A 51639-nucleotide genomic window follows, 5' to 3' on the forward strand; every position below is an offset into this window, starting at 1 on the left:
CGAACAGGCGCAGTTGCCCGCAGGTCCGCCCCCGTTCACCGGCCAGCCGGACCGAAGAGAGCCCGGTCTCGTGGGCCGCAAGTTCCAGAAGTGCGTCGCCGAGCGCTTCGATCTCCTCCGCGCAGGCGTCGAGGAAGTCCGCCCGGCGCTCCGTCGGCAGGGCGCGGAAGGCGCGGGCGTCAGCCTCGGCGAGCCGGGCTGCCTCGGCGATCTGCTCCGCCGACGCGTCCCGGAGCGGAGGGCCGATCGGCTCGCCGGTCGCGGCGGCGATCGCGTGCCAGGCGGCCCCCGTACCGGGGGCGTCACGGCCGGCCAGGATCGAGTGTCCGGTCAGGTTCACAACGATTCATCTCCCTGTGCGCACGGTGTGCAGCGCGCCGTCGTCGGGCGCCGGGCGAAGATCACCCGGTCGGCGGCGTTGTCTTCGGATCATTCCGATGTATAGCCTAGCTGTGGCATGTGACATTGCACAGAGGGGGTGGCTATGAAAGTCGTTGTCGTGGGCGCGGGCATCGTGGGCGCTGCGTGCGCGTTCCACGCCGCCGCGGCGGGCCTCGGCGTCACGGTTCTCGACCGGGGGCCCGTCGGCGCCGGCACGACCAGTCGGGGGGAGGGCAACATACTCCTCTCCGACAAGGAACCGGGACCCGAAATGGAACTGGCCCGGCTCAGCCGCGATCTGTGGGACGAGGCCGGCGAGGAACTCGGCCCGGACACCGTCGAACTGGAAGCCAAGGGCGGCCTGGTCGTCGCGAGCACACCCGACGCCCTCACCGCCCTGCACGCGTTCGCCGCGAGTCAGGCGGCAGTTGGCGTTCGCACCGAACCCGTCGAACGCGTCCGCGATCTCGAACCGCATATCGCGCCCGGGCTTCCCGGCGGCGTCCACTACCCGCAGGACGCCCAGGTACAGCCCGTCCTCGCGGCAGCCGGACTGCTGCGCGCCGCAGTCCGGCGCGGCGCACGGGTGCACACCGGCGAAGCCATCGCCGCAATCACCGGATCCGACGGCCGGATCGCCGGAGTCCGCACCGCTGACGGCACCGTGCTGACCGCCGACGCAGTGGTGAACGCTGCGGGGACCTGGGGCGGCGAAGTCGGCCGCCGACTCGGCGCCCCCGTCGAGATCCTGCCGCGCCGGGGCTTCGTCCTCGTCACCGAGCCGCTGCCGCCCATGATCCGGCACAAGGTCTACTCCGCCGACTACGTCGCCAACGTCGCCTCCTGCGACGCGGGGCTGGAGACCTCGTGCGTCGTCGAGGGCACCCGGGCCGGAACCATTCTGATCGGCGCCAGCCGCGAGCGCGTCGGCTTCGACACCGCCATGAACCCGGCCGTGGTCGCCGCCCTCGCCGCCCAGGCGTGCCGTCTGTTCCCGTTCCTGCGCGCCGCCCATCTGATCCGCGCCTACCGGGGCTTCCGGCCGTACTGCCCGGACCACCTGCCGGTCATCGGTCCGGACCCCCGAGTGCCCGGCGTCGTCCACGCGTGCGGCCACGAGGGCGCCGGTATCGGTCTCGCTCCGGGAACCGGCGCTCTGGTCACCGCTCACCTGCTCGGCCGCCCCTGGCGGGGCGCCGATCCGGCCGCCCACACCGGTCTCCTGCCCGACCGATTCCTCACCACCGGAGGTATGCCGAAGTGAGCGAGTTCACCGTGGACGGCGAACCGCTGCCGTTCGTACCAGGACAGACCCTGGCCGCCGCACTCGTCGCCTCGGGCCGGGTCGCCTGGAGGGCCACCCGGCTCGGACAGCGGCCCCGCGGGGTCTTCTGCGGGATCGGCGTCTGTTTCGACTGTCTGGTGACCATCGACGGAACGGGCGGGCAACGCGCCTGCCTCGTGCAGGCCCGCACGGGCATGGCCGTCACGACCGGGGAGGGCGACGATGAGTGAATCCGGTGACCTCGTGGTGGTGGGCGCCGGCCCGGCCGGCATGGCGGCTGCCGCCACCGCCCTGGACGGCGGATTGCGTGTCCTTCTCGTCGACTCGGGCGCCGCCCTGGGCGGCCAGTTCTGGCGCCACCCCCCACAACACGCGCGCCACGCCATCCCGACCACGGACCTGCACCACGGACTTCCCACGTACCGGGCGCTGTGCGCGACACTGTCCGCCCACGCGCGCACCGGTCGGCTCACGCTGCTGTTGAACCACCACGTGTGGACCACGGCCCGTGAGGGCGACGGGTTCGCCGTCCACGCCATGGACCGGAGCCGGGCGCCCGAGGAGACCGCCGTAGTGCTGCGCGCACCAGCACTGCTGGTGGCGACCGGCGCCTACGACCGCCAACTTCCCTTCCCCGGCTGGGACCTGCCCGGCGTGCTCACCGCCGGGGGTCTCCAGTCGCTGCTCAAGGGCGGGGGAGTCGCCGCCGGCCGCCGGGTGGTGCTCGGCGGTACGGGACCCTTCCTGCTGCCGGTCGCCGCGGCCCTCGCCGCACGCGGGGCCGAGGTCGCCGCCGTGTGCGAGGCGGCTGCGCCCTCGGCCTGGCTGCGACACCCCGTACCGCTGTTGCGCAACCCCGCCAAGTGGGTTGAGGCCGCGCGGTACGCGGGCACGCTCGCCCGGCACCGCGTCCCGGTCCGTACCCGCACCGCGATCGTCGGCGCCGAAGGAGACGGGAGGGTCGCCATGGTGCGCGTCGCCTCCCTGGATGCCGGGGGCAGCCCGCTCCCGGGTACGGAGCGCCGGATCGAGGCCGACACCGTGGGCGTCGGCTGGGGCTTCGCGCCCCAGCTCGACCTCCTCATCCCCCTCGGCTGCGACCTCGCCGACGCGGGCGACGGCACCATGGCCGCCGCCGTCGACGACGGACAGCGCACAGGCGTGCCCGGGCTCTACGCGGCGGGCGAGACCTGCGGCGTGGGCGGGGCCGTGCTCGCGGTGAACGAGGGCGCGATCGCCGCCGTGTCGGTGCTCACCGACCTCCGGTCGCCCGGCCTGCCGAACGTCCGGCGCCTGGCCGCGAAACGTGCCGCGGTGGCCAGGCACCGTGCCTTCGCCCGTGCGATGGCACAGGCGCACCCCCTGCCAACGGCCTGGTCCTCGTGGCTGACCGACGACACGCTGGTCTGCCGGTGCGAAGAGGTCACCGCAGGGGCGGTCCGGGCCGCCTGCGCCGACGGATCGGCATCCGACCACCGGCAAGTCAAACAGTTGACCAGGGCCGGCATGGGGTGGTGCCAGGGCCGGATGTGCGGGCCCGCCGTGCACTGTCTCGTGGCCCGCGACCAGCCGTACGCGCCCGCGGAACGGCTGATCGCAACCCCCGCCACCCTCGGTGGGCTCGCCGGTCTCGACGAGTCCACCACCGATCACACCTGAGGAGCTCAAATGACCCAGAACCGCAAGCCCTGGCACGGCGTCATCGTCGCGACCAGCCTCCCGTTCGACCACGACCTCGCCGTCGACCACGGCGCCTACGGGGACAACGTCGCCTGGCTCGCCGAACAGGGCCTGCACGGCGTTGCCCCGAACGGCTCGCTGGGCGAGTACCAGACCCTGACCTACGAGGAACGCGACCGCGTCGTAGAGACCGCCGTCGCGAACGCCCCCGAGGGCTTCACCGTCATGCCGGGCGTCGGAGCCTACGGCGCGGTCGAGGCGAAGCGGCACGCGCAGTTCGCCAAGGACGCCGGCTGCCAGGCCGTCATGTGCCTGCCGCCCAACGCCTACAGAGCTGACGACCGCGCCGTTCTCGAGCACTACCGGATGGTGGCCTCGGCCGGACTTCCCGTCACCGCCTACAACAATCCCATCGACACCAAGGTCGACCTGCGCCCGGAGCTGCTGGCCAAGCTGCACGCCGAGGGTTTCATCGTGGGCGTGAAGGAGTTCTCCGGCGACGTCCGGCGGTGCTATGCCATCAGTGAACTCGCCCCCGGGCTCGACCTCCTGATCGGCACCGACGACACCCTCCTGGAGGTCGGTCTCGCCGGCGCCAAGGGCTGGGTCGCGGGCTACCCCCAGATCTTCCCGCGCGCCTGCCTCGCCCTCTACAACGCCTCGTTGGCAGGCGATCTCGACACCGCGCTCCCCCTCTACCGCCAGCTTCACTCCGTGCTGCGCTGGGACAGCAACACCAAGTTCGTACAGGCCATCAAGCTCGGCCAGGACATGATCGGCCGGACCGGCGGCTCCTGCCGTCCGCCCCGGCAGGCGCTGGACCCGGAGAGCGAAGCCCTCGTACGTGCCGCCACCCAGGCCCTCATCGACGCCGGGGTGAACTGACATGCGTTCGGTCGCCTGTTACCACGCCGTCGACTCGCACACCGAGGGGATGCCGACCCGGGTTGTCACGGGCGGGGTCGGCGTCCTGCCGGGCGCGACGATGGCCGAGCGGCGACAGCTGTTCATCGAGCAACGCGACCGGCTGCGCACCCTGCTCATGTGCGAGCCGCGCGGGCACGCGGCCATGTCCGGAGCGATACTCCAGCCCCCGACCCGGCCCGACGCCGACTTCGGCGTCCTGTACATCGAGGTCTCCGGCTGCCTGCCCATGTGCGGGCACGGCACGATCGGCGTGGCAACGGTTCTCGTGGAGACGGGCATGGTCGAGGTGGTCGAGCCGGAGACCCTCATCCGCCTGGACACGCCTGCCGGGCTGGTCACGGCACGGGTCGTTGTGCGGGACGGCCGCGCCGAGTCGGTCACCCTGGAGAACGTCGCGTCCTACAGTCACGGGCTGGACCAGGTCGTCGAGGTCGAGGGCTTCGGCCCGGTCCGCTACGACATCGCCTACGGCGGCAACTTCTACGCCATCGTGCGCACCGAGGACCTCGGCATCCCCTTCGATCGGGAGGAGAAGCATCGGCTGCTGGACGCGGGCCTGGCCGTCATGGAGGCGATCAACGAGCAGAACCCGGTGGCGCATCCGGAGGATCCCTCCATAGACGTTTGTCACCACGTCTATCTGGAGGCGCCCGGCTCGACCGCCGAGCATTCGCGGCACGCCATGGCGATCCACCCCGGGTGGTTCGACCGCTCGCCCTGCGGGACGGGAACCAGCGCCAGGATGGCCCAACTGCACGCGCGGGGGCTACTACCGACCGGGCGGGACTTCGTCAACGAGTCCCTCATCGGCTCCCGCTTCACCGGCCGGATCCTGGCAGAGACCACGGTCGGCGGCCGGCCCGCCGTACTGCCTTCCGTCACCGGCCGCGCCTGGATCACCGGGACCGCGCAGTACCTGCTCGATCCCACGGACCCCTACCCGGCGGGGTTCACTGTGTGAACCGTTCGAGCGGTCGCGCGATGGACCGGACGCCCGTGCGGCGTCCGGTCCATCGCGCCCACCTGTCCGGACGCCGCCTGGCGGACCGGCCCACGGCATGTCGAGACATCAGGGAGCGTGATGCGTGTGACACGGGAAAAGCCGAAGGCGGCTGACACTTCGGAAGGGCACAGGAAGGAGACGGCGGTGGCGCGCGGGCCGCTGGGCACCGTGCCGATCGAAACGGTGGACTGGCACACCGGGGGCGAACCGTTCCGGATCGTGCCGCAGGCCCCGCCGGCTGTGACCGGGGCCGGGCTCACCGTCGCCGAGCGGCGCACGGCCGCCATGGCCAGCGACGAGGTCCAGTGGACGCGGGCCCTGCTGTGCAGCGAACCGCGCGGCCACGCCGACATGTACGGGGCCTTCCTGGTACCGCCGGACGACGCCGGCGCCCACCTCGGCGCCCTCTTCTGGCACAAGGACGGCTTCTCCACAGCCTGCGGCCACGGCACGATCGCCCTCGGCGCCTGGGCGGTCGCCTCGGGCCTGGTCCCGGCGTCCGCCGACGGAACGACGGACGTCGTGATCGACGTACCCTCCGGCCGTGTCACGGCGAGCGTGCGCACCGTCGGCGGCCGGGTCGCGGACGTGACATTCATCAACGTCCCCGGCTACGTCCACGCGCGCGGCGTCGAGGTGGCAACCTCGCGCGGAACCGTCGCCGTCGACATCGCCTTCGGCGGCGCCATGTACGCCGTGCTTCCGGTGGAGCGGTTCGGGCTGCGGGTCCGGCCGGAAGACATCCCCCAGCTCATCGCGGCGGGCCGCGAGATCCGCGACGCGCTCAACGCCACCGGCACCGCCGAACACCCGCAGGATCCCCGGCTGTCCGGCGTCTACGGGACGGTGTTCACCGAAGAGGCCGCCGCACCGGCCCGATTGCCCGACGGCACCCGGCGGTTGCACCACCGCAACGTCACGGTGTTCGCGGACGGTGAGGTCGACCGCTCCCCGTGCGGCTCGGGCACCGCCGCACGGGTCGCGCTGCTCGCCGACGCCGGACAACTGCACCCCGGTGACGAACTGCGGCACGAGTCAGTGGTGGGATCCGTCTTCCACGCCCGGATCGCCCACCTGACCACTGCCCACGGCCTCCCCGCGGTCGTCCCGGCCGTGACGGGCACGGCGTACGCCACCGGGACCTGCCGCTTCACCGTCGATCCCGACGACACCCTCCTGCCGGGCTTCGTGCTGCGATGACGACAATGCTCGACGAGGAGGACGTGTTCGCGCTCGGCCCGGTCGGCGCTGTCGCCGCAGTCCGGGAAGCGCTGGCCAGGGGGCTCGACCCGGACGGCGACGTGCCGCGCGCGATCATTCCGCTGGCCCACGGTCAGGGACTGCTCATGCCCTCGGAATCCGGTGGCTGGTTCGGTGTGAAGATCGCCACCGTCGCGCCCGGCAACGCCGCGCGCAGGCTGCGGCGGATCAACGCCACCTATCTGCTGCACGACAGCGCGACCCTGACCCCGGTGGCGCTCCTGGACGGGGTGGCGCTGACGACCCTGCGGACCCCCGCGGTCTCGGTCGCGGCCTGCCTGGACCGGCTGCGCGGGCTCGCGGACGCCTGCGGAGGACTGCGTCTGGTGGTCTTCGGTGCGGGCCCCCAGGGGGAGGGGCACGTCGCCACCGTCCGGGCCCACGTTCCGGTGGCCGACGTCACGGCCGTCACCCGGCGCGGGGGCCCCGTCCCCGGATGGGCGGACCGGCATACGTCGGCGGACGGCGCGGAAACGGCGGCTCTGGTACGTCGCGCGGATGTCGTCGTCACTGCGACATCCGCCCGTGAACCGGTGGTCGACGGGCGTCTGGTGCGCGACGGCGCGGTGGTGCTGGCGGTCGGCTCGCATGAACCGACCGCGCGGGAAATCGACAGCGCGCTGATGGGTCGCGCTACGGTCCTCGTGGAGAGCCGGGAGACCGCCCTCCGCGAGGCGGGCGACGTCGTGATGGCGATGCGCGAGGGCTCGCTTGCCCCGGGCTCCCTGGTGACCATGGCGGACCTGATCGGCTCGCGGGCCGTCGTCCCGGCCGACCGCCCGCTGGTCGTGAAGACATGCGGGATGGCCTGGCAGGACCTGGTGGTCGCCATCGCGGCCTACCGGCGGAAGGGGGGAACTCCGGGGGAGCGGATCTGACCTCTCCGGCCCGTCGGTGCCGGGTCCGGGGCAGTACCTCCGGTCGTGCCGGATGAGCCTCGGCGTCAGCGGGAGCCGAGCGTGCGGGCCGGGCGCTCGGCTTCCCGCTTCCGCGCCGCCCACAGGGTCCGCACATGCGCGAGATGGTGGCGCATCTGCTCCTCGGCGCCCTCCGCATCCCCGGCGATCATGATGTCCAGAAGTGCTGTGTGCTCCCGCGCCGACCCCACCAGCGCTCCTTCCTGGGACAGGTCGGCGAGCCCGTAGAGCCGAGAGCGCTTACGCAGGTCGGCCACCGTCTCGAGGAGGCGGGCGTTCCCCGCGAGGGCGAGCAGGCCGAGATGGAAGCTGTGGTCCGACTCCAGGTAGGCGATCAGGTCGCCCCGGTCTGCGGCGGCCACGATCTCCTCGGCCATCGGCCTCAGCGCCTCCAGCTGCTCGCGTGAGGCGGACCGGGTCACGCGGCCGATGGTGGGGATCTCGATGAGTGAGCGGATCTCGGTGTACTCGTCCAAATCGCAGTCGGAGAGTTCGGTGACGCGGAACCCCTTGTTGCGTACCGCCTCGACCAGGCCCTCGCGGGCGAGATCCAGCATGGCTTCGCGCACGGGCGTGGCGGAGACGCCGTATTCGGCGGCCAGCATGGGCGCCGAGTAGATCACGCCGGGCTGCAGGTCTCCCGAGATCAGCGCAGCGCGCAGGGCGTTGGCCACCCGGTCGCGCAGGTGCTCCTGCACGGAGAGGAGTTTGCGGGACTTCAGCCCACTCATACATTTCCTTTCACCGATTTGTCAGTGCGCTATACAATGTCACGTTGCGCGGCACCCAGGAAATGACATGGGACTCGGTTCCCGTGCCTCGTGGTGTCCGATCCGCGCCGTGGCGCCGGGCCCGGCCGGGCCCGGCGCTGCCCAACAGTCGGTCAGCCGTCCAAAGGCCGGGCCATCCACTCCTCGACGCCGTCGGGCGTACGGGGCAGCGCGGCGGAGAGAAGTTCCGCGCCCCGGCAGGGGGCAACCGCAAAGATGTGGGACGGCAATCCGTTCCGGGATCTTCCTGTGCGATGCGACATGTGCCATTTTACATGTCACACATCAATGGCCGCATGTTCAACGTGCGGCCACGACGGCCCCGGAGGCCCCAACAGATGCGCCCCTCCTGGATATCAACGGCCAACGCGCGCAGGCTCCCTGCGCTCGGCGCCGCTTTCTTCATCGCGTTCGGCCTGCTCATGCCGCAGAGCCAGGCCACCCCCGTCGGCGCCGTGCCCCAGGTCGGCGCCAGCGCTGCCGGACCCGTGGCTTCGGCGCCGCGGTCGATCCCGGTCCCCAAGTCGCCCGACGCCACGACCGACGGCTCCGGTTTCAAGATCTCCTCGCAGGACTCCACCGAAGAGTCCGCCCCGGCGGCCGCCCCGACCGCCGAGCCCGTCAAGGCCGGCAAGCGGCTCTCGGCCGCCGCCGACGGGGACGAATGCCGCGACCTGTCCGGAGTGATCAACTCCACGGGCAGCGCGCTGATTCAGCAGCTCAAGGCCCTCCCCGAGGTCACTTGCACCTACCCGCTGTTCAACCTCACCGGCACCGATGCCGGGAAGACGTTCCGCGAGCCCCAGATGGTGACCGTCGCCAACGCGCTGCGCGACGCCTCTGCCGCCTACCCGGGCGACAACAGCACCTCCGTGGGCCAGTTGGTGATGTTCCTGCGCGCCGGCTACTACGTGCAGGACAACCACCAGGATGTCGTCGGTGACTACGGCACGGCGCTGCAGGCCTCGGCCCGCGGCGCGCTGGACGCCTTCTTCGCCGCCCCGCGCAGCAAGGACGTCACCGACGCCAACGGCGATACGCTCAACGAGGTCGTCACGCTGATCGACAGCACCCACGAGGCCGGCCGGTACGCCGGCGTCGTCAAGTGGCTGCTCGCCAACTACGACGCCACCTGGCCGAGCCGGATGACCCTCTCCCTCAAGAACGCCGAGCGCGTCGTCGAGAACGGCTTCGATGCCAGGAACGACGGCCGGGGCTGGCGGGCCGCGCTCAAGGCCGACCCTGCGATCCTCAACACCTGGGCCGACTTCATCACCCGCAACGAGACGCAGCTGAACCGCTTGGACGTCATCAGCAACGTCGGCCGCTTCCTCGGTTACGCCCTCGATGTTCCCGAGCTCAAGGACCGGGTCCGGCCGCTGCTGAAGGACCTGATCAACCGCTACCCGAACGTCGGCCCCACCGCCCCGATCACCATGAACCTGGGCTGGGCCACACGTCAGTACGACAAGGGCAACTGCGCGGCCTACGGCATCTGCGACCTGGGCAGCCGCGTGCTCCCGGTGGTCCTGCCGATCCAGCACACCTGCAGCCCGGGCCTGAAGATCCGCGCCCAGGACATGTCCCCCGGGCAGCTGGCCACCACCTGCACCAGCCTGATCAACCAGGACGCCTACTTCCACCGCGTGATCGGCGACAAGGGCGCGATCCCCGGTGACGTGAACACCGACCTGGAGGTCGTCGCCTTCGACGACTACACCCAGTACTCGCTGTACGCCTGGGCCATCTACGACATCGACGTCGACAACGGCGGCATGTACGAGGAGGGCGACCCGACCAGGCCGGGCAACCAGGCCCGCTTCATCGCCCACGAGGCGTCCTGGCTGCGCCCCAGGTTCGAGATCTGGAACCTCAACCACGAGTACACCCACTACCTCGACGGCCGCTACAACATGGACGGCGACTTCGAGGCCAGCCAGACCACGCCGACCATCTGGTGGGTCGAGGGCATCGCCGAGAACATCTCGTACGGCTACCGCCAGGAGCGTAACGCCGACGCGATTGCCGAGGCCGGTAAGAAGACCTACAAGCTCAGCGAGTTGTTCGACACCGTCTATGGCCAGGACGAGGACTCCGACGTCAACTCGACGCGGGTCTACCGGTGGGGCTTCCTGGCGGTCCGCTACATGCTGCAGGCGCACCCCGCGGATATCGAGACCGTGCTCGGCAAGTACCGCACCGGTGACTGGAACGGTGCCCGCACCTTCCTGAAGCAGACCATCGGCACCAGCTACGACGCCGGCTTCGCCACCTGGCTGACGACCACCTGCGCGACCGACGACTGCGGCCCCCTGCCGGAGGCTCAGTCCACCCCGCTCTGTACCAACGCAGACACGCGCCAATTCGACAAGAACTGCCGACGGGACAACCTCGCGGCCACCACCGGCGACCACAGCAACCACTTCCTGTACCTGCCGGCCGGCGTCCAGCAGCTGACCATCACCAGCACCGGCGGCACTGGCAACGCCGACCTGTACTACAACGGCACCAGCTGGGCCACCACCACCTCGTACCAGGCGAAGTCCACCAACACCGGCAACAACGAGACGCTGACCATCGACAACCCGCCGTCCGGCTGGGTCTACTTCAGCCTCGACGCCGGACAGCAGGACTTCAGCGGCGTGAGCGTCACCACGCAGTACCAGTAGGCCGCTCCACCGGAACCCACCGAGGTCCGCCGAGCAGGGAAGGCCCCGCCAGCGTGACACGGTCGGGAAACGGGGCTTGGGCATGCGTCCCGCCGCCGTCAGGAGGCGGGACGCAGTGCCGGTCCCGCCTGACCATGTCCGGAGCCGGCGGCACCTGGTGCAAGCGCCCGCGAAGCGGGGCGAGGCCCATGAGCTGGGCCGATCCGATCATCACCTTGCCCACGGCGTACAAGCCGCCGATCGGTTTTCCCTCCTCCCGCAGGACACGCAGACGTTGATCTACCGCGAAACCGACGGTGCCGGTGACCAACGCCCCCTGCACTCGGACGGCGCAGAACTGGCCGGCCTCCAGTGGGCCCCAGGAGTTCAGGGAGGCGGTCGAGGGCCGGGCCCCCAGGCCTGGCCCCGGCCCCGGATCAGCCCGCGGCGGAATCCAGCAGGTGCCCCATCCACTCCTCGATGCCGTCGACCGTGCGCGGCAGGGCGCCCGACATCAGGCGGGCGCCGTCCGCCGTGACGACCAGGTCGTCCTCGATGCGCACACCGATCCCGCGCAGCTCGGCCGGGAGGGTCTCGTCGTCCGGCTGGAGGTAGAGGCCAGGCTCCACCGTGAGGACCTGGCCCTCCTCCAGGACGCCGTCCAGGTAGGTCTCCGACCGGGCCTTCGCGCAGTCGTGGACGTCCAGGCCGAGCATGTGACCGCTGCTGCACAGCGTGTACCGCCGATACAGGTCGCCCTCCGCGTTCTTGAGGACACCCCACTCCGCGAGGCCCTCCGCGATCACCCGCATGCCGGCCCGGTGGAAGTCGCGGAAGCTCGCCCCGGGGCGCAGGGCGGCCATACCCGCGTCCTGGGCGGCGAGGACCAGTTCGTATACCTGCCGCTGTACCGGGGAGAAGCGGCCCGACAGCGGCAGGGTGCGCGTGATATCGGCCGTGTACAGGGTGTCGGTCTCCACGCCCGCGTCCAGGAGCAGCAGGTCCTCCCCGTTCAGGCGGCCGTCGTTGCGGATCCAGTGCAGGACGCACGCGTGCGCGCCGGAGGCGGCGATGGTGTCGTAGCCGGTGCCGTTGCCCTCGGCCCGGGCGCGCAGGCCGAAGACCCCCTCGATCCACCGCTCCCCGCGCGGGTGTCCCAAGGCGTGCGGCAGCGCCCGTACGACGTCCTCGAAACCGGCGGTCGTGTGGTCGACGGCCAGTTGCAGCTGGCCGACCTCCCACGCGTCCTTGACCAGGCGCAACTCGGACAGGGCGGCGGCCAGTTCGGCGTCGGTGGCGGCGTCGCGGCCCACCGGTGAGCCGAGTGCGTCCAGGTGGGCGCAGCGGATGCCGGTGAGGCGCTCGGCCTCCGCCAGGTCGGGGCGGCGGCCCACCCAGAACTCCCCGTAGCGGCGGTCCCGGTAGAACTCCTTGTTCCCGTCCGCCCGCGGCGAGCGCGGCCGCAGGTAGAGGACCGCCTCGTGTGCGTGCGGTCCCGACGGTTCCATGACCAGGACGTGGCCCACCTGGTCCTCGCCGGTCAGCCCGGTCAGCCACGCGTACGCGCTGTGCGGGCGGAAGCGGTGGTCGCAGTCATTGGAGCGGACCTTCAGTTCACCGGCCGGAACGATCAGCCGCTCGCCCGGGAAGCGGGCCGAGAGCCGGGCCCGGCGGGCCGGGGTGAGGTCGTGGCCGGGGACCCGCGCCGCGTCCGGCAGCGGGGACGGGGTCCAGTTCCCCGCCATGAATCGGGACAACTCCGGTGACACCGGCAGGTCGTGGCTGCCGGTGTGGAGACGGGAGGAGGTGTCGGTCACGGAGGCTCCCTCGAGAAGACGTGGACTGGTGGGCGCACAGGCATTGTCAGTGCAATTTCACATTACTATGTTACACCTCACACCGTGGCGCGTTAATCCCCGTCAAACGCCGCGTGACACAGGGCAGTTACCGCACCCCCCCCACCTCACCCTCTCCAACCAGGAGTTCTCGGTGTTCAAGCACAGAGCCGTGCGCTCGTCTCTCCTCGCCTCCGCCGTAGCCGTGACCCTCCTCGTCACCGCCGGGCAGGCCACCACGCAGGCCGCGGAATCGGGGACCGCCGCCGGTCCGGCCGCCGCCACGGCGACCGCCACCTTCTCCTCCGGGGCCCCAGCCGCGAACCCCTTCGACGAGGTCGACCGCCTCGCCACCGCGCAGGAGCACACCCCCGCGCCCGCCCCCGCCCCTGGCGGGGCCGCCCTGGCCGGGCAGGTCCCGGGCGCGGCGACGCCCGCCACCGCGCCCGCCGCGCGCACCGCACGCAGCCTCGCCGGCGCCGTTCCCTGCACCCTCGACGGAATCACCGGTCTGCCCCCGGAGCAGTTCGCCGACTTCCTCGCCGACCAGGCGGTCCTCGCCGACGGCTGTCTGCGGAACCTCATCTGGACCTGGGACGCCCGCCTCGCCCCCGTCATGTCCGACGCGCACGTCCAGGCCGTCTCCCGCCGCATATCCGGCCTGGCCGCCGCCCACGACGGCCGCAACTCCTCCCACCTGGAGGAGATGTTCACCTACCTGCACGCGGTCGCCTACCACGACTTCTCACGCGACGAGATCGACATCACCGACGCCCCGACCACCGCCGCGATCCGCAGGGCCATCGACGACTTCGGCAACGCCGCACGCACCTTCGACATCACCCCCTCCAACGCCCGCACCCTGCGCGAGGCCCTTTACGCCGCAGGCCCCGGCCTGCGCCGGCACCAGCTCGGCCTCATCAAGAAGGTCCTCGCCACGATGGACCCGGCCCACCCCGCCACGAACCTCGACCCCGCCTGGGCCGGTGCCGTCCTCGCCGCGCTCTCCACCAACTATCTCGGCGTCTACCCGGGCAACCAGGACACCGCCTTCCATGCGGCCGTCTCCGCCGACCCCGCCTACCGGGCCGCCTTCAAGGCCTTCGCCGACTACACGCACCTCAAGGGCACCGGCAATGCCTGGGTGGCCCGTGACGCGCTGGGCGAGTACGGCCGCTTCGGTCAGATCCAGGGCCTGCGGGGCCAGATCACTGCAGACCTCGGCGCCCTCCTGGAGCCGGTCGAGGCGGGCTTCGGCAACGGCAGCGAGCAGTGGGCCAAGCTCGTCTCCTGGCTGAACTTCTACGAGGCGTGCAAGCCGTACGGCGTGTGCAAGGAGGACATCGAGAAGCAGCTCTTCCCCTACACCTACTCCTACGACAACGGCGGCATCAAGGTGCGCACCGCACTCGACCGGGCCACCGTCGACCAGCTGTACTACGCGAGCAAGCAGGTCAAGTCGCAGTACCACCGGGTGCTCGGCACCGACCGGCCGCTCGCCGACGACCCCAACAGCACGCTCAACATCGTGCTGTACGCCTCCCGTGCCGACTACGAGAACTACCACCCCATCCTGACCGGCTACGACACCAACAACGGCGGCATCTATATCGAGAACGGCGCCACCTTCTACACCTACCAGCGCCGCGTCCCCCAGGACTCCTCGCTCACCCTGGAAGAGCTCTTCCGACACGAGTACACGCACTACCTCAACGGCCGCTACGCCGTCCCCGGCTCCTTCGGCGAGGGCCCCTGGTACGAGAGCGACCGTACGACCGCCATGGACGAGGGCACCGCCGAATTCTTCGACGGCGCCACCCGCGACAACGGCATCGCGGTGCGCAAGTCCTTGGTCAAGAGCATCATCAGCGACACCGCCGGCGGCGGCCCGCGCATGACCGTCGAGCAGCTCCTGAACGCCACCTACGACGGCGACGGCTTCCGCTTCTACAGCTACGCCGGCACGTTCTTCGAGTTCCTGTGGACCGAGAAACCGGCCCTGCTGCGCGAGATGTACACGCACCTGCGCAACAACGACGTGGCGGCGTACGACTCCTGGCGCCGCCGGATGGGCGCGGACACCTACCTCCAGCGCGACTACGACCGCTTCCTGACCACGCAGATCGCCAAGGTCGATCAGCTGTACGTGCCCAACACCTCCTTCACCCCCAACGAGCAACTGCGCGACGCCGCCCTCGCCCCGGTGAAGGCAGCCTTCGCCACGGCCACGTACAACACCCCGGACTGCGTGGAGAACGGGGACCCCGGCAAGCGCCGCTTCACCTGCACCGGGCGAATCACCGCGAACCTGGAGAACTGGCGCAACGACGACCAGAACTTCAAGGACATGTCCGAGACGGTCGACTACTTCATCCTCGACCGGGCGGGCGCGGCCTCCAACAACCTGGCCGACATGAACTGTTCCTTCGGTCCCGTGGAAATCTGGACCAACAAGGTCGCCGGGACGTCGAGTTACAGCTGCGAGGGCCCGCTCCGCAGCTGATCCGCACCGGATTCCGGCCCTGACGGACCCGCCCCGGAACGGGGGCGGGTTCGCCCAGGGCAAGCTCTGGAGAATGTGACATATTACTGCTGTGCTCACGCCGGACACTCCGTGGACACCGTGATCGTCGGCGTCGGAGCGGCCTGCGCCTGCTACGCCGCCCGCGCCGGACTCACCGTGGCGGTGGTCGACCGCGGCCCGGTCGCCGGCGGAACCACCGGCGCCGGCGAGGGCGACCTGCTCGTCTCCGACAAGGAGCCCGGCCCGGAGCTCGACCTCGCCCTGTACTCGCTCGGGCTGTGGCGCGAACTCGCCGCCCTCCTCCTGCAGGAGATCGAGCACGAGGCCAAGGGCGGCCTCGCCGTCGCCCCCGACCCGGGCTTCGCTCGACGCCCTGCGCCACTTCGCCGAAAGCCAGGGCAAGGCCGACGTCGAAGCCGCCGAGGCGGGGCCGGTCGACCTGGGCGGAGGGTGCGACCGGGCCCGGCCACATCACGGGCACCCTCGCCTGCCTCGTGCACGGGAGGATCCCGGCGGGCGGGGCGCGAGGTCGTCCACAGCTCTTCAAGAGCGCGGGCATGGCCTGGGAAGATCTTGCCGTGGCGGTCGCACTGTTCGGGGCCGCCGAGGCTCATGGCGAAACGTGACATTGTACGCTGGGCCCTGCACGTCGGCGGGTGGTGAGGGCTCTCGGAGGAAGTAATGGGCGAGCTGAAGCAGCGCAGTCTCATCAAGGCCCGGGAACGACTCCGCGACCAGGTCGGCCACGCCCTCCGCGCGGCCCTGATAGCGGGCGAACTGCGCCCGGGCAGCGTCTACTCGGCGCCCGGTCTCGCCGCCGAGCTCGGAGTCTCGGCCACTCCCGTGCGCGAGGCCATGCTCGACCTCGCGCGGGAGGGCCTGGTCGAGCCGGTCCGCAACAAGGGGTTCCGCATCACCGATGTCAGCGAGCGCGACCTCGACCAGTACACCGAACTGCGCACGATGATCGAGGTCCCCACCATCGGCCGGATCACGAAGATCGCCACGGCGGATCAGCTGGAGGCCCTGCGCCCCATCGCCGAGGAGATCGTCACCAGCGCCCGCGAACACAACCTGATCGGCTACCTGGAGGCGGACCGGCGCTTCCACCTCACCCTGCTCGGCCTCGCGGGCAACGACCGCCTCGTCGAGACCGTCGGCGACCTGCGCAAGCGCTCCCGCCTCTACGGTCTGACCGGCCTGGACGAGGCCGGCAAGTTGGTCTCCTCGGCGGAGGAGCACGTCGAGCTGCTCGACATCATGCTCACCGGTGATGCCGGGGCCGCCGAGGCGTGCATGCTGCGCCACCTCGGCCATGTCCGCTCGCTGTGGGCCCAGGGCCGCGACGAGCCGGTCGGCCGGCCGACCGGAGGCCTTGGCTCGAGGATGTGACGGATCAATAGACTGCGTCGAAAGGGTGCGGACATCTCGGTGTCTGCACCCTTTCGATCAACTTCTGCTGGTTCGGGAACAGAGCTTTCCAAGCCGATGCGCCGCGCTCGCGCCGTCGCCGTGGCCGCCGGAGCCCTGCTGACAGTCTCCACGCCGACCCAGGCCGCCGCCGCGGGTGTGTTCCTGATGGACCCGTCCACCGGGGCCGAGCTCTTCTCCAAGGAGGCGACACCAAGCGCCGGATGGCGAGCACCACGGAGATCATGACCTGCGCGGTGGTCATCACCCGGTCGAAGTTCGACCTCGACCGGAAGGTCACCGTCCAAGAAGGAGTGTCTGGACTGCGCCGTGGAGTGCTACGTGGACTTCATGACGCTGTCGGGCTGGGCGCTCGGCCCGGCCGTAGGCTCCAAGGCCGCGCTTCAGCGCGGCAGCACCGAGCCGATCCCGGACGCCCTGGACTGACGGGCCCGGTGAGGACCGCCCGCCTCACGGTACCGGCGCTGACGCACCGTCCGGGACGGTGGGCGTTCCGCTGTCCGGGCTCACCCGACCACCCCTGAACCGAGCCGATTTGGGCACGGCTGGATAACGGCGGTGCGAACCTCTTGTGCAGTGCAATTTCACATTACTATGTTACCGGTCACATCCTAGAGCGCGGCCCTTCACTGGAGTGACCCATGACCAAGCGCACCCAACTCGCCCTCGCCACCGCCCTGGTGGCGACACTCGCACTCGGCGCCTCGGGCTGCTCCGACCCCAAGAAGGGCTCTGCGGGCAACGGCGCCGCAGGCGCCAACCCCGCTGCCGTCAACGAGGGCAAGATCGTCGGCGGGACCCCGGTGAAGGGAGGGACCCTCACCGTCCTGTCCAACCAGGACTTCTCCCACCTCGACCCCGCACGCAACTGGGTCATGCCGACCATGGACTTCGGCACCCGCCTCCTCTACCGCACGCTCGTCACCTTCAAGGCCGAGCCCGGCAAGGGCGGCAGCGAACTCGTCCCGGACCTCGCCACCGACCTCGGTACCCCCTCCAACGGGGGCCGGACCTGGACCTTCACCCTCAAGGAAGGCGTGAAGTACGAGGACGGCTCACCGATCAAGGCCCAGGACATCAAGTACAACGTCGAGCGTTCCTTCGCCCCCGACCTCACCGGCGGACCCGACTACGCCGCCCAGTACCTGGCCGACACCAAGGGCTACAAGGGCCCCCTCAAGGGGCAGCACCTCGACTCGGTCAAGACCCCCGACGACCGCACGATCGTCTTCGAACTCAAGCGGCCCGTCGCCGAGTTCTCCGCCACCACCACCCTGCCGACCTTCGCGCCCGTGCCCGCCTCCCAGGAGAAGGGCACCCAGTACGACGCCCGCCCCTTCTCCTCCGGCCCGTACAAGATCGAGAAGTACGACCGCGACAAGAAGCTCGTGCTCGTCCGCAACGAGCACTGGGACCCGAAGACAGACACCGTCCGCAAGGCTTACCCCGACAAGTTCGTTGTCGTCATGGGCCTCAAGGGCGGCCAGATCGACGACCGCATCATCGCCGGCGAGGGCGCCGACGCCTCCGCCGTCCAGTACTCCGACATGAGGCCCGAGAGCGCCCCCAAGGTACTGCCCAAGGCCGACGTCAAGACGCGCATGCTCGCCGAGTCCCAGGGCTGCACCGAGATGCTCCACCTCAACAACTCCCGCGCCCCCTTCGACGACCCCAAGGTCCGCGAAGCCATGCAGTACGCCGTCGACAAGGAGGCCGTGGTCACCGCGGGCGGCGGACCGGCCCTCAACGAGGTGGCCACCGCCTACCTGCCCCCGGCCCTCTCCGGCGGCGAGCAGGCCGACACCCTGAAGATCGCCCCCTCCGGCGACCCGGCCAAGGCCAAGGAACTGCTCAAGGCCGCCGGCAAGGAGACCCTCAAGGTCTCCCTCGCCGTCTCCACCGGCGACAAGGGCAAGGCCGAAGCCATCCAGCAGGGCCTGGCCCGCGCCGGCGTCGAGGTCGTCGTCGACACCATCGACCCGGGCGCCTACTACGACGTCATCGGTGACCTCTCCACGACCCCCGACATGACGCTCACCGGCTGGTGCCCCGACTACCCCTCCGGCTCCACCTGGATCCCCTTCGTCTTCGACGGACGCACCATCAAGGAGAAGGGCAACCAGGGCAACAACGCCCAGTTCCGCGACGAGGCGACCATGAAGCGGATCGACGAGATCAACGCCATGGCCGACGCTCAGCAGGCCAACCAGGCATGGATCGACCTCGACGCCGAGATCATGAAGAAGTCCCCGTCCATCCCGGTCCTGCTGAAGCGCAAGCCGCTGCTCGTCGGCGCCAACATCGCGGGCGCCTACGGCCACCCCGTCTGGACCGGCACGATCGACTACGCCACGGTCGGCCTCAAGGACCCGTCCAAGAGCAGGGGCTGACGGGCCCGCCATGACCGCCACCGCATCCGCCCCCGCAGCCCGCGAGGTGAAGGAGGCCCTGCCGGGCAGCAGCCCCTGGCAGCTCGCCCGGCGGGAGCTCCGCCGCCGCCCCGCCGTCCGCGTCAGCCTCTGCGTCGTCCTCCTCTTCGTCCTGATGGCCGCCACTGCCCCCTGGCTGGGCTCGCTCGGCGGCTGGTCCCCCGAGGAGTTCGACAAGTCCGCCGTCGACCCCTACCTCGGCGGCCAGCCCCTCGGCTCCTTCGGCGGGATCAGCCCCGAGCACTGGCTCGGCGTCGAACCCGTCACCGGCCGCGACCTGTTCGCCCGCGTGGTCCACGGCGCCCAGATCTCCCTCCTCATCGCCTTCGCCGCCACCGCCATCGTGGTCGTCGCCGGAACCGCCGCCGGGATCGCCGCCGGCTACTTCGGCGGCCGCACCGACGCCGTCCTGTCCCGGCTGATGGACCTGACCATGTCCTTCCCGTCCCTCATCTTCATGATCGCGATGCTGTCCGTCGCCAAGGACGTCAACCGCATCCTCCTCATGACCGCAGTGATCGGCGTCTTCGGCTGGCCCGGCGTCGCCCGCGTCGTCCGTGGCCAGACCCTCTCCCTCAGACACCGCGAGTACGTGGACGCCGCCCGCGTCGGCGGCGCCGGCTCCTGGCGGATCCTGACGCGCGACATCCTCCCCGGCGTCTCGGGCCCCGTCATCGCCTACACCACCCTGCTCATCCCCGGGATGATCAGCACCGAGGCCGCCCTCAGCTACCTCGGCGTGGGCGTGCGCCCGCCCACCCCCTCCTGGGGCCAGATGATCGCCGAGTCCGTCGCCTTCTACGAGACCGACCCCATGTACTTCGTCATCCCGAGTGTCTTCCTCTTCCTCGCCGTGCTCGCCTTCACCCTGCTCGGCGACGCCCTGCGCGACATCCTCGACCCGAGGGGCGGCCGCACGTGATCCTCTACCTCGCCCGCCGCCTGCTCGCCCTCTCCGGCGTGCTCCTCGCCATCGCCGCCGTCACGTTCCTCATCTTCTACGTCCTGCCCGCCGACCCGGCCGCGGCCGCCTGCGGCAAGACCTGCAGCGCCGAGCGCCTCGCCGACGTACGCGCCTACCTGGGCCTCGACCAGCCCCTGTGGCGGCAGTTCGCCGACTTCCTCACCGGCATCTTCACCGGCCGCACCCTCGGCACCGGCCAGTACGCCGTCGCCTGCGACTTCCCCTGCCTGGGCTATTCGTACGAGAACTCCCTGCCCGTGTGGGACCTGCTCATGGACCGGCTCCCGGTCTCCGCCTCCCTCGCCCTCGGCGCCGCCGCCCTCTGGCTCCTCCTCGGCCTCGGCGCCGGCGTCACCGCCGCCCTGCGCAAGGACACCGTCACCGACAAGGCCCTGATGGTCGGCGCCGTCGCCGCTGCCTCCCTGCCCGTCTACTTCACCTCCGTTCTGCTCATCTACGGGGTCATCCGCGTCGCCGGACTCCTGCCCTACCCCACCTACCAGGCCTTCTCCGACGACCCGCTCGCCTGGGCGACCAACCTGCTGCTGCCCTGGACCGCCCTCGCCCTGCTCTACGCAGCCATGTACGCCCGCCAGAGCCGCGGCTCCATGATCGAGGCCATGGCCGAGCCGTACATCCGCACCGCCCGCGCCAAGGGCATGCCCGAGCGCACGGTCGTCGTCAAACACGGGCTGCGCTCCGGAATGACCCCGATCCTCACCATCTTCGGCATCGACCTCGGCGGGCTGCTGGCCGGAGCTGTCATCACCGAGTCCATCTTCGGGCTCCCCGGCATCGGCCGGCTCTTCTACGGGGCGCTGGTCAGCTCCGACCAGCCCGTCGTTCTCGGCGTCACCCTGCTCGCCGCCTTCTTCATCGTCGTCGCCAACCTCGTCGTCGACCTCCTGTACGCCGTCGTCGACCCGAGGGTGAGGTACTGATGGACGCTCCGCTCTTGGAGGTACGCGATCTGCGCGTCACCTTCACCACTCCGCGCGGCACCGTACGGGCCGTCGACTCGCTCGGCTTCACCGTCGAGGCCGGCCGCACCCTCGGCATCGTCGGAGAGTCCGGCTCCGGCAAGTCGGTCACCTCCCTCGCCGTCATGGGTCTGCACCGGGCCGGGGCCGAAGTTGCAGGCTCCGTAAGGCTGTCCGGCCGGGAGCTGACGGGCCTTTCCGAGCGGGAGCTCTCCCGGGTCCGCGGCCGCAGCATGGCCATGATCTTCCAGGACCCACTGTCCAGCCTGCACCCCTACTACACGGTCGGCGAGCAGATCGCCGAGCACTACCGGGTGCACTTCAAGGCCCGCCGTGCCGCCGCCCGCAAGCGGGCGGTCGACATGCTCGGCGAGGTCGGCATCCCCGAACCCGCCCGCCGGGCCGGGGAGTACCCGCACCAGTTCTCCGGCGGCATGCGCCAGCGCGCGATGATCGCCATGGCCCTGGCCTGCGAACCCGAACTGCTCATCGCCGACGAACCCACCACCGCCCTCGACGTCACCGTGCAGGCCCAGATCCTGGAACTGATCGCCCGCCTCCAGCAGGAGCGCGGCCTCGGCGTCGTCATGATCACCCACGACCTGGGCGTCGTCGCCCGCGTCGCCCACGAGGTGCTGGTCATGTACGGCGGCCGGGCCGCCGAACAGGCCCCGGCCGATGCCCTGTTCGCCGACCCCGCCCACCCCTACACCCGGGGGCTGCTCGACTCACTGCCCCGCCTCGACACCGCCGACGACGTGCCGCTGCCCTCCATTCCCGGCTCCCCGCCCTCCTTGCTCATCCCGGCGCCCGGCTGCGCGTTCGCACCCCGCTGCCCGCGCGCCGCCGGTCCCTGCGCCGACGTACGCCCCGAGCTCCTGGCCCACGGGGACACGAACGGGCCGGCGCGGACGGTGGCCTGCCACCACGCCGGCTCCCAGGCCGCCGAGGAGGCTGCCCGATGACCACCACCACCGCCACCACCGCCACCACCGGGACGGACACCTCGGCCGCCGGACCGCTGCTGTCCGTACGGGATCTCACCATGACCTTCCCGGGGAGACGGACCGCGACCGGGCGCCGGGGGGCGCCCGTGCGCGCCGTCGACGGGGTCTCCTTCGACCTGGCGGCCGGGCAGACCCTCGGCCTCGTCGGGGAGTCCGGCTGCGGGAAGTCCACCACCGGCCGCATGCTCGTACGGCTCCTGGAGCCCACCTCGGGCCGGATCGCCTTCGACGGCCGGGAGATCAGCCGGATCTCGCAGCGGGCCCTGCGGCCGCTGCGCCGCGACATCCAGATGGTCTTCCAGGACCCGCACTCCTCCCTCAACCCCCGCCAGACCGTGGCCCGGATCATTGCCGACCCGCTGTTGGTACAGGGCCGGAGCGCTGCCGACGCCCGTCGGCGCGCGGCCGAGCTGATGGAGCTGGTCGGCCTGATCCCCGAGCACATCGACCGCTACCCGCACGAGTTCTCCGGCGGCCAGGCCCAGCGCATCGGCATCGCCCGGTCGCTGGCCACCGGCCCCCGGCTGATCGTGGCCGACGAGCCGGTGTCCGCCCTCGACGTCTCCGTCCAGGCCCAGATCGTGAACCTGATGGAACGGCTCCGCGCGGAACTCGGCCTCGCCTACGTGTTCATCGCGCACGACCTCTCGGTGGTCAAGCGGGTCAGCGACCGCGTCGCCGTCATGTACCTCGGCCGGATCGTCGAGATCGGAGACAAGAAGTCCCTCTACGAGAACCCCCAGCACCCCTACACACGAGCGCTGTTGTCCGCCGTACCCCTGCCCGACCCGGCGGCGGAACGACGCAGGGAGCGGATCGTGCTGCTCGGCGACCCGCCGAGCCCGGCCGCCCCGCCCCCGGGCTGCACCTTCCACCCGCGCTGCCCCAAGGCGCGGGAGATCTGCCGCACCGAGCGGCCGTTGCTGCAGCTCGCCGCCTCGCGCGAGGTGGCGTGTCACTTCCCGGGTGACTGACGGGGAACACGGGAAGAAGGAGGCAGGGCCCCGGGGACGCCTTCGTCCCCGGGGCCCTGCCGTCGTCACCGTGGTCCCGGGCGCTGCAGCCCGAGTTCGCGGCGGAAGAACTCCAGCTCCAGCGCCATCACCTTCTCCCGGGTCCCGCCCGGGGTCATGTGGGTGACACCGGGCAGGGCGAGCAGCTGGTGCGGGCGGCCCGCGTCGGTCAGGGCCTGCGAGAGCCGCAGGGTGTGCGAGGGGTGCACGTTGTCGTCGGCCAGGCCGGTGACCAGCAGCAGCGGTCGCGACAGCGCGGCGGCGTCGGGGATGAGGGAGTCCCGTTCGTACACCTCGGGGTTCTCCTGGGGCAGGCCCAGGTACCGCTCGGTGTACGCCGTGTCGTAGTACCGGAAGTCGGTCGGCGCGGCCCCGGCCGCCGCGGCGTGGAAGACGTCCGGGCGGCGGAGCACCGCCATCGCCGCCAGGTAGCCGCCGTACGACCAGCCGCGGATGCCGACCCGGCCGAGGTCGAGGTCGGGGTGGCGGGCGGCCAGCGCGTGCAGCGCGGCGACCTGGTCCTCCAGGGTGACCTCGGAGAAGCCCCGGTACATGGCGTGGGTGTGGGCGGGGGAGACGTACGCGGTCCCGCGGTTGTCCACGGTCACCACCGCGAAGCCCTGGTCGGCCCACCACTGGCGGTGCTGCCAGCGGCGCGGCTCGGCGCAGACGTCCTGCATGCCGGGGCCGCCGTAGCTGTCCATGAGGACGGGCAGCCGCGTGCCGGGGACGTGGTCGCGGGGCAGGACCAGGGCGGTGGGGACGGCGTGCTCGGTGACACGCTCCAGGACGGGCTCGACCCGGTACGGCAGCGGCTGCGACAGGTCGGCGGGGCGCAGCTCCCGGCCGTCGGCGGTGCGTACGGTGTGCCGGATCCCGTCGGCGTCGGCGGTGGTCAGCAGCAGGCTCCCGGAGCCGGCCCGGACGCTGTGCACCCCGGGCCCGTCGGCGAGCGGGGTGAGGGCACCGGTGGCGGGGTCGAGGAGCAGCACCTGCTGTTCGGCGGGGTCGTGCTGCCCGGCCTCGATCAGCAGCCGCCCCTCGTGGACGCCGGCCACGGCACGCACCTGGATGCCGTCGCCGGTGAGCAGGACCCCGTCCACCGCGAGGGCGCGGGCGGTTCCGCCGGGGGTGTCGGCTGCGGTCAGCATCCGTCCGTCGGGGAGGCGGGCCGGGGTGCCGGGGAGGAGCGGGTCCACCCAGTGGGGGTGCGTGGTCCGTGACAGCTCCCGGGTCCTGCCGGTCGCCGGGTCGGCGGAAAGCAGGAGCACGGTCTGCTGGAGCCGGTCCTGGACGGTCAGCAGGATCTCGTCCGCCGCTTCCCACCCGGCGTCGGAGACGTACGGGTACGTCCCGGCGTCCCACTCCAGCCGGGTCCGCGCGCCGTCCGGGCCCAGTACCCACAGCTCGACGCGGGCATTGGGGCCGCCTGCCTCGGGGTACGCGAAGTCCTCGCCCGGGAGCTCCGGGCGCGCCGGGTCGGCGAACCAGCGTCGGGGGAGGGCGGATTCGTCGACGCGGGCGGCGAGCAGGGTGACCCCGTCGGGGGACCACCAGTGACCGCGGGAGCGGCCCAGCTCTTCGGCGGCGGCGAATTCGGCGAGCCCCCAGCGGGCTCCGTCGGCGGGGCTGACGCGGCCGCCGGGAGCGACGTGGAGGGCCTCGCCGCTGACGTACGCGGTGCGGGAGCCGTCGGCGTTGGGGCGGGGGTCCACGGCCGGACCGGCGGTGGGTATCTCCTCGGGGCCGCGGGTGGAGGCGGTGGAGACATTGGCCTGGACTCCATAGAGCCGTCCGTAGAGGGCGAAGACGGCGCGTCGGCCGTCACCGGAGAGGGCGTAGCCCCCGATGCCGGTGGCGACGAGCCGGATCCGCTCGCGCAGCCTGCGTTCGGCGAGGGGGAGGGGGCCGGGGAGGTCGCCCGGCCCGGTCCACAGGGCGCGGGGGTCGGCGAGCAGGGTCTCGGCGCCAGTGGCGGTGTCGAGAACCCAGAGGCTGTCGACGGGGTCCGTGGGACCGGTGGAGCGCAGGAACCAGAGGAGGCGGCCGTCGTCCCCGAAGGAGAAGGCGCGAGGGGCGCCGTGGGTGAACCTGGCGGTGCTCGCGGAGAGTCTGAGGAAGTCATCCATGATTGTAGTGTCACATGTGAAATACCACATTGAAGCTGCAGTCCGGTGTCGATCTTGTCCACCATGTGCAGTCCCACTGCTTCGATGGCGGTCAGCAGTTCGCTACGCGTCCTGGGCCCGAGGCGTTCGGCGAACCCGGGGCGGTTCACACGGTGCCACTACCGACACCACCGACCGGCCGGTTCCCGGGTGCCGAACGCCACCGTCTCGGCCTCGGCTCGCAGCACCGTGCGGACCTGTTCCTCCTGTCTCCGCGAAGGCCGCGTTGCGGCCAGAACCCCTCGGAGGGCGGCCTCAGCCGAGACGGCGGTGGATCGACTTGAAGGTGATGTACTGCGCCAGCCCTTCGATGCCGTACTCCACACCGAGCCCGGAATCGTGTCGTCCGCCGAAGGGCGCGTTGTGGTTGGAGGCGAAGAAGTTCACACCGACGGATCCGGTGTCCATGCGCTCCGCGACCGCCTGCGCGGCTGCGGGATCGGCGGAGAAGACGACGCCACCGAGTCCGAAGGACGTGTCGTTGGCGAGGCCGACGGCCTCGTCGAGGTCGTCGTAGCGCAGGATGCTCACCACGGGGCCGAAGACCTCCTCCCGGGCGACCCGCATGTCGGGTGTGACATCGGCGAACACCGTCGGCTGGATGAACCACCCCTGGTCCGTGTCCGCGGGGCGCCCGCCGGTGGTGGCGCGGGCTCCCTCCGCGTGCGCGGAGTCGAGATGGCCTCGCACCACGTCGTACTGCGCTTGCGACGCCATCGGCCCGAACACGGTCTCCTCGTCGAACGGGTCGCCCTGCGGCGCGTCGGCCACCACGCGCGTGACCATGTCGACCACCTCGTCGTAACGGGACGAGGGGGCCAGGACGCGGGTGGAGATGTAGCAGGTCTGCCCGGTGTTGCGCAGGCAGGTGCGGATCAGCGCAGGGGCCATCCGCTCCAGGTCGGCGTCCTCCAGGACGATCGCCGAGGACTTGCCGCCGAGTTCGAGGGTGACGGGCCGGAGCAGCTCCCCGCAGGCGGCCGCGATCCGGCGCCCGACCGGGGTCGAGCCGGTGAAGGCGACCTTGGCGGTCAGCGGGTGGCGGACCAGCCGGTCGCCGACCTCGCCGCCGCCGGTCACGAGGTTGACCACCCCGGCCGGGACCCCGGCCGCGGCGCAGGCCTCGACGACGAACCGGATCGAGAGCGACGTGCCGGGCGCGGGCTTCATGACCACCGTGCAGCCGGCGAGCAGGGCGGGCGCCAGCTTGACCACCATCAGGTTGACCGGGAAGTTCCACGGTGCGATCAGCACGCAGGGACCCACGGGATCCTTGCGCACGACGGACTCGGCGCCTCCCGCCGGGAACGGCCTGACGTCCTCGTCCTCCAGCCAGGACGCCAGCCCGGCGACGTGCCGCAGGATGCCGGCGGCGTTCGCCGCGGCCCCCCGGGTCTCGCCGATCGGCGAGCCGTTCTCGAGTGTGTTCGTCACGGCCGTCCCGGCGGCACGGGCCTCCAGTTCGTCGGCGATCCGGCGCAGCAGCGCCGCACGCTCCGACGGCGTGGTGCGGGCCCACGGCCCCGTGCGGAAGGCCCGGTCGGCGGCGGCGAGCGCGGCGTCGACGTCCTCGGCGGAGCAGTCGGGGACGGCGCCCCACTCGCGGCCCGTGGCCGGGTCGATCTGCGGCAGGCGGGCCGCGGAGGTCGAGCGGACCCAGGCGCCGTCGACGTAGTAGTCGTCGGTACGGGTCCACCGCGGCACGGGCCGGGCCGGGGACGGCGCGGCGCCGGTGGCGTTCACCTGATCACCTCCGTCTTCAACAGGGCGCGGGAGCGCTCCAGTTCGGCCGTGGCCATGGCGATGGCCGGGGCGGTGAGCAGCTCGGGGATGATCTCCGCCTCCAGGCGGTCGCTGTAGACGGCGGGGTCCATGCGGAACCAGCCGGAGGCCAGCGCGATTCCGGCGTGGTCGAACCGCCACAGTCGGTCGGCGTCGCGGACCAGGGCGTCCTCCAGCGAGTAGGCCTCCCGCCGGGTGTCGTGGCCGTCGATGATGTCGCAGACCTGGCGCACGAACTCCTCGTCGTAGCCCAGCGGGGGCAGCACCTCGCGGGCGATGGCGCAGCCCTGGCGCTCGTGCTCGAAACGGATCTCCGCCCTGCGCCAGTCGCCCGAGAACCCCTCGGAGAGGATGCGGTCCTCATCGACCCTGCCCCATCCGGTGTCGTGGAGTTGTATGGCCACCCGCACCAGCAGCCGGTCTGCCTGGGGGAAGGCATCGCACAACCGCTCGGCGTAGGCGAGGGAGATCGGCAGATGGATGTCGTTGCCGCGGGTGCGGGTCTCCGGAACGACCGCCTTCCAGATGGGGTCGAGGTCCTCGCCGGGAGCCGGGGTCAGTGAGATCGGTGAGACGTCGACCGGCCCCGACCCGGGGATCGGACGCGCGGCGGGCAAGGTGGTGGGCATGGGGGAGCCCCTCCTCAGTCGGCATCGACCGGAGCGGTCGGCTGGACGGTCACGGATTTGAGTGGCACGGACGGGTCGGCGGCGGCCCCGAACGGGATGGACAGGCCCTTGCCGAGGGCGTTGCGGACCGCCATGAAGTCCATCGGATGGTTGACGCAGTCCGCGGCGACGACACGGTCGCCGCGGTAATACAGCACGCTGTGCCTGCCGCGCTCGGCGTCGGCGCGGATCAGGGTGCGGTCGTGGCCGGCGGACAGCCCGGCGATCTGGAGCTTGATCTCGCCCTGGTTGGACCAGAACCACGGAATGCCGGCGTATTCCTCCTGGCGGCCGGTGATCGCGTACGCCGCCACCTTGGCCTGCTCGATGGCGTTGTTGACGCTCTCGAACCGGACGCGGTCGCCCTCGGGCGCGCCCGGCACCGGATTGGGCAGGTTCGCGCAGTCGCCGACCGCCACGGTGATCCCGTCGGAGGCCAGCGCGCAGGCGTCGACGCGGACGCCGTTGTCGCAGACCAGGCCGATCGACTCGGCCAGCTCGGTGTTGGGGGTCACACCGACGCCGACCAGCACCAGGTCGGCGGGCACGACGCGGCCGTCCGCGAGTTCCACGCCGCCCACCCGGTCGCCGCGCGGAACGATCCGGCGGACAGCGGCGTCCAGCACGACGTCGATGCCGGCGGCGCGGTGGTGGTCGAGCAGGTACGCCGAGGTCGCGTCGCCGACGGCGCGCGCGACCAGCCGCGGCGCCGCCTCCAGCAAGGTGACGGTGCGTCCCATCCTGTTCAGCGACGCGGCGGCCTCGATGCCGATGAACCCGCCGCCGATCACGACCACGTCGCGCACGTCCGGCACCCGGGCCTTCAGTTCCAGGGCGTCGTCGGCGTTGCGCAGGTAGAGCACGCCGGGCAGGTCCACGCCGTCGAGCAGCAGTCTGCGCGGCCGCGCGCCGACGGCGAGGGCGAGGCGGTCGAAGGCGAACCGGGCTCCGGACATGGAGTGGGCCGTGCCCGAGCCGTCGTCGCGCTTGTCGATCCGGATGACCCGTTCGTTCTTCACCACGTCGATGCGGTGTTCGGCCCAGTAGTCCTGGGTGCGGAACATGAGGGACTCGTCGGTGATCTCGCCCTGCAACCATTCCTTGGACAGGGCGGGCCGCTGGTAGGGGCGATGGTTCTCGTCACCGAGCAGCGTGATCGGTTCCTCGTGGCCGAGTGCGCGCAGCGACGTCGCCAGGGAGACGCCGGCCTGCGAGGAGCCGATGATGAGCAGTCCGTCGGCCATGACTCTCACACCTGGGTGGCGGGGGTGGCCACCCGCAGGTCCATGGCGTCGGCCACCTTGAGCTGGCAGGACAGGCGGGAGTTCGGGCGCCGGTCCTCCGCGGTGCCCCAGAGCATCTCGTCCTCCATCTCACCCATCGGCGGCAGCGAGGCGAGATCGGCCTCTTCGACGTAGACGTGGCAGGTCGCACACGACAGCGAGCCGCCGCACTCCGCGACGATGCCGGGAACGCCGTTGCGGACGGCGGTCTCCATGACCGAGTCGCCGACGTTGGCGTCCACGGTGCGGCAGTCCCCGGCGGTGTCGGTGTAGGTGACCTTCGGCATGGCTTCTCCTCCTGGTTGTCGAGTCAGATGAACTGGCGGCCGCCGTCGACGACCAGGGTCTGCCCGGTGACGAAGGCGCTGTCGGGGCCGGCGAGGTAGAGTGCGGCGCCGACGACGTCCTCCGGACGGCTGGCCCGCCGCAGCGCGCCGCGGTCGACGCCGTAGGACTCGGCGTCCTCGATCAGGCCGCGGCTGGCCTCGGTGAGGGTGAAGCCCGGCGCGATCGCGTTCACGGTGATCGAGCGCCGCCCGAGCTCCTTGGCCATCACCCGGGTCAGGGCGATCACGCCGCCCTTGGAGGCGACGTAGTGCGCCCAGTTCTCCGAACCGCTGTAGACCGTGGCCGAGGAGAGGTTGACGACCCGTCCGCCCTCGGGCAGGTGCGGGCTCACCGCCCGGGTCATCAGCCAGGGGCCCTTGAGGTTGACCGCCATCACCAGATCCCACTCCGCCGGGTCGATCTCCTCCAGCGGGGACCGGGTGACGGCGCCGTAGACGGCGGCGTTGTTGACCAGGACGTCGATCGCACCGCCGCCGAAGTCCGCGACCAGGGCGGCTGCTGCCACCGTGCTCGCCGGGTCGGTGACGTCGACCCGGCCGTGCCAGGCGTCGGCGCCTGCGGCCTCGACCAGGCGCGCGGTCTCCTCGGCCCCGTCCGGGTCGAGGTCGCAGGCCGCGACCCGGTAGCCGCGGCCGGCGAAGCCGAGGGCGAAGGCGCGGCCCAGACCGCCCGCCGCACCGGTCACCAGGACGGTGCGGGCGGGCGACTGGTGCGTGGGAAGCGTCATGATGTTCAGCTCTCCAGGATCTCGACGCGCCCGGCGTTGCCGTCGACGCGGAGGCGCTGTCCGGTGCGGATCGTGGCGGACGCCGAACCGGTGCCCGTCACGGCGGGCAGGCCGTACTCGCGGCAGACGATCGCCGCGTGGCTCATCATGCCGCCGATGTCGGTGACGGTCGCCCTGATCCTGCCGAAGATCGGTCCCCAGGACGGCGCGGTGATCGTGGCGACGAGGATCTCGCCCTCCTGGACCTCGCCCAGCTCGTCGGCGGAGGTGATCACGCGGGCGATGCCCTCGACCACGCCCGGGGACGCGGCCATGCCGGTGATCGCCCCGTCGGCGGCGCTCTCGTCGCCGTCCAGCCACTGCTGCACCTGCTCGGTGGTGATGCCGTAGAGCATCATCGTGAACGGCTCGGTGATCTGCGCCGGCGGCGTGTTGAGCGCGGGCTGCGGGCGCCGGGAGGAGAGCGCGTCGATGATGCGGCGACGCCGCTCGATCTCGGCCGGCCAGTAGTGCGGGCCGGTCGACTCGGCGCCGACCGCCCAGCCGGTGACCAGGTCGAAGATCGCGTCGCGGACCTCGTTGCGGTTGAGGTAGAGCATGTCGGCGGGGTCGGCCCAGAAACCGGCCCCGACGAAGACCCGGGCCAGCTCGCGCACCTTGCGCCAGAACACGCCCATCGTCCAGTGCTCGATGTAGAAGTTGTGGTTCTCCACGTACGGGTAGGCGGTGGCCGCGAGCTCGCGCTTGGCGTCGAACTGCTCGCGCAGCTCGCCCTGGAGCGCGTCGCGGTACTCCTCGACGATCCGCTCCTTCTCGGCGGCCAGCTGCTCCACCGGGCGCATGATCTCCTGGCCCTCGTCGATGCGGCGGATGTAGTCCTTGATGTAGCCGAGCGGTATCTCCTGGTGCTCCAGCCAGTACTTGTCGTGGCCGTAGAAGCCGTTGCCGACGGTGAAGTTGAACCACGGGTCCTGAGCCGCTTGGTAGGCCGCGACCCATTCCTCGCCGCCCGCTTCGCGGACCGCCCGCAGGGTGCCCTCGACGTCGTCGGGGTTCTCGAAGGCCGGCTGGAGCCCCGACCGGACGGCCTCGGTCGCGAGCCGCTTGAGCTCGTCGTCGGGCCGGAACAGCTCCATGTCGACGCCCTGCACCATCTTGGCGATGGCCTGGTCGGGGATGCCCGGGAAGGCCTCCTTGCAGAAGCCGAAGAAGTCGAGGTAGGCGAGGTAACCGAGGTTCAGGAACTCGAAGTGGTACTGCCAGTTGCGGTAGAGCAGCGCGATCAGGCGGTCGTAGTTCTCCATCAGCGTCTGGGAGCCGTCCATCGCCTTGCCGGAGACGATGTCGTCGAACGGCACCATCGCCGGCAGCGCCTCGAAGCGCAGCTCCTCCATCTCGTCGATGGTGGCACGGACCTTGGCGTGCCAGGCCTCCAGCAGGCTGTCCCAGTTCTGGAAGTAGTGGCCGGCGCGGCGTTCGAACTCCGGTACCCGGGCCGGGATCTCCTCCGGCGGCACGGCCACGGGGCTCATGTAGAGGTACCCCAGATGGATCTTGAACTCGATGCCGTTGGCCGGCGGGATGAGCAGGTGCCTGGTGTTGTACTGCCCGAGGCACTTGACCGCGAACTCGCCACCGATGGTCTCGAACGGCTTGAACACGGTGGGCCAGTGCTGGCTGTCGCAGAACCAGAACTTGTCGTCGCCGCCCGGCGCGTTGTCGAAGACGAGGTTGTACGGGTAGAGCTGCTCCCAGCCCTCCGCTCCCTCGGGCACCTCGATCTCGGATGGCTTCGGGAAGGACTTCATGGTCTGTTCGGTGGTCACGCTCGGATCCTTTGCGGGAGCGGCTCAGCGGCCGATGAGGGAGGAGGTGATGCCGGCCATGGAGAAGCCGGGCGTGCGCGTGATCGTGGGGGCCGGGTCGGTGGGCGCCGGCGCGAGGACCGGCGCCGTCACGGTCGGTGCCGCGGGGAGGGAGATCGCCGGGATCGATGTCGCGGACGCCGGGGGCGCGGCGGCCCGGGGACCGGAGTGGACCGTCTCCGGACGGGACTGCAGCAGCAGAAGGTTCTCCCCGTCGGGCAGATCGGAGTCGATGGCCCACTCGATGTCCTGCGGGGTGCCGTAGTGCTTCTCGGCCCGCTTGGCCATGACCGCCACCGCGCGCAGCTCGGCGTCGGACAGGCAGCGGACCGCGCGGCGCTCCGGCTCGACCTCCCGCTCGACCAGCCGGCCGGGCCGCGGGTCCGGCACCAGCTCGGCGTGCTTGTCGCCGATGTGCTCGCGGACCACGGTGAGCATGATCTTGTCGAGCAGGATGTTGTCAGGGGTCACCTGTCCCGAGACGACCATCTCGCCGACCCCCCAGGAGGCGTCCACGACGATCTTGGAGCGGTCGCCGTTCGAGGGGTCCAGGGTCATCGCGACGCCGGCGGTGCGGGCGTTCACCATCTTCTGCACCGCGACCGCCATCGACAGGTCGTCCTCGGGAATGCCCTTGCGCAGACGGTAGGTGATGGCGCGGCTGGTGTAGAGCGAGGCCCAGCAGCGCCGGACGTGCTCGCTGACCGCCTCGTAGCCGGTGAGCCACAGGTAGGTGTCCTGCTGGCCGGCGAAGCTGGCGTCGGGCAGGTCCTCGGCGGTGGCGGAGGAGCGGACCGCGACCGGCACCGCGGCGTCGAACCGTGACATCAGCCGCTCGTAGGCCTCGCCCAGGACGCCGTGCATGTCCTCGGGCACGTCGCGCGACTCGATCGCGTTCCGGATCCGTGCCGAGATCCGGTCGACGCACTCGACGTCGTCGGGGTCGATCTCGGCGAGGCGGGCGCGGATCTCGTCGCGCAGCCCGCTGCCGTCGACGAAGCGGTCGAAGGCGGTGGTGGTCACCGCGAAGCCGGGGGGCACCGGCATCCCCGCCGAGGTCATCGAGACAAGCGAGGCGCACTTGCCGCCGAGCAGTTCGAGCGAGGGCTCGTGCCCGCTGTCGAAGAAGACGATGAAGTCACTCACGGGTCAGTCCTCCCAGGTGACGGGAACCGCGGCAGGGGCGCGGAAGGAGAGGTTGCGGCCGAAGCGGACGTCCGCGCCGTCGGCGAGGCGCAGAGCGGGTGCGAGGCGTGCGACCTCCTCCAGCGCGATCTTCGCCTGCAGCTTGGCGAGCATGTTGCCCAGGCAGTAGTGGATCCCGTAGCCGAACGACAGGTGCTCGCGGGCGTTGGGACGGCCGATGTCGAAGGACTCGCCGTCCTCGAACCGGGACGCGTCGCGGTTGGCGGAGCCCATGAGCAGCAGGACGTCGGCGCCCTTCGGGATCGCCACGTCGCCGATCCGGGTGTCGCGCAGCGCCCGCCGGCGCCAGCCGACGATGGACGGGCTGTAGCGCAGCACCTCGTCGACGGCGGCCGGGACACGTGCCGGGTCGTCGACCACGGCCCGCCACTGCTCGGGGTGGGAGAGCAGCACGCGCAGCGCGTTGGAGATCAGGGTGGTGGTCGTCTCGTGGCCGGCGAAGAGCAGCGAGTAGCAGACCGAGGCGATCTCGTGGTCGCTGATCGGGTCGCCCTCGGCCTGCATCCGGACCATGTCGCCGACCAGGCTGTCCGGTGCGGTCTCGTGCGCCTCGGCGACCAGGCGCCGGCACTCGGCCCAGTACTCGACCAGGTTGCGGGCGTGCGGCACCTGCTCCTCGTCGGTCAGGTCGCCCCAGGTCATCGCCGCGCGCGAGTCCGACCAGCGCTTGAACGTGTCGATCATGCCGACGTCCGCGCCGATCAGGGTGAGGATGGTGATCGTGGGGACGTCGTAGGCGAGGTCCCGGACCAGGTCGCCGCGGCGCTCCGGCCGGGCCAGCATCGTCTCGAGCAGCCGCACCACGTTGGCGCGGATCCGGGGTTCGAGCACCTTGAACCGGCGCGGCGTGAACGCCTTCGCGGCGACCCTGCGGATCCGGGTGTGCTCCGGGGGGACCCGGGCGGACAGGCCGGAGTAGGCGGTGAAGCCGCCCTCCTCCATGATCTGCCGGGCCTGCCGCCCCCGTTCGCGCACCGGGGCCTGGGCGTTCTCGGAGGAGAAGGTCTCCCAGTCCTCGAAGACGGCTTTGATGTCGTCGTACCGGCTCACGACCCAGCAGCCGATCCGCTCGTCGAACATCACCGGTTCCTGTGCACGCAGGGCCGCGTACGACGGGAACGGGTCGTCCTGTTCGAATGGTTTGTAGCCGTGGTGGACCGGACAGGCCGGGGCAGTCCCGGCCGGGCTCTGAGTCGACGCCATACCGCCTCCTGAGATGTGTGTCGTGTCGTGTGACGACCGCTTCATGGTGTCCTCGGCCACAGAGGCCGTCCAGGCGCGGCTTCCGTTGGACGGAAGCCGCTGTGCCCCGGATCAGCGGGGTTGCCGGGTGGCGCGGCGCGGCCGCAGGACGGGGGTGGGCTGCGGCCGCGCCGCGGCGGCCTCGATGCGCTGCGCGACGCCCCGCAGGGTCGGCAGGTGGCGGGTCATGACGGCACCCTGGTTCGACAGCATCACCAGGCCGATCGCGGCCGGGTGCGGCTCCAGGCGGACCGGTACCGCGATCGAGCAGGAGCCCTCTCGGACCTCCTCCTGGGTGGTGGCGTAACCCTCGTCGCGCACCTTGCGCAACTCGGCCACGAGCCGGCCCGGGTTGACGTGCGTGTGCCGGGTCGGGGCCTCCAGGCGGTGCGCGACATACGCCTCGCGGACCCACTCCTCCTCGTAGGCGAGCAGCACCTTGCCGACCGCCGTGGCGTGCAGCGGCAGCCGGCCGCCGACGCGCGAGGCCCGCGGAACGCGGGTCGAGCCGTAGATCCGGTCGATGTAGAGCGCCTCGTCCCCGTCGCGGATGGCGAGGTGCGCGGTCTCGTGGGTGAGCGAGAACAGGTCCTGCAAGTGGGGACGGGCGGTGTCGCGCAGGTGGCGGCCGGCGTTCTGGGCGACACCCCACAGGCGCAGGCCGACGATGTAGCGGCCGCGGTCGTCCCGTTCGAGGGCACCCCACTCGACGAGTTCCCCGACAAGCCGGTGAGCGGTGGGCAGCGGCACGTCGGCGTACTGGGCCAGCTCGCTGAGCGACAGCGCGTGCCGACCGCCTTCGAAAGCGCCGAGCAGCGCGAACACCTTGGTGGTCACGGTGCGACCGTCACCGCGCATGGCACCCTCCTTGGTCACGGTGCTGACATTGTCACGTGCGGCTTGTCACGTACGACGACACGGGCCCCGCGGGCCCGCGTCCGTCCCACGGCCGCCGGCCCGGCACGGTCGTGCCCGCAGCCGTCAGCCCTGCGCCGTCGGCCCGGCGCGACCCGCTGGGGGAGTGCGGGCCGGGGCGTGGCCCGCCGTCCGCCGGCCGGCCGTGCCGGGGACGCCGACGGCGTCGGGCGGACGGCCGGTGACGTACCTCGCCGAGCCGGCCGGTGAGGGGGCGCGGGCGGGGCAGGGCCAGGCTCAGCGCCCTCCCGGCCAGCCGGTGTAGGCCTCGGCGAGGTACGTCGACCCCGCGGCCGATCCCGTCACCGAGGCCAGCTCGCCCTCCTGGCGCCGCACGTCGAAGGGGGTTGCGTTCGGCAGTGCGTGCAGCATCGTCGTCATCCAGTAGGAGAAGTGCTGCGCCTTCCACACCCGGTGCAGCGCCCGCTCGCTGTAGCCCGCCAGCGGGGCCGGGTCGTCGGCGGCCAGCGCCCGCCCCAGCTCCCCGGCCAGCACCCGGACATCGGCGAGCGCGAGATTGAGCCCCTTGGCGCCGGTCGGCGGGACCGTGTGCGCGGCGTCGCCGACGAGGACGAGGCGGCCGTGGTGCATCGGTTCCTGGACGAAGCTGCGGAACGGAAGCACGGTCCGCGAGGTGATCGGCCCCTCCTTGAGCACATGGCCGTTGGCGCCCACGCGCGCCTGCAGCTCCGCCCAGATCCGTTCGTCGGACCAGGCGTCCGCGTCCTCGGCGGGATCGCACTGGAAGTACATCCGCTGCAGCGTCTCGGTGCGCTGACTGATCAGCGCGAAGCCGCGCGGCGAGTGGTTGTAGATGAGCTCCGGCGCGCTCGGCGGCGCCTCGGCGAGGACGCCGAACCAGGCGAAGGGGTACTCGCGGAAGTACTGGCGCCGCCCGGCCTCCGGCACCATCCGGCGGCACAGGCTCCGCGAGCCGTCGGCACCGACCAGGAACTCGGCTCGGACCTCGTGAGCGGCCCCGTCGACGTCGGTGAACCGCATGACCGGCGCGGAGAGGAGGTCGTCGACCGAGACGTCGGTGACGCCGAAGCGCACGTCGCCGCCGTCGCGTTCGCGGGCGTCGGCGAGGTCGGTGAAGACGTCCTGCTGGGGGTACAGGTACGTCGAGGCGCCGACCAGGCCGCGGAAGTCGATCCGGTGGCTGCCGCCGCCGAAGGCCAGCTCGATGCCGTCGTGCCGGTAGCCGTCACGGTGCACACGGTCCGAGACACCGGTGTCGACCAGCAGGTCCACGGAGTCCTGTTCGAGGATCCCGGCGCGGTGGGTCCGCTCGATCTCCTCGCGACTGCGCAGGTCGATCGCGACGGAGTCGATTCCGGCCCGCGCGAGCAGGTGGGAGAGCATGAGCCCGGCCGGACCTGCGCCGACTATGCCGACCCGGGTGCGGGAGTGGATGCGCGAGGACGACATACGGCTCATGGGCGGAGCCCTCCTTCGAGTTCTTCGAGTTCTTCGAGTACACCGTTGGCGACGGCGAAGGCGGAGTTGGCCGCCGGGACGCCGCAGTAGATCGCGGCCTGCAGCAGCACCTCTCCGATCTCCGCCGCGGACAGGCCGTTGGTGCGGGCCGCGCGGACGTGCATGGCCAGTTCCCCGTGGTGGCCCAGGGCGACCAGGGCGGTGAGGGTGACGCAGCTGCGGGTGCGCCGGTCCAGCCCCGGGCGGGTCCAGATCTCGCCCCAGGCGTAGCGGGTGATCAGGTCCTGGAACGGCTCGGTGAACGCGGTGGTTCCGGCCACCGCGCGGTCCACGTGCGCGTCGCCGAGGACGGCGCGGCGCACCCCCATACCGGCGGCGTGTGTCTCCTCGCGTGTCGCTCCCGCCGTGTCCGGGGCCGGGTCGAGATGGGCGAGCAGCGCGGCGAGCACGCGCCGCGGCTGCTCGGCGGGGGCGAGGTGGGCGGCCCCGGGGATCTCCACCAGGGTCGCGCCGGGAATGCCGTCGGCGAGTTCCCGGGCGTCGACCGGCGGGGTGGCCAGATCCTCGCGTCCGCCCACGACGAGTGTGGGCGCGCTGATCCGCCGCAGTTCGGCGCGCAGGTCGAATCCTGCCAGGGCGTCGCAGCAGGCGGCGTAGCCGTCCCGGTCACAGGCTCTCTGGTCCTCGACCAGGGCGGCGGCGGTCGGCGTCCCGGCGAAGGCCGGGGTGAACCAGCGGGCGGGCGCGTTGGCGGCGAGCTGGTCGAGCCCCTCCGTGCGCACCAGCTCGGCCCGCGCCTGCCAGGTTGCCGGTTCGGCGAAGCGGGCCGCGGAGCAGACGACCGTCAGCGATGCCACCCGCTCGGGGTGGTGGACGGCCAGCCAGGCGCCGATCGCACCGCCGAGCGAGACCCCCGCGTAGGCGAACCGGTCGACGCCGAGCGCGTCGGCGAGGGCGAGCACCAGTGCGCCGAGGTCGGCGACGGTGGTGTGTCCGGGCTCCGGGTCCGGCAGCACGGACGCGGGCGTGCCGCCGTGGCCCGGGAGGTCCCAGCGGATCACCCGGTGCCGCCGCGACAGCGCCGGGACGAGCGCGTCCCACAGCCTCAGCGAGGTGCCCAGGGACGGGCCCAGAAACAGCGGGGGAGCGTCGTCGCGCCCGTCGACACGGTGGTGGAGCAGCGTGGTCGACGCCTTCGGTGACGTCATGGCAGGTCCTCGGAGTGGTCGTGGCGGTGCCCCGGGCCGCGGCGCAGGGCTCGGTCGGTGAGCGGCGCGGCGGCGCCGAGGTAGCCGGTCGGGTCGAGCAGGTCCCGCAGCCGCTTCGGGGCGAGCAGGCCGGCGAGCGCCGGATCCTCCTCCAGTGCCTCGTCCAGCCCCAGGCCCTCGGCTGCCGCGGTCCGGGAGGCACGGGTGAGCAGGCTGCGCGCCTCGGCCCGGCCGACCAGCGGTTCGAAGGCGGCGACGAGGCGCTCGGAGACGATCAGTCCTTCCGTCAGTTCGAGGTGGGCACGCATCCGGTGGTCGGCCACCCGCAGCTCGGAGGCCATCCGGGCGGCGTCATGGGCCGCGCCGCCGACCAGGCGCAGGGCTTCGCGCAGGGTTTCCCACTCGGCGTGCCAGGCACCGGCCGGGCGTTCGTCCTCGGCGGCCATGGAGCCGAGGAGCACGGCCGCGAGCTGCGGCAGGCGGCGCGCGGCGGAGGCGATGAGGGTGGCCCGGACCGGGTTGGACTTGTGCGGCATGGCCGACGAGCCGCCGCCGCTGCCTTCCGCCACCTCCGCGATCTCCGTGCGGGAGAGCACCAGCACATCGGCGGCGATCTTGCCGAGCGCGCCGCCGACCAGGGCCAGCGCCGCGCCCAGGTCCGCGACGGGCATGCGCAGCACGTGCCACGGCAGCAGCGGCTCGGCGAGCCCCAGTTGCCGCGCGTACCGGGCGGAGAGCGGCAGCGCCTGTTCTCCGAAGCCGGCCAGCGTGCCCGCGGCACCGCCCAGTTGGGCGGGCAGCAGGACGGCGGCGAGCCGGTCCCTGGCGTCCAGGACCAGGTGCCGCCAGCCGGCCGCCTTCAGCCCGAAGGTGGTCGGTACGGCGTGCTGGGTGAGCGTACGGCCGGGCATCGGCGTCTCGCGGTGCGCGGCGGCGAGCCCGGCCAGCGTCGCGGCGGCACGGTCCAGGTCGGCCAGGATCAGCCGCCGGGCACGACCGGCCACCAGCATCAGTGCGGAGTCGAGGATGTCCTGACTGGTCGCGCCGTGGTGGATGTGGGCGGCGGCGCTCGGGACGGCCGCGGTGAGGTCCGCGACCAGCGGGATCACCGGATTGCCCCCGTCGCTGGCCCGCAGCGCGAGCGAGCGGGCGTCGAAGCGCTCGGCGCGCGCGGCCGCGGTGACGGCGTCGGCCGCCTCGGCGGGTGCGAGGCCGAGTTCGGCCCGCGCCCGCGTCAGAGCCGCCTCGGCGTCGAGCATGGCCTGGAGGAAGCCGTGGTCGCCGGTTGCGGCCTCGACCGGCGAACCCGCCCACCCGGGTGCCAACAGGCCGACGTCGGCGGGCACATCAGCGGAAGTCAAGGAAGACCGTCTCCTCTCCGGGGCTTCCTTGCAGGCGGATGTCGAAGCGGTGGACACCGTCGCGTTCCCGTACGGCCAGCAGCGTCGCGCGCCGGTCGGCCGGGAGACCGCGAAGCAGTGCGTCGTCCTCGTGACCCGGCAGGTAGGCGCGGGTGTGCAGATGGTGCAGCAGGCCGCGGGCGAACACCACGACACCGAGGTAGGGTGCGTCGGCGGGCGGCGGAAGCGTGCGCAGCGTGTAGTGGCCGTCGGCGTCCACGGCGACGCGGCCGAAGCCGGTGAAGTCCACCCCGTGACGGCCGAGGACCGCGCCGGTGACGGGGTCGCGGCGCATCGAGCCCGGCGCACCGGCCCGTGAACCCTCCGGGCTCGCCTGCCAGAACTCCAGCAGCGCGTCGGGGACCGGCCGTCCCTCGCCGTCCAGCACCCGTCCGTGCAGGGTCATGGCCCGCGGGTCGCCGACCGGTGCGACGTCCCCGCCGCCCGCGAACGGCAGGGCGTACCCGAAGAAGGGGCCCACGGTCTGAGAGGGCGTGACGCCCCTCGAGGTCACCTGGCTGCTCACCGGTCCTCGTCCTCCTGCTGCTCGGTCCACGTGGCTCCGGGGCCGTCGAGGACGATGTCGAAGCGGTAACCCAGCGACCATTCGGGCCGGGACAGCTCGTGGACGTATGCGGCGATCAGCCGCTCGCGGGCCGCGGGGTCGGTGATGGACTGGTAGATCGGGTCGTGGGCGAAGAGCGGATCGCCCGGGAAGTACATCTGGGTGATCAGGCGCTGGGTGAACGCGGTGCCGAAGAGCGAGAAGTGGATATGAGCCGGCCGCCAGGCGTTGAGGTGGTTGCGCCACGGGTACGCACCCGGCTTGATGGTGGTGAACGCGTATCCGCCCTGGTCATCCGTCAGGCAGCGTCCGACGCCGGTGAAGTTGGGGTCGAGCGGCGCCGGGTGCTGGTCGCGCTGGTGGGCGTAGCGACCGGAGGCGTTGGCCTGCCAGATCTCGACGAGTTGGCCGCGCACGGGGCGCCCGTCGCGGTCGAGCACCCGGCCGGTGACGGTGATGCGCTCGCCCAGCGGCTCGCCGGGGTGCTGGCGTGTCAGATCGCCGTCCAGCGCGGTCACGTCGGTGTGTCCGAAGACCGGGCCGGTCAGCTCGACCGCCTCCGGGTCCTCGACCGCGACCAGCGGTTGGGTGGGGTGGCGCAGCAGCGTGCTGCGGTAGGGGGCGTAGGAACGGGACGGGTGGACGCCGCCGTCCGTCCGGACCGCCGCCATCTCGGCGTCGATCACGCTTTGCTCGATGAGCCGGCTCATCTCCTTGTCCTTTCTACGGTTCAGCGTTCGAGTACGAGGGCGAGGCCCTGCCCGACACCGATGCACAGCGTGGCGAGCCCGGCGCCCGTGCCGTGGGCGGCGAGCTGGTGGGCGACGGAGCCGACGAGGCGGGCGCCGGAGGCCCCGAGGGGGTGGCCGACGGCGAGCGCGCCGCCGCGCGGGTTGACCTTGGCCGGGTCCAGCTCGGGCAGTTCCGCGAGGCAGCCCAGGGCCTGGGCGGCGAACGCCTCGTTCAGCTCCACGGTGAGCAGGTCGTCGAAGCCGAGCCCGGCCCGTTCCAGGGCGCGGCGGCCGGCCTCGACCGGTCCGAGGCCGAACCACTGGGGCTCGATCGCGCTGACCGCGCCCGCGCGGATCCGTGCCAGCGGTTCGCGGCCGAGTTCGGCCAGCGCGTGCTCGCCGACCAGGAGCAGGGCCGCGGCGCCGTCGTTGAGCGGGGAGGCGTTGCCGGCGGTCACCGTGCCGTCGGGGAGGAAGGCGGGCTTCAGACGTGCCATCGAATCGGGCGTGCCACCGTCGCGGACGCACTCGTCGCGCGGCAGGTCCACCCCGTCGACCGGGACGATCTCGGCGTCGAGCAGGCCGTCCCGCCAGGCGCGCGATGCCTTCTCGTGGCTGGCGAGCGCGAAGAGGTCCTGCTCCTCACGGCTGATCGCGTGCTTGGCGGCGATCAGCTCGGCGCTCTCGCCCAGCGGTATGGTCCACTCGGTCGGCATGAGCCGGTTGACCATCCGCCAGCCGAGCGTCGTCGAGTGGAGCTCCTGGTGCCCGGCGGGGAAGCCGCGCTCGGGCTTGGGCAGAACCCAGGGGGCTCGGCTCATGGACTCCACGCCGCCGGCGACGACGATGTCCGCGTCGCCGACGCGGATGGCGCGCACCGCCTGGATCACCGCCTCCAGACCCGAGCCGCAGAGCCGGTTGACGGTCACGCCGGGCACGCCGACGGGCAGTCCGGCCAGCAGTACGGCCATCCGGGCGACGTTGCGGTTCTCCTCGCCCGCGCCGTTGGCGTTGCCGAGCACGACGTCGCCGATCCGGGCGGGGTCCAGGCGCGGGGTGCGCGCCAGCAGTGCCGCGATCACGCGGGCGGCCAGGTCGTCCGGGCGGACGCCCGACAGGGCCCCGGCGTACCTGCCGAAGGGGGTGCGCACGGCATCGACCACGTAGACGTCGTTGATCCGCTCGGACATGCTCAGTGCTCCTTCGCGGGCAGAACTTCGGCGGCGGTGCGTTCTCGCAGCTTGTCGGCCGTGACGCCGGGGGCGAGCTCGACCAGGCGCAGCCCGTCCCCGGTGACGTCGAGGACGCCGAGGTCGGTGATGACACGGTCGACGCAGCGACGGCCGGTCAGCGGCAGGGTGCAGTCGGCGACGATCTTCGCGCTGCCGTCCTTGGCGGTGTGTTCCATCACGACGATGACCTTGCGGGCGCCGTGGACCAGGTCCATCGCGCCGCCCATGCCCTTGATCATCTTGCCGGGGACGGCCCAGTTCGCCAGGTCACCGCGGGCGGAGACCTGCATCGCGCCCAGCACGGCGACGTCGATGTGGCCGCCGCGGATCATGCCGAAGGAGAGGGCGGAGTCGAAGAAGGCCGCGCCGGGCACGACGGTGACGGTCTCCTTGCCCGCGTTGATCAGGTCGGGGTCGACCCGGTCCTCGGTCGGGTAGGGGCCGACGCCGAGGATGCCGTTCTCGGACTGCAGCACCACGTCGACGCCTTCGGGCAGGTGGTTCGGGATCAGCGTCGGCAGGCCGATGCCGAGGTTGACGTAGGCGCCGTCGGGCAGTTCACGGGCGGCTCGGGCGGCCATCTCGTCTCGGGTCCAGCTCATCGGGCCGTCGCTCCCGTCTCGCTCACGGTCTTCTTCTCGATCCCCTTGGCCGCGGCCTGTTCCGGCGTCAGCTCCACCACCCGCCGCACGAACACACCGGGCAGGTGCACCTCGTCCGGGTCGATCGCGCCGGGCTCGACCAGCTCCTCCACCTCGGCGATCGTGATCCGGCCCGCCATCGCGGCGAGCGGGTTGAAGTTGCGCGAGGCCTTGCCGAAGACGAGGTTGCCGTGCCGGTCGCCCTTCACGGCGCGCACCAGCGCGAAGTCGGTCGTGATGCCGCGCTCCAGGACGTATGCGCGGCCGTCGTACTCGCGCACCTCCTTGGCGGGCGAGGCCACCGCGACGCCGCCGTCCGCGTGGTAGCGCCACGGCAGCCCGCCCTCGGCGACCAGGGTGCCGACGCCGGCGGGGGTGAAGAAGGCGGGGATGCCCGCGCCCCCCGCCCGCAACCGCTCGGCCAGCGTGCCCTGCGGAGTGAGCTCCAGCTCCAGCTCACCGGAGAGGTAGCGGCGGGAGAACTCCTTGTTCTCACCCACGTACGAGCCGGTGACCCGCACGATCCGGTCGGCCGCGAGCAGGATGCCCAGCCCACCGCCGTCCACGCCGCAGTTGTTGGAGACCAGGCTCAGGCCCCCGGCGCCCTGCCGGTGCAGGGCCCGGATGAGTACGTCCGGGACGCCGCTCAGCCCGAAACCGCCTACGGCCAGCGATGAGCCGTGACCGATGTCGGCCACGGCCTCGTCGGCCGATCGCACCACCTTGTCCATGTCTTCGCCTTTGTTCTCGTCGGCCTCGCGGCGGCCTGCCCCAAACCGCGCGTTCGCCTAATGAACTATCCTTCACATTCCGCGTGCAGTGAGTGTCGATCCAGCCACTGCGCCTGTCAAGGCCCCGTCCACGATCGGAGCGCCGCAAGGGCACCGGACGGAGGTACGGTGCGAAGCCGAGGAGGGACCCATGCCACCGACCACCGCCGACTCGTCCGTCGGGCCGCTCGAACGCGGACTCGCCGTCCTGCGCGCGCTCGCCCAGGCGCCCAACGCACGGTTGCGGCCCAGCGAACTGGTCACCCTGACCGGCCTGGCCCGCTCGCCCGTCGACCGGATCGCGACCACCCTGGTCCGGCTCGGGTACCTGCGCGAGGACGACCGGGAACTGGTGCTCGCACCCCGGCTGATCGAGCTCGGCCTCGCCTATCTGCACAGCAGCGGCATCCCCGAGGCGCTCGGGCCGCTGGCCGAGGCGCTCGCCGACGAACTGGACGAGTCCGTCTCACTGGCCGTCCCCGACGGCGACGCGGTGCGCTTCGTCGTGCAGAGCAACCGCCGGCGCACGCTCTCCGTCTCCTTCCGCGTGGGCGACGCGCTGCCCGCCGAGCGCTGCGCCCCCGGCGAACTCTTCGCCGCCGACTGGGACGCCCGGCAGTACGCGCGGTGGCAGGCCCGGGCCCAGGCCGACCCGCACGACGCGGGCTTCCCGGCCGTGCCGCGCCCCAGGCCGCGGGCCCGGCCGACCGAGGCGGAGCTGCGGGCCCGCGCGGCCGAGTCGCGCGAGAACGGCTGGGCGCTCGACGACCAGCGGATCGAACCCGGCCTGGTCGCCGTCGCCGTCCCCGTGCACGACCTGGAGGGGCGCGTGGTCTGCGCGTTGAGCGTCGTCAGCCACACCAGCCGCCATTCGGCGCGGGGACTGCTCGACTTCGCCCTGGACCGGATGCGGAACACGGCCGAGCGGATGAGCCGCGCGCTCACCGAACCGGGCGTCAGGCCACCGGCCCGGGTCCCGGACCGGGACCATTCCCTGGATGCCAAGCGGGAGTTGGGGCCGGAGTACCTGCAGTCGCTGGCCCGGGGCCTGTCCGTGCTGGCCGTTCTCGACCGCCCGGCCGGAATGACGCTCTCCGCCGTGGCCGAGGCCACCGCCCTGCCCCGCGCCACGGCCCGGCGCTCACTGCTGACACTGCAGCACCTCGGATACGTCGCCACCAACGCGGACGGCCGTCGGTTCGCCCCGCTGCCCCGGGCACTCGACCTCGGTTACTCGCCCCTGTCCGCGCTCTCGCTCGCGGAGCTGGCGCAGCCCCACCTGACCACGCTGGTCCGCGAGTTGCACGAGTCCGCCTCGGTCGCCGTGCTGGACGGCGACGACGTGCGCTACATCGCCCGCGTCGCGGCCGGACGGATCATGAGCGTGGCGATCACGATCGGTACGCGCTTCCCCGCGCACGCGACCTCTCTCGGCCGGGTGCTGCTCGCCGGACTCCCGAACGAGCGCCGCGCCCGGTGGCTGCGCGACGCCCACCTCAAGCCGTTCACCGACCACACCGTCACCAGCGCGGACCGTCTCTCCGTCGTGCTGGAGCGGGCGGCGCACGACGGCTTCGCACTGGTGGACCAGGAGTTGGAGGAGGGCCTGCGCTCGATCGCCGTCCCGCTCCTGGGACGCGACGGGCAGGTGATCGCCGCGGCCAACGTCTCCCTTCATGCCGGCCGCACCTCCGCCGACGAGGCCCGCAGGACCGTCCTGCCCGCCCTGCGCGCCGCAGCCGAACGGATCAGCGCCGATGTCGCTCTGGTCTCCGACGTGCGCCTGCCGCCACTTGCCTGAGCTTGTCGTCCGACCCCGGCGCTCGATGGCGTGGGCAAGTTTCTCCGCGGACCGGCCGGGCATGGGCTGGGCGGCGGATGGCCCGTCGGCGCGATCCGCGCGATCGGGGTCAGTCCTCGGGAGTGATCGGTTGCCATGCGTAGCGGCGTGTGCCGGGGATGTGCGTGCACACCAGGGCGTAGGCCTCGGGGCTGAAGGCGACGCTGTAATCCTGGTCCGCAGAACAGGTGCTGAAGGCGGTGGGCCCTTCGGGGTCGGCGGGGCCGCGCTCGGCGTCGGCGGGGACGGTGCGGGCGGGGGCGGTCGGCGGACGGCTCCCCCCGGGGGCGCCCGGCTGGTCGGGGCTGCCGCTGGTCAACGCCGCGGTCGCGGCGAGGCCCGCCAGCAACGCGGCGCCGACGCCGAGGGCCACCCAGGAGCGTCGGCGGTGGGGGGACCGGTCGGTGACGGGAAGGGGCGCGTCGCCGAGTTGGTCAGCGATGAGGAAGGGCTCGTCCTGCCACTGCAGGGGCCAGTGTTCGGTTCCGTGGGCGATGCGGGCGGCGGTGATCGCGTCGAGGGCCGCCGCGGCGGTGGGCCGGTGCTCGGGCCGCTCTGCGGTCATGGCGGCGAGCAGTGCCGGTGGGGCGCCCAGGGCGCGCAGTACGAGCCCGGCGGCGTAGATGTCCTGGGCGGGTGAGCTGTCGGCTCCGGCACGGATCTCGGGGGCGAGGTAGTCGGGTGTGCCCGCGATGTACGCGGGTGCGGTGAGCTGGAGGTGGGGCAGGACGCGGGCGATGCCGAAGTCGCTGAGGTAGGCGTGGGGGCGGGCGGCCCCGGTCGCGGCGAGGAGGATGTTCGAGGGCTTGACGTCGCGGTGCACGAGGCCGGCGGCGTGCACCGCGACGAGCGCGTCCAGGATCTGTTCGGCGAGGAGCAGGCCGACGGCGGGCGGCAGTTCACCGTAGTCCGCGAGAAGCCCGGCGAGCGTGCCGCCGCGGACCAGGGGCAGCACCAGCCAGGCCTCGCCGTCGCGGACGAACCAGTCGACGGGGGCGAGGACATGGGGGTGCCCGAGGCGTATCGATTGCTCGCACACCAGCCGCAGCAGCGACTCGACGTCGGCGCCGCCGGTGACCTTCACCGCCACGTCCCTGCTGTGATGCGTGTCCACGGCCCGCCAGACCGTGCCTTGGGCGCCGCGCGCGATCGGTGCGAGCAACCGGTAACGGTCGGCGAGCATCCCCCCTGCTTCCATGCGCCGTAGCGTACCGGCGCACGGGATCAACGGCGTCAGGCGCCGGCGAGCGTCAGGATCACGGTGTCGGCGGTGGTGGTGATCTGTACGGCGGTCATGCCCGAGGTCGCGGTGAACGTGCCGCCGATGTCGACCACGGTGTACTGGGCGCCTTCGAGGGCGGACCGGTAGGCGTCGAGCGTGGCCTCGGGGTCGTCCGTGCGGTACGTGAGGACGTACGCGCCCTTGCCTCCCGTCACGGAGGTGAGCTCCCCCTTCGGCAGCGGCAGGCCGGCGGGCAGGTCGTCCGGGGCCTTTACGTCGGCGGGGCCGGCGTTGGAAGAGGCGCCCGTATCGCCGGAGGCGGTGGCGTCCGAAGCGGCGGTGGCGGCAGCGGGCTTGTCGGAGTTCTTGGGGGCGGCGTCGTCGCTGCCGCAGGCGGTCAGGCCGAAGGCGGCGAGGGCGGCGACAACGGCGAGCGAAGTGGTGCGCTTCCAGGACACGATGACTTCCCGTCAATTGGGGGTGGGTCGAGCTTCCGGAAGGAGATTGACACATGAAAACGATTTTTGACAAGTGTAAAAACTGCTAGCGTGTACCCATGGACAAGGCCGCCACGACGCGCAACCAAGAGCTCCAGCGCCAGTGGTACGGCGCTCCGCTCGGTGAACTCTGCCGTGACCTGTGCACCCTGTTCGCGGTGACCCAGTCCGGCCTCGCGGAGATCCTCGGGGTCTCGCCGGCCATGCTCAGCCTCGTCATGAGCGCTCAGCGCGCCCGGATCGCCAACCCCGACGCCGCAGCCCGCCTCTCGGCGGTGCTCCACCTCGCCCACGACGTCCGTACCGGCGCCGTGCCGGCCGCCACCGCGCGCGAGACGCTGGAGACCATCCGGGCCAGTCGAACCCCCGGCCAGGACTCACTGGGCGCCGCCTCGCCCCAGCCCGCTCCTTCCCGGCCGGCCCCGCCCCCCGCCCACGGCCCGGCCCAGGATCTGGACACGCGCTTCGCTCTAAGGTTGCGCGATCTGCTCAACTCCCGTGCCGGCGCTGCGGAGATCCTGGCAGCCGCGGCCCTCCTCGAAGCCGACCATCCCGGCCTCGCCGACATCCTCCGCACCTGCGGCGCGGGGAGAACCGACGAGGCCGTGACCCTTGTCCGCCGGCTCGGCGCCGGTCACGGTGTCAGTGACCTGCGCGGCTAGGTCGTTTCCTTCGGATCACCCGGCTGGCCAGATGATGACGGCGGCGTCGGGGAACAAGAAGGGCGTCACCCATTCATTAGATCAGGTGTTCGGATTCCTTGCCGAGTCGAGCCCACAGCATTGATCTCTGTCCACAGGGAGACCTCCTTGGCCTCGATCCACCGACCCGCGCCTTGTGGATAACGTCCCGGAAAACGAAGAAGTGCCTTGTGACCTGCGATGATGGGAGTTCTTCAGGCTTCCGGCACGCACAATCAGCAAGGCACTTCCGAGATGCAGGCTTCCCACACGCGGGCGGCGGTCTCCGCTGCCTTCGATGACGCGAACCTGATCGCGCATGCCGGGCTGGTGCCGGTGATGCGGCTGGCCGAGCGGTGCGTTCTGCCCCGGCTGGTGAGGGAGAAGGTGAGGCTGACCGGGACGAAGAACGGCGCGGGCGCCTCGGCGGACGCCAAGGTCACCGGCAGGTGATGACACCACGTGGAACAAGCCCGCGAGGTCGCGGACGTCAGAGCCATGCCCCGCGTCGACCACGCGGCTGAGGGTGCCGACGTCGTACGCGTCGCCTTCGACACGGGACGGTTTTCCTCGTCGACCGCGGCAGGTGGGACTCACACCCCTCATCCGCGAAGCCGCCGACCGCCAGACTGCGGCCCTCCGCCAACGCCGCGAACCCGAAGAGGCGCTCACCGAGATCGCCGCCCAGGAGGAAATCCTCCGGACCCAGGCCCTTGCCCGGCAGCGCCGCACCCGGCCCGACGGCACCCTCGAAGACAGCATCCGGGCTGCCCTGTGGTGGGCTCGTGCCGAGAGGGTCGGGACAGCGCCCTGCGAGAACGCGGCTCCGGCAGTTCTGGGAAAGACGGCGTGAATCGGCGGCCCCGGGCCACGAGTTCAGTGGTCGAGGCAACACGTCTTCGGGAACAGCTTTCCAGGAACGTTGAGGGACGCAAAAGCCGGCCCCGGTTCGAACTACCCGAACCGGGGCCGGCTTTTCGCGCGTCTATGCGACGGTTGGAAGGCCCTGCGGAGAGTTCAACGTGCGGATTGCGATCGCCTGACTCACGGCGAAGAGCGCGACCTCCAGGGCAATCGCGAGCACAGCGATGACGATCACCGAGGTAGCTGCAGTGAGGGATGCGGCTGCGATCAGCGCCGTGGCGACGATGTTCACGCCCATGACGAGCTTCAGTGCCAGACGGATCTGGAGCCGGGAGACCATCCAAAGGACGAGGCCCGACCAGATCGCCACGACGACTCCAGTCGCGAACAGGAGCGGCAGCGGGAGCTCGACAACGGTCACGATCTGCGGTGCGGTCACCGCGACGAACACGCCAAGAACAAGGCAGTATGCGGCGTCGAGACGGAGGCTCCACACGCCGAGCTTGCGGCCATTGATTCGGGACATGCCGCCAGTATCCCGCGCTTACCTTTCAGAGATGCGGGCCACCCTCGCTCGAAGAGCGCGTCGACTGCGCGGAGCGGGTTTCCTGCGGGCGGGGATGTTCCGGCGGGTCCCGTCGCCGAGGGCGCAGCCAGGTGCACGGGGGCCGATGCCCCTGTCGAATCACGCGGCGGGGATATCGGCTCACAGCAAGCCGCCCCGCATTCCCGGAGTGGAGGGCGGGGCGGCGCATAGCCGGGACACGAGCAGGACACACTTGGCCCAAGTTGTTCGACACACCGGGAGCAGTGCGTTGTCGTGGAGAGATGCGGTCCAGCCGGCCCTGAGGATGCTGCTCCAGCCGGAGACCCGGATCGACCCGTACCTGGAGATATTGCGCCTGGGCGCGGAACACGAGGACATCGAGGCTCGGGACATCGTGGTGCCCCTGGCCCTGGGCGGCGCGCTGGTGACCGGCACCCTGGTCTCCACCGACACCTGGGAACGCCTGCACCTGCGTCAGCTCGGCAACCACGACGACACCCTGCGCCGAGTCGTACGCCACGCGGTCGCGCACCTGGACGAGGCCGCCGAGAAACGCCGACGCCCCCGCGACATCGACCACCGCTTCCTTCACCTGCGGGACGTGACATACCGCTCCGGACGAACCACCTACGCCCTGCCGGCCCGGCGCGGCTCCATCTCGGCGGTCAGCGGCTGGACCCTCGGCGAACCCGACAAGAGCTGACCTGTCGCCTTCTTCCCTGCTGATCGGCGCCTATGGCCCTGGGGCTGCGCCGAGTACGAGCCCAGGCCCGATGCCGTCCCGGACAATGCGCAGAGACGGCGGTTCGGTGAGGAGACTGGAACCCCAGCACGCCCCTGCCGCGCCGAGACATCGCCAGCGCCGGGCCCACGATGCTGGTGGACGAACCCGACATTCCCCGGCAGCGCCTCCGCACGGGTGGCTGATCGGGCGGGGCCTGGTCCAGCGGCCGTTTTGCTCGGACCGGCGCTGCGACGACGGAATCCGGCTGGACACCGGGACCGGATGCGAGAACTGCCAGAACGTAATCCACACCCGCCGCGCCCGCCGGGCCCGGATCGGCGCGGAGGTCGACCGGGAGCTGCCCGGCCTGTCCGACGGCGAGCGCCGGAGCGTCCTCGAGGAGCGGCTGCGCGAGGAGGCGGCCATCGAGGCGGAGGATTCGTGTGGCGGCGCGAGCAGGCCCGCGAACAGCAGGCCCGCCGCGATGCCGCCCGCGCGGCGGCCCAGGAGCGGGCGGAGACAGAACGCGCGGCCGCGGCCGCCGCCGACGCGGCCCGGCAGGCCCTGCCGTGCGAGGACTGCGGGCAGGAGCGGTCGTCCGGGCTGAGCGAGGCGTGCGGCTACCGGCGCCGGACCGAGGCGGTGATCGTGGAGACCGGACTGGTCGCCGCGCCCTGGACGGACCGGCTGCCCGGGCTCGCTGCACGTCCGCTGAACAACAACGCCACCGGGGCGGTGATCGCATGACCGAGCTGAGCGGCGGCGACCTCGCCCGCCAGGCTCTGGTCGCGGCCCGGGAGGCGGCGAAGAAGAACAGCGCCGCCCGGACGAAGAAGCCCAAGCGGCGCAGCACCGCCGTGGTGCGGCGGGACGGGCGCGAGCCGCTCGGGCTCGGTGCGGCGATCGGCATGATGATGACCGAGCGCGGCCGCCCAGACGTTGAAGGCGGCGTCACGGGGCCGGCGGCTGTATCGACGGTTTGCGCGCCATCGCCCGCAGCAGGGGCTTCAGAAGGATCACCAGGTCAGTGGCAAGAGCCCTTGCTGAAGGTCGCGTGGGAGAGGTAGAACGCGAGCATCCCCGGGTCGGGGGGCGGCCGGTCCTCGGCCCCCGGGAAGACTACGGGGGGCTGCTCGTCCAGGGTCAGCGTGATGCGGACGCAGTACTCCGTCTCGGTGTCCTCAGTGCTGACCGTGTAGCCTGCACCCTCCTCTTCACGCGTGTCGACGCCGTGCCCTGGCCCGATGCCGCTCTCCCGGATCGCCTCCGCGATCAGGAAGCCGTGGTCGCCCTCCAGGCTTGTGTAGTGCCGTTTGCCGCCTAGATCTTGGACGCCCTTGCGGACGGCGTCGCGGAGTTCGCCCTCACTCCACGTCGACTCGGCCTGCATACCGAACAGCACGCCGAGCGCGACAAGCGGCGTGAGGATGATGAGTGCGAGACCAACCGGGTTGCGGTGGTTGTAGACGTACCGGCTGGTTCCCAACTTGCTCCGGATGAAGACGGGTTCTTCGCTCAACGTGCTGCCTGCACACCGCCGATGTGCGCTGCCCAGGCATCTGCCCGGAGCGCGAGCTTCGGGGCATCGGGGCTCTGCGGGGGCACGTCCTCAAACGGTCCGTCGAACTCGGCTTCGGCTCGGTTGCTGCGGGCCGAGAACCTGCGGTGAGGTGCGGTCGTCATCTGATTCCTCCGTGGATAACTCCGCCCTTCAGGGCGGAGAGGAAATGGACTCCTGCGGAGCAGGGCAAGGGCTGCGATTCGCCGCCGGGGCGGATCGCAGTGCTCTGACCAGCAGATTTGATCTTTACGTGTGGGCTCATTAGTTTGTGAGCATGGCCGCGAATCACGTGAAGCGGGCGTTCAAATACCGCTTCTATCCGACCGATGTGCAGGCAGCTGAGCTGTCGCGCACGTTCGGATGCGTGCGCAAGGTCTACAACCTGGCGCTCGCGGCCCGCACGGAGGCGTGGACGCGGCAGGAGCGGGTCAACTACAACGCCACCTCGGCGATGCTGAC

Annotated in this window: 51 protein-coding genes (1 of these 51 cut by a window edge); 24 read left to right on the top strand and 27 right to left on the bottom strand. The window is 71.6% G+C overall.

Features of this window, described 5'->3' with window-relative positions; translation table 11 throughout:
* A protein-coding gene (locus tag ACFYXM_RS12970; protein ID WP_389289053.1) for an aldehyde dehydrogenase (NADP(+)) crosses the window boundary here: on the bottom strand, positions 1 to 340 show its beginning. 1220 nt of this gene lie to the left of the window's left edge; the window shows 340 of its 1560 coding nt (coding positions 1-340); it begins with the start codon at positions 338 to 340; its stop codon lies beyond the left edge, outside the window.
* A 144-nt stretch (positions 341 to 484) separates the two neighbouring features.
* Here ACFYXM_RS12970 and ACFYXM_RS12975 point away from each other — a divergent pair, with 144 nt between their 5' ends.
* From ACFYXM_RS12975 to ACFYXM_RS13005, 7 genes are all read left to right on the top strand, one after another.
* Positions 485 to 1645 carry an NAD(P)/FAD-dependent oxidoreductase gene (locus tag ACFYXM_RS12975; RefSeq protein ID WP_389289054.1) on the top strand — a complete coding sequence of 387 codons (1161 nt, stop codon included), beginning with the start codon at positions 485 to 487 and terminating at the stop codon, positions 1643 to 1645.
* The gene (locus ACFYXM_RS12980; RefSeq protein ID WP_351525409.1) at positions 1642 to 1896 is read left to right on the top strand and encodes a (2Fe-2S)-binding protein; all 255 of its coding nucleotides are present in this window, start codon (positions 1642 to 1644) and stop codon (positions 1894 to 1896) included. The genes ACFYXM_RS12975 and ACFYXM_RS12980 overlap by 4 nt, the downstream gene beginning before the upstream one ends.
* Positions 1889 to 3325 carry an FAD-dependent oxidoreductase gene (locus tag ACFYXM_RS12985; RefSeq protein WP_389289055.1) on the top strand — a complete coding sequence of 479 codons (1437 nt, stop codon included), beginning with the start codon at positions 1889 to 1891 and terminating at the stop codon, positions 3323 to 3325. Before ACFYXM_RS12980 ends, ACFYXM_RS12985 begins: the two co-directional genes overlap by 8 nt.
* 9 nt (positions 3326 to 3334) lie before the next feature.
* Positions 3335 to 4231 (top strand): dihydrodipicolinate synthase family protein, encoded by an 897-nt coding sequence (locus ACFYXM_RS12990; RefSeq protein WP_389289056.1) that lies wholly within the window; start codon positions 3335 to 3337, stop codon positions 4229 to 4231.
* A 1-nt stretch (position 4232) separates the two neighbouring features.
* Entirely contained in the window at positions 4233 to 5234 is a 1002-nt protein-coding gene (locus ACFYXM_RS12995) for a proline racemase family protein (RefSeq protein WP_389289057.1), read from the top strand.
* Between the two features lie 186 nt (positions 5235 to 5420).
* On the top strand, positions 5421 to 6476 hold the full coding sequence (locus ACFYXM_RS13000; RefSeq protein ID WP_389289058.1) for a proline racemase family protein: 1056 nt from the start codon (positions 5421 to 5423) through the stop codon (positions 6474 to 6476).
* Positions 6473 to 7414 carry an ornithine cyclodeaminase family protein gene (locus tag ACFYXM_RS13005; RefSeq protein ID WP_389289059.1) on the top strand — a complete coding sequence of 314 codons (942 nt, stop codon included), beginning with the start codon at positions 6473 to 6475 and terminating at the stop codon, positions 7412 to 7414. The genes ACFYXM_RS13000 and ACFYXM_RS13005 overlap by 4 nt, the downstream gene beginning before the upstream one ends.
* 65 nt (positions 7415 to 7479) lie before the next feature.
* Here ACFYXM_RS13005 and ACFYXM_RS13010 read toward each other — a convergent pair whose 3' ends face one another.
* Entirely contained in the window at positions 7480 to 8184 is a 705-nt protein-coding gene (locus ACFYXM_RS13010) for a GntR family transcriptional regulator (protein ID WP_389289060.1), read from the bottom strand.
* Between the two features lie 377 nt (positions 8185 to 8561).
* Here ACFYXM_RS13010 and ACFYXM_RS13015 point away from each other — a divergent pair, with 377 nt between their 5' ends.
* On the top strand, positions 8562 to 10892 hold the full coding sequence (locus tag ACFYXM_RS13015; protein ID WP_389289061.1) for a collagenase: 2331 nt from the start codon (positions 8562 to 8564) through the stop codon (positions 10890 to 10892).
* Here ACFYXM_RS13015 and ACFYXM_RS13020 read toward each other — a convergent pair.
* Both ACFYXM_RS13020 and ACFYXM_RS13025 read right to left on the bottom strand, forming a co-directional pair.
* Complete coding sequence (locus ACFYXM_RS13020) at positions 10873 to 11325, bottom strand: FAD-binding protein (protein ID WP_389289109.1); 453 nt, start codon at positions 11323 to 11325, stop codon at positions 10873 to 10875. The two genes, ACFYXM_RS13015 and ACFYXM_RS13020, sit on opposite strands and share 20 nt — an antisense overlap.
* Positions 11309 to 12688, bottom strand: coding sequence for an aminopeptidase P family protein (locus tag ACFYXM_RS13025; protein WP_389289062.1), 1380 nt, complete (start codon positions 12686 to 12688; stop codon positions 11309 to 11311). The genes ACFYXM_RS13020 and ACFYXM_RS13025 overlap by 17 nt, the downstream gene beginning before the upstream one ends.
* A gap of 172 nt (positions 12689 to 12860) precedes the next feature.
* Between ACFYXM_RS13025 and ACFYXM_RS13030 the strand changes: the two genes are divergently transcribed.
* From ACFYXM_RS13030 to ACFYXM_RS13065, 8 genes are all read left to right on the top strand, one after another.
* Positions 12861 to 15209 carry a collagenase gene (locus ACFYXM_RS13030; RefSeq protein WP_389289063.1) on the top strand — a complete coding sequence of 783 codons (2349 nt, stop codon included), beginning with the start codon at positions 12861 to 12863 and terminating at the stop codon, positions 15207 to 15209.
* A 183-nt stretch (positions 15210 to 15392) separates the two neighbouring features.
* Complete coding sequence (locus ACFYXM_RS13035; RefSeq protein WP_389289110.1) at positions 15393 to 15893, top strand: hypothetical protein; 501 nt, start codon at positions 15393 to 15395, stop codon at positions 15891 to 15893.
* A gap of 18 nt (positions 15894 to 15911) precedes the next feature.
* On the top strand, positions 15912 to 16622 hold the full coding sequence (locus ACFYXM_RS13040; protein WP_389289064.1) for a GntR family transcriptional regulator: 711 nt from the start codon (positions 15912 to 15914) through the stop codon (positions 16620 to 16622).
* 680 nt (positions 16623 to 17302) lie between these two features.
* Entirely contained in the window at positions 17303 to 19051 is a 1749-nt protein-coding gene (locus ACFYXM_RS13045; protein WP_389289065.1) for an ABC transporter substrate-binding protein, read from the top strand.
* Between the two features lie 10 nt (positions 19052 to 19061).
* Entirely contained in the window at positions 19062 to 20012 is a 951-nt protein-coding gene (locus ACFYXM_RS13050) for an ABC transporter permease (RefSeq protein WP_335941642.1), read from the top strand.
* Positions 20009 to 20995 (top strand): ABC transporter permease, encoded by a 987-nt coding sequence (locus ACFYXM_RS13055; RefSeq protein WP_389289066.1) that lies wholly within the window; start codon positions 20009 to 20011, stop codon positions 20993 to 20995. The genes ACFYXM_RS13050 and ACFYXM_RS13055 overlap by 4 nt, the downstream gene beginning before the upstream one ends.
* On the top strand, positions 20995 to 21999 hold the full coding sequence (locus ACFYXM_RS13060; RefSeq protein ID WP_389289067.1) for an ABC transporter ATP-binding protein: 1005 nt from the start codon (positions 20995 to 20997) through the stop codon (positions 21997 to 21999). Before ACFYXM_RS13055 ends, ACFYXM_RS13060 begins: the two co-directional genes overlap by 1 nt.
* Positions 21996 to 23015 (top strand): ABC transporter ATP-binding protein, encoded by a 1020-nt coding sequence (locus ACFYXM_RS13065; protein WP_389289068.1) that lies wholly within the window; start codon positions 21996 to 21998, stop codon positions 23013 to 23015. The genes ACFYXM_RS13060 and ACFYXM_RS13065 overlap by 4 nt, the downstream gene beginning before the upstream one ends.
* A 65-nt stretch (positions 23016 to 23080) precedes the next feature.
* Here ACFYXM_RS13065 and ACFYXM_RS13070 read toward each other — a convergent pair whose 3' ends face one another.
* The 18 genes from ACFYXM_RS13070 to ACFYXM_RS13155 all read right to left on the bottom strand — a co-directional run bounded on the left by ACFYXM_RS13070 (position 23081) and on the right by ACFYXM_RS13155 (position 43206).
* On the bottom strand, positions 23081 to 25183 hold the full coding sequence (locus tag ACFYXM_RS13070; RefSeq protein ID WP_389289069.1) for a prolyl oligopeptidase family serine peptidase: 2103 nt from the start codon (positions 25181 to 25183) through the stop codon (positions 23081 to 23083).
* Positions 25184 to 25477: 294 nt separating this feature from the next.
* The gene (locus ACFYXM_RS13075) at positions 25478 to 26965 is read right to left on the bottom strand and encodes an aldehyde dehydrogenase family protein (RefSeq protein WP_389289070.1); all 1488 of its coding nucleotides are present in this window, start codon (positions 26963 to 26965) and stop codon (positions 25478 to 25480) included.
* Positions 26962 to 27633, bottom strand: a complete 672-nt coding sequence (locus ACFYXM_RS13080; protein ID WP_389289071.1) for an HD domain-containing protein — start codon at positions 27631 to 27633, stop codon at positions 26962 to 26964. The genes ACFYXM_RS13075 and ACFYXM_RS13080 overlap by 4 nt, the downstream gene beginning before the upstream one ends.
* Positions 27634 to 27647: 14 nt before the next feature.
* Entirely contained in the window at positions 27648 to 28916 is a 1269-nt protein-coding gene (locus ACFYXM_RS13085; protein WP_389289072.1) for an NAD(P)/FAD-dependent oxidoreductase, read from the bottom strand.
* 5 nt (positions 28917 to 28921) lie between these two features.
* Positions 28922 to 29242 carry a 2Fe-2S iron-sulfur cluster-binding protein gene (locus tag ACFYXM_RS13090; RefSeq protein WP_389289073.1) on the bottom strand — a complete coding sequence of 107 codons (321 nt, stop codon included), beginning with the start codon at positions 29240 to 29242 and terminating at the stop codon, positions 28922 to 28924.
* 23 nt (positions 29243 to 29265) lie between these two features.
* Positions 29266 to 30030: an SDR family NAD(P)-dependent oxidoreductase gene (locus ACFYXM_RS13095; protein WP_389289074.1), complete on the bottom strand. Its 765-nt coding sequence runs from the start codon at positions 30028 to 30030 to the stop codon at positions 29266 to 29268.
* Positions 30031 to 30035: 5 nt separating this feature from the next.
* Positions 30036 to 31856 (bottom strand): PEP-utilizing enzyme, encoded by a 1821-nt coding sequence (locus tag ACFYXM_RS13100; RefSeq protein WP_389289075.1) that lies wholly within the window; start codon positions 31854 to 31856, stop codon positions 30036 to 30038.
* Between the two features lie 24 nt (positions 31857 to 31880).
* Positions 31881 to 33041 carry a PEP/pyruvate-binding domain-containing protein gene (locus tag ACFYXM_RS13105; protein WP_389289076.1) on the bottom strand — a complete coding sequence of 387 codons (1161 nt, stop codon included), beginning with the start codon at positions 33039 to 33041 and terminating at the stop codon, positions 31881 to 31883.
* Positions 33042 to 33044: 3 nt separating this feature from the next.
* Positions 33045 to 34304 (bottom strand): cytochrome P450, encoded by a 1260-nt coding sequence (locus tag ACFYXM_RS13110; protein WP_389289077.1) that lies wholly within the window; start codon positions 34302 to 34304, stop codon positions 33045 to 33047.
* A gap of 111 nt (positions 34305 to 34415) precedes the next feature.
* Entirely contained in the window at positions 34416 to 35201 is a 786-nt protein-coding gene (locus ACFYXM_RS13115; protein WP_389289078.1) for an IclR family transcriptional regulator, read from the bottom strand.
* Positions 35202 to 35495: 294 nt separating this feature from the next.
* Complete coding sequence (locus ACFYXM_RS13120) at positions 35496 to 36698, bottom strand: 4-hydroxybenzoate 3-monooxygenase (protein ID WP_389289079.1); 1203 nt, start codon at positions 36696 to 36698, stop codon at positions 35496 to 35498.
* Entirely contained in the window at positions 36695 to 37906 is a 1212-nt protein-coding gene (pcaD, locus tag ACFYXM_RS13125) for a 3-oxoadipate enol-lactonase (protein WP_389289080.1), read from the bottom strand. The genes ACFYXM_RS13120 and pcaD overlap by 4 nt, the downstream gene beginning before the upstream one ends.
* On the bottom strand, positions 37903 to 39267 hold the full coding sequence (gene pcaB / locus ACFYXM_RS13130) for a 3-carboxy-cis,cis-muconate cycloisomerase (RefSeq protein ID WP_389289081.1): 1365 nt from the start codon (positions 39265 to 39267) through the stop codon (positions 37903 to 37905). Before pcaB ends, pcaD begins: the two co-directional genes overlap by 4 nt.
* The gene (gene pcaG / locus ACFYXM_RS13135; protein WP_389289111.1) at positions 39254 to 39820 is read right to left on the bottom strand and encodes a protocatechuate 3,4-dioxygenase subunit alpha; all 567 of its coding nucleotides are present in this window, start codon (positions 39818 to 39820) and stop codon (positions 39254 to 39256) included. The genes pcaB and pcaG overlap by 14 nt, the downstream gene beginning before the upstream one ends.
* An 8-nt stretch (positions 39821 to 39828) precedes the next feature.
* A complete protein-coding gene (pcaH, locus tag ACFYXM_RS13140) occupies positions 39829 to 40542 on the bottom strand; it encodes a protocatechuate 3,4-dioxygenase subunit beta (protein WP_389289112.1) in 714 nt (237 codons plus the stop codon).
* Between the two features lie 59 nt (positions 40543 to 40601).
* Positions 40602 to 41792: a thiolase family protein gene (locus tag ACFYXM_RS13145; protein WP_389289083.1), complete on the bottom strand. Its 1191-nt coding sequence runs from the start codon at positions 41790 to 41792 to the stop codon at positions 40602 to 40604.
* 2 nt (positions 41793 to 41794) lie between these two features.
* Complete coding sequence (locus ACFYXM_RS13150) at positions 41795 to 42436, bottom strand: CoA transferase subunit B (protein ID WP_389289084.1); 642 nt, start codon at positions 42434 to 42436, stop codon at positions 41795 to 41797.
* Complete coding sequence (locus ACFYXM_RS13155) at positions 42433 to 43206, bottom strand: CoA transferase subunit A (RefSeq protein WP_389289085.1); 774 nt, start codon at positions 43204 to 43206, stop codon at positions 42433 to 42435. Before ACFYXM_RS13155 ends, ACFYXM_RS13150 begins: the two co-directional genes overlap by 4 nt.
* Before the next feature lie 190 nt (positions 43207 to 43396).
* On the opposite strand from ACFYXM_RS13155, the gene ACFYXM_RS13160 reads away from it, so the two are divergent.
* Positions 43397 to 45046 carry an IclR family transcriptional regulator C-terminal domain-containing protein gene (locus ACFYXM_RS13160; protein WP_389289086.1) on the top strand — a complete coding sequence of 550 codons (1650 nt, stop codon included), beginning with the start codon at positions 43397 to 43399 and terminating at the stop codon, positions 45044 to 45046.
* Positions 45047 to 45155: 109 nt separating this feature from the next.
* Here ACFYXM_RS13160 and ACFYXM_RS13165 read toward each other — a convergent pair whose 3' ends face one another.
* A complete protein-coding gene (locus ACFYXM_RS13165; protein WP_389289087.1) occupies positions 45156 to 46283 on the bottom strand; it encodes a serine/threonine-protein kinase in 1128 nt (375 codons plus the stop codon).
* A 35-nt stretch (positions 46284 to 46318) separates the two neighbouring features.
* Entirely contained in the window at positions 46319 to 46765 is a 447-nt protein-coding gene (locus ACFYXM_RS13170) for a hypothetical protein (RefSeq protein WP_389289088.1), read from the bottom strand.
* A gap of 98 nt (positions 46766 to 46863) precedes the next feature.
* Between ACFYXM_RS13170 and ACFYXM_RS13175 the strand changes: the two genes are divergently transcribed.
* The 3 genes from ACFYXM_RS13175 to ACFYXM_RS13185 all read left to right on the top strand — a co-directional run bounded on the left by ACFYXM_RS13175 (position 46864) and on the right by ACFYXM_RS13185 (position 48337).
* Positions 46864 to 47466, top strand: coding sequence for a DNA-binding protein (locus tag ACFYXM_RS13175; protein WP_389289090.1), 603 nt, complete (start codon positions 46864 to 46866; stop codon positions 47464 to 47466).
* A gap of 273 nt (positions 47467 to 47739) precedes the next feature.
* Positions 47740 to 47937, top strand: coding sequence for a hypothetical protein (locus tag ACFYXM_RS13180; RefSeq protein WP_389289091.1), 198 nt, complete (start codon positions 47740 to 47742; stop codon positions 47935 to 47937).
* A 133-nt stretch (positions 47938 to 48070) separates the two neighbouring features.
* Positions 48071 to 48337 carry a hypothetical protein gene (locus ACFYXM_RS13185; protein ID WP_389289092.1) on the top strand — a complete coding sequence of 89 codons (267 nt, stop codon included), beginning with the start codon at positions 48071 to 48073 and terminating at the stop codon, positions 48335 to 48337.
* 132 nt (positions 48338 to 48469) lie between these two features.
* On the opposite strand, the gene ACFYXM_RS13190 is transcribed toward ACFYXM_RS13185, so the two are convergent.
* Positions 48470 to 48874 (bottom strand): hypothetical protein, encoded by a 405-nt coding sequence (locus ACFYXM_RS13190; RefSeq protein WP_389289093.1) that lies wholly within the window; start codon positions 48872 to 48874, stop codon positions 48470 to 48472.
* Between the two features lie 289 nt (positions 48875 to 49163).
* On the opposite strand from ACFYXM_RS13190, the gene ACFYXM_RS13195 reads away from it, so the two are divergent.
* From ACFYXM_RS13195 to ACFYXM_RS13205, 3 genes are all read left to right on the top strand, one after another.
* Positions 49164 to 49598 (top strand): hypothetical protein, encoded by a 435-nt coding sequence (locus ACFYXM_RS13195; RefSeq protein ID WP_389289094.1) that lies wholly within the window; start codon positions 49164 to 49166, stop codon positions 49596 to 49598.
* A 462-nt stretch (positions 49599 to 50060) separates the two neighbouring features.
* Positions 50061 to 50366: a hypothetical protein gene (locus ACFYXM_RS13200; RefSeq protein ID WP_389289095.1), complete on the top strand. Its 306-nt coding sequence runs from the start codon at positions 50061 to 50063 to the stop codon at positions 50364 to 50366.
* Positions 50363 to 50686: a hypothetical protein gene (locus ACFYXM_RS13205; RefSeq protein WP_389289096.1), complete on the top strand. Its 324-nt coding sequence runs from the start codon at positions 50363 to 50365 to the stop codon at positions 50684 to 50686. The genes ACFYXM_RS13200 and ACFYXM_RS13205 overlap by 4 nt, the downstream gene beginning before the upstream one ends.
* On the opposite strand, the gene ACFYXM_RS13210 is transcribed toward ACFYXM_RS13205, so the two are convergent.
* A complete protein-coding gene (locus tag ACFYXM_RS13210) occupies positions 50644 to 51138 on the bottom strand; it encodes a hypothetical protein (RefSeq protein ID WP_389289097.1) in 495 nt (164 codons plus the stop codon). The genes ACFYXM_RS13205 and ACFYXM_RS13210 overlap by 43 nt on opposite strands.
* On the bottom strand, positions 51135 to 51302 hold the full coding sequence (locus tag ACFYXM_RS13215; protein ID WP_389289098.1) for a hypothetical protein: 168 nt from the start codon (positions 51300 to 51302) through the stop codon (positions 51135 to 51137). The genes ACFYXM_RS13210 and ACFYXM_RS13215 overlap by 4 nt, the downstream gene beginning before the upstream one ends.
* A gap of 152 nt (positions 51303 to 51454) precedes the next feature.
* Between ACFYXM_RS13215 and ACFYXM_RS13220 the strand changes: the two genes are divergently transcribed.
* On the top strand, positions 51455 to 51639 hold a 185-nt coding region (locus tag ACFYXM_RS13220), incomplete at its 3' end, for a helix-turn-helix domain-containing protein (protein ID WP_389289099.1).

The sequence above is a fragment of the Streptomyces sp. NPDC002476 genome (genome assembly GCF_042889785.1).
Lineage (GTDB): Bacteria > Actinomycetota > Actinomycetes > Streptomycetales > Streptomycetaceae > Streptomyces.

Coding starts and splice junctions, on each gene's coding strand:
- ACFYXM_RS12975 (WP_389289054.1), top strand. CDS start 485: ATGAAAGTCGTTGTCGTGGGCGCGGGCATCGTGGGCGCTGCGTGCGCG.
- ACFYXM_RS12985 (WP_389289055.1), top strand. CDS start 1,889: ATGAGTGAATCCGGTGACCTCGTGGTGGTGGGCGCCGGCCCGGCCGGC.
- ACFYXM_RS12990 (WP_389289056.1), top strand. CDS start 3,335: ATGACCCAGAACCGCAAGCCCTGGCACGGCGTCATCGTCGCGACCAGC.
- ACFYXM_RS12995 (WP_389289057.1), top strand. CDS start 4,233: ATGCGTTCGGTCGCCTGTTACCACGCCGTCGACTCGCACACCGAGGGG.
- ACFYXM_RS13005 (WP_389289059.1), top strand. CDS start 6,473: ATGACGACAATGCTCGACGAGGAGGACGTGTTCGCGCTCGGCCCGGTC.
- ACFYXM_RS13010 (WP_389289060.1), bottom strand. CDS start 8,184: ATGAGTGGGCTGAAGTCCCGCAAACTCCTCTCCGTGCAGGAGCACCTG.
- ACFYXM_RS13015 (WP_389289061.1), top strand. CDS start 8,562: ATGCGCCCCTCCTGGATATCAACGGCCAACGCGCGCAGGCTCCCTGCG.
- ACFYXM_RS13040 (WP_389289064.1), top strand. CDS start 15,912: ATGGGCGAGCTGAAGCAGCGCAGTCTCATCAAGGCCCGGGAACGACTC.
- ACFYXM_RS13045 (WP_389289065.1), top strand. CDS start 17,303: ATGACCAAGCGCACCCAACTCGCCCTCGCCACCGCCCTGGTGGCGACA.
- ACFYXM_RS13050 (WP_335941642.1), top strand. CDS start 19,062: ATGACCGCCACCGCATCCGCCCCCGCAGCCCGCGAGGTGAAGGAGGCC.
- ACFYXM_RS13060 (WP_389289067.1), top strand. CDS start 20,995: ATGGACGCTCCGCTCTTGGAGGTACGCGATCTGCGCGTCACCTTCACC.
- ACFYXM_RS13065 (WP_389289068.1), top strand. CDS start 21,996: ATGACCACCACCACCGCCACCACCGCCACCACCGGGACGGACACCTCG.
- ACFYXM_RS13070 (WP_389289069.1), bottom strand. CDS start 25,183: ATGGATGACTTCCTCAGACTCTCCGCGAGCACCGCCAGGTTCACCCAC.
- ACFYXM_RS13080 (WP_389289071.1), bottom strand. CDS start 27,633: ATGCCCACCACCTTGCCCGCCGCGCGTCCGATCCCCGGGTCGGGGCCG.
- ACFYXM_RS13085 (WP_389289072.1), bottom strand. CDS start 28,916: ATGGCCGACGGACTGCTCATCATCGGCTCCTCGCAGGCCGGCGTCTCC.
- ACFYXM_RS13090 (WP_389289073.1), bottom strand. CDS start 29,242: ATGCCGAAGGTCACCTACACCGACACCGCCGGGGACTGCCGCACCGTG.
- ACFYXM_RS13095 (WP_389289074.1), bottom strand. CDS start 30,030: ATGACGCTTCCCACGCACCAGTCGCCCGCCCGCACCGTCCTGGTGACC.
- ACFYXM_RS13110 (WP_389289077.1), bottom strand. CDS start 34,304: ATGGCGTCGACTCAGAGCCCGGCCGGGACTGCCCCGGCCTGTCCGGTC.
- ACFYXM_RS13115 (WP_389289078.1), bottom strand. CDS start 35,201: ATGCGCGGTGACGGTCGCACCGTGACCACCAAGGTGTTCGCGCTGCTC.
- ACFYXM_RS13120 (WP_389289079.1), bottom strand. CDS start 36,698: ATGAGCCGTATGTCGTCCTCGCGCATCCACTCCCGCACCCGGGTCGGC.
- pcaD (WP_389289080.1), bottom strand. CDS start 37,906: ATGACGTCACCGAAGGCGTCGACCACGCTGCTCCACCACCGTGTCGAC.
- pcaH (WP_389289112.1), bottom strand. CDS start 40,542: ATGGCGGCGGTCCGGACGGACGGCGGCGTCCACCCGTCCCGTTCCTAC.
- ACFYXM_RS13145 (WP_389289083.1), bottom strand. CDS start 41,792: ATGTCCGAGCGGATCAACGACGTCTACGTGGTCGATGCCGTGCGCACC.
- ACFYXM_RS13150 (WP_389289084.1), bottom strand. CDS start 42,436: ATGAGCTGGACCCGAGACGAGATGGCCGCCCGAGCCGCCCGTGAACTG.
- ACFYXM_RS13155 (WP_389289085.1), bottom strand. CDS start 43,206: ATGGACAAGGTGGTGCGATCGGCCGACGAGGCCGTGGCCGACATCGGT.
- ACFYXM_RS13160 (WP_389289086.1), top strand. CDS start 43,397: ATGCCACCGACCACCGCCGACTCGTCCGTCGGGCCGCTCGAACGCGGA.
- ACFYXM_RS13165 (WP_389289087.1), bottom strand. CDS start 46,283: ATGGAAGCAGGGGGGATGCTCGCCGACCGTTACCGGTTGCTCGCACCG.
- ACFYXM_RS13175 (WP_389289090.1), top strand. CDS start 46,864: ATGGACAAGGCCGCCACGACGCGCAACCAAGAGCTCCAGCGCCAGTGG.
- ACFYXM_RS13180 (WP_389289091.1), top strand. CDS start 47,740: ATGCAGGCTTCCCACACGCGGGCGGCGGTCTCCGCTGCCTTCGATGAC.
- ACFYXM_RS13190 (WP_389289093.1), bottom strand. CDS start 48,874: ATGTCCCGAATCAATGGCCGCAAGCTCGGCGTGTGGAGCCTCCGTCTC.
- ACFYXM_RS13205 (WP_389289096.1), top strand. CDS start 50,363: ATGACCGAGCTGAGCGGCGGCGACCTCGCCCGCCAGGCTCTGGTCGCG.
- ACFYXM_RS13215 (WP_389289098.1), bottom strand. CDS start 51,302: ATGACGACCGCACCTCACCGCAGGTTCTCGGCCCGCAGCAACCGAGCC.